Origin of the sequence: Serratia sp. CY33525, assembly GCF_052169115.1 — a bacterium.
Taxonomy (GTDB): domain Bacteria; phylum Pseudomonadota; class Gammaproteobacteria; order Enterobacterales; family Enterobacteriaceae; genus Serratia; species Serratia sarumanii.
In genome coordinates, this window is record NZ_JBJNLK010000011.1 from 1 (window position 1) to 56,380 (window position 56,380).

A 56,380-nucleotide genomic window follows, 5' to 3' on the forward strand; every position below is an offset into this window, starting at 1 on the left:
TACAAGTACGTGGGGCTGAACGGCGCCATCGTGGGCATGACCACCTTCGGTGAGTCGGCGCCGGCGGAGCAGCTGTTCGCCGAGTTCGGCTTCACCGTGGACAACGTGGTGGCCAAGGCACAGGCGCTGCTGAAGTAAGCGGCCTGGCGCCAGCCAATAAGAAAGCCGGTCATCGTGACCGGCTTTTTTTATGCCATCACCCGATGGATCTGCAAATACTGCAGCAGCATGATGGTCTTGCCGTCTTTAATGCGGCCGTCGGCGATCATCGCCACCGCTTCGCTGAACGGCAGTTCGATCACTTCAATATCTTCATCTTCAATGCCGCCGCCGGCCGCGCGCCGCTCATCGTCATGGTATTCGGCGATAAAGAAGTGCACGATCTCGGTCACGCCGCCCGGCGACATGTAGGCTTCGAAGATTTTCTTGACCTCGCCCACCTGAAAACCGGTCTCTTCCACCGCTTCGCGGCGCGCGCACTGCTCCGGAGAATCGGCGTCCAGCAGGCCGGCACAGGCCTCGAGCAGCATGCCGCTCTCGTTGCCGTTGACATAGGTCGGCATGCGGAACTGGTTGGTCAGCACCACCGTGCCCTTGGCGCGGTTGTACAGCAAAATGGTGGCGCCGTTGCCGCGATCGTAGACCTCGCGCATCTGTTGCACCGAACCGCCGTTTTTGCGTTTCAGATCGAACGTATACTTATGCAGCACATACCAGTTGTCCGACAGCAGCTCTTTCTTCACATTCTCAATTTTCGACGACATGACCCTTTTTCCTTGAGTTGCAACCTGAAGATCATACCGCGATTACGCCGCGCCGCGGCAGACGATTTGCAACAAAACATCATCGGTCCCGGCGGCGGCCCGACCTGAAATCATCTTAAAGTAAGCACATCTAAGTAGCGGAAACCCTGAAAAAAAACCATAAGGGATAGCGCCACATCATCCTAATAACACGCGCCTATTTTATTTTTCAACGCCTCTTTAGGGAAAACCAACGTGAAACTGACTCATCGCTGCTTGTTACCATTAAGCCTTTTATTGATGGCCAGCGCCGGCGCTCAGGCGGCGGACTGCGCCAACGTGCCGGAATGGGCGGCTAAAACCTACGCCATCAAAGGCACGCAGGTCATAAAGGACAATACGCTGTTCGCCAATAAATGGTGGGCAGAAAAACACCATATCCCCGGCGTAGCCGGTTGGGTCGGCGAACCCTGGCAAAACCTCGGCCAGTGTGCCGCCCAGGAGACTCCCTGGTGGCAAGCCTATGCCGAGCAGGAGGGATTCAACGATGCGTTGCGTTACATCGGCACCAGCCTGGATGCGCTGAATCAGGACGCCGAACAGGCGCTGGCGGACTCGCAAGATGCCCGCACGCCGCTGTATTGGCTCAAACGCACCATGCAGATGTACCCGTCAGACACGCCAAATGTCTACCGGCTGCCGATCGTTCACGCCGCCAGTTGGTACAACTCCTTGTATGGCAGCATGGCGCGCGGAATTTTCTTCTACACCCGCACGCTGGGGAATCAGGGCGACAGCGTCACGATAAAGGCCGGAACTATTCCGGCAGGCAGCTCATGTTTTGCGGCGACCAGCGCCCGTTTCGATAACGTTGACAACATCTACTCGAACAAACGAAAGCTTGATGCCAACAAGGAGACCACTTATACCTTCGCGCAAACCGGCGTACTGGCCTTAGGCTGCAGCCATCCGCAAAAACAGCAAAACGGCGAATTTGTCCGGTTAGAGGTGAGCGGCGGTGGCGACAGCAACCTGCACATTCTCGGTCAGAATACGCAAGGCGACTGGGAGCAACAGAAGGCCGGCGCCGGCATCCTGGGCGGCGCCGTGTTGTATGACGGTAAATCCAATCACTTCGTACCGAAGAAAATCACCGACAAAACGCAGGAGATCATCAATAAATCGCTGGGGGAAAGCCTCAGCATCGCCGCGCTGTATGAAGCGGTGAACGGCATGGACGGCACCCACGAGATGTTCACGGCATCACAGGGTTCCCTGTTCCTCAACTACAGCAAATGCTGCAGCGCCGAATACCGCGAGGGCGCGGTCAACGTCGGTTTCTTCGCCGACAAGACCACCCGCGCCAACGCCGCCCACTGGGGACTCTGGCACGAACTGGGGCATGAGAACGAACCGCAGTGGGAATACAACGTATTCCCCGAAGTGCAGGTCAACCGTTATTCGGTACTGGCTTGCCGCCTGTTGTCGGAACGCAACGATTTCGACTATGGCCCAACCTGCAAACTGGGCGCCGACAAGGAGTGGGATCGGGATGCGGTGCGTAAGTTCCTCGCATCAGAAGTGCGCTATGACGAATTCCCGAAGAAGCAGCATGATGTCGCGCTGGGGTTTTTTACCCATCTGTTGCACGCTTATGATGAATCCTTCTTCCCGCGGATTAATCAGGAACGGCTGAAGCAGACTTTCGCGGCGCCGGGTAACACCATGCAGGATAAATATAAATACGTTTTCGGCACGCCGCAGAAGGTCATCGACTTCAGCGTGGTCGTCTACAGCCGGGAGGCGGGGCAGGATCTGCGCGAGTACTTCACCCGCTGGGGGCTGCGCTTCAGCGACCACGCAGCGAAGCAGGTGGCCGCGATGAATCTGCCGACGCCCTGAAGCGCGGCAATAAAGCGCCCCCAGAAACAGGGGGCCTTCTGCCTGATTTCATCCGCGCTAAAGGCAAATCTTCAGAGAAAACCGGCCCGCCGCTGAACATCGGCGGGCATTTCGCTATTCATTTGATTACACAACGACAATTGTTCCCGTTTTGTTGACAACTTGATACAAATCGCGGTGCAATTTAGTTGCAAAAGTTATAGTTTTGCTTTCGAATGAAACTGGCGAAGCGCCTCACCTGAGAGAAAAGGATTCCGTGATTGCTTGTTAAACGTTCCGTGACCGGCAGCTTGGCCAGAGCGCTGTTCGGCATCGTGATACTGTCGGTGCTCGCCACCGGGTTGGCGTTGACGACCGTCGCCGGCAGCCAGAGCGATGCCGAGGCGATCAACATTGCCGGTTCGCTGCGCATGCAAAGCTACCGCTTGGCCTTCGATCTCGAGCGGCAGAGCCCGGAGCTGGAGCTGCACCTGCAGCAGTATCGGCAATCGTTGCAGGCGCCCGCGTTGCAAAAGCTGGCGCGCTTTTACGTCCCGGCCGAGGTGCGCAACCACTATCTGGCGCTGCAACGAACATGGCAAACGATGGAGCGGCAGATCCGCGACGGGCAGGAGGCCGCCTACCGGGCTGAGGTCGCCGGCTACGTCAACCGCGTCGATCATTTCGTTTCCGCTCTGCAGCGTTATTCCGAGTTGAAACTCACCCTGGTGGCCGCCGTCAGCGTACTGGGCTACGCCGCCATCATCGGTCTGGTGCTGTTCTGCATCCGCTTTATGCGCCGCCAGGTGGTCACGCCGCTGCAGCATCTGGTCGACGCCAGCCAGCGCGTGCAACAGCGCGACTTTCGCCATCCGCAGCTGGACGTGGCGCTGCCGAACGAGCTCGGCGTGCTGTCGCAAACCTTCAGCGCCATGTCTGACGAGCTGGCCCGCCTCTATCAGTCGCTGGAACTGAAAGTGCAGGAAAAGACCCAGCGCCTGCAGCAGGCCAACGACACGCTGGAGGTGCTCTATCGCTGCTCGCAGGCGCTGAGCGTGCGTCAGATCGATCAGCAGGCGTTCGAAAATGCGCTGCGCATCGTGCGCCAAAGCGAACGACTGCGCTGCATCCGGTTGAACGTGGCGGACGATCATGGCCAGTGGCAACTGAACGAAGGAGAGCCGGCGCCGGCGCAAACCTGGAGCACGCTGCCGATCACCCAAGGCGATAAACTGCTGGGCGAGTTGCGATGGCAGCCCGAAGCACAGCCGCCGCATCCTCACCTGATGCAGAGCCTGGCCAACATGCTGGGGCGCGGCGTCTACTTCAACCGGGCGCAAAAGCAGCACCAATATCTGCTGTTGATGGAAGAGCGTGGAACCATCGCACGCGAGCTGCACGATTCGCTGGCGCAGACGCTGTCGTTCCTGCGCATCCAGCTGACGCTGCTCCGGCGCGCCGCCGACGATCCGGCGGCGCAGGCGATTATCGACGATTTCGAGCGCACGCTGGCCGATGCCTATCGCCAGCTGAGAGAATTGCTGGCCACCTTCCGCCTCAACATTCAGGAGGCGGACCTGAATGCCGCGCTGGAGCAACTGTTGCAGCCATTAAAGGCGCTAACCCCCGCGCGGATTCAGTTACACTGTCGGCTGCCCTCGCAGGCGCTCAACGCCCAGCAGCAGGTGCACGCGCTGCAGATCGTGCGCGAGGCGGTGCTCAATGCCGTCAAGCACGCCGGAGCGAACGAGATCGCGGTATGTTGCGAGGTCAACGCCGCAGGCGACAACGTATTCAGCATTACCGACGACGGTTGCGGCATCGCCAGTCTGGAAGAACCGGAAGGGCATTACGGCTTGACCATCATGAGCGAACGCGCGGCGCGACTGGGAGGAACGCTGCGCATCCGGCGCAGAAGCGGCGGCGGCACGGCGGTCTGCCTGACATTCTCGCCCTGACCTTGCGGCTGTTCACTCTGCGTTACGGTTGCCGCCGGCCTGAAGGCCGCCCGGAGAGGTTTGCGGTGCAGAATGCCGCTATTTTTGAAGAGACAGTCCCACTGTGAAGCACGCCTCCGGGCGCGTTTGAGTGGCTTTACTTGCTACAGGGAGCATATTTCATGGTGATGAAGCAATACCGAGTCATGATCGTTGACGATCATCCGTTGATGCGGCGCGGCATCAAACAACTGCTGGGACTGGATGCGCGATTTGGCGTGGTGGCAGAGGCCGGCAACGGCAGCGAGGCGGTTGCGCTGGCGCTGCAGCACGCTCCGGACGTGATCTTGTTGGATCTGAACATGAAGGGCATGTCGGGGCTGGATACGCTGCGGGCCCTGCGCGACGAAGGCGTGGACGCGCGCATCATCGTGCTGACGGTCTCCGACGCGCGCAGCGATCTGTATGCGCTGATCGACGCTGGCGCCGACGGCTATCTGCTGAAAGACAGCGAACCCGAACAACTGCTGGAACACATCAGCGCCGCCGCCGAGGGCCAGAACGTGATCAGCGACGCCATGGCCGACTATTTGCTGGCGCGCAGCGAGCAGCGCGACCCCTTCGCCGCCTTGACCGAACGCGAACTGGACGTCCTGCAAGAGGTGGCGCGCGGCCTGTCCAACAAGCAGGTGGCGGCGCAGTTGCATATCTCTGAAGAAACCGTGAAGGTGCACATCCGCAACATACTGCGCAAGCTGGACGTGCGTTCTCGCGTGGCGGCGACGGTGATGTACCTGGAGTACAAAAGCCACTGATCGCCCCGCCCGCCGGGGCCGCTTACTCGATGGCGCTGAGCAGCGCCTGATGATGCTGGTGCACCCAGCTCTTGTTGAACGGCCCCCAGCTTTCCAACTGATAGAAACCGTCGTTGTTGCGCACGCCCTGCTGCACGAACTGCAGCTCGACGCCCATGCCGGGCAGCGCCTTCAGCACATCCTGCAACGTACGGCGCGGCCAGCCGGTCAGCGCCATCAACCGCGGCACATTGGGCCGCTCACTGTGGCTGATCAGCCAGCATAAATAAAGCCGACGGGCAAATACCGGGTTAATTCCCATGCCAAGCTCCTGCTGTAAGGTGAGGCCAGTTTTTACTTTTCGATTCCCTGCGGCGAAAAAATGCGCAAGGCCTTTGATAGTAATAAAAATGTCTTAATAGCGTACAATTACCGACGCCGATACGCCCGCGCCGTTTTCCGCTACCGTTATTTACACTATCTCCTTTTTTTCTCCACGCTTTCCTCGGCTATCCCGAGTAAAGTGCAATAGCGCCGGAATCCTTCCCTGCCGCTGAAATGCATATTTCCGATGCGTTTTAAAGATAGAACAAGTCATAACGAGGTTCGCGCTGCATGGCCAATTTTTTTATTGATCGCCCGATTTTCGCCTGGGTGCTGGCAATTATTCTTTGCCTGACCGGGGCGTTGGCGATTTTTTCTTTACCGGTAGAACAATACCCGAATTTGGCGCCGCCGAACGTGCGCATCAGCGCAACTTACCCAGGTGCTTCGGCGCAAACGCTGGAAAACACCGTTACCCAAATCATTGAACAGAATATGACCGGCCTCGACAACATGATGTACATGTCGTCGCAGAGCACCAATACCGGCCAGGCGACCGTGACGTTGACGTTCGAAGCCGGCACCGATCCCAACGAGGCGATGCAGCAGGTGCAAAACCAGCTGCAGGCCGCGATCAAACGCCTGCCGCAGGCGGTGCAAAATCAGGGGGTGACGGTCTCGAAATCCGGCGACACCACGCTGATGATGGTGGCGTTCGTCTCCACCGATGGCAGCATGGACAGGCAGGACATCGCCGATTACATCGTCTCCAACCTGCAGGATCCGCTCAGCCGCATCAACGGGGTCGGCAGCATGGACGTGTATGGCTCGCAATACGCCATGCGCATCTGGCTCGATCCCAACAAGCTCAACAGCTACCAGTTGACCACCCAGGATGTGGTCAGCGCCATTCAGTCGCAGAACGCCCAGGTCGCGGTCGGCCAGTTGGGCGGCACGCCATCGGTCGATAAGCAGGCGCTGAACGCCACCATTAACGCCCAGTCGCAGCTCCAGACGCCGGAACAGTTCCGCCAAATCACCCTGCGGGTCAATCAGGACGGTTCGCTGGTGACGCTGGGCAACGTCGCCACCGTCGAACTGGGCGGCGAGAACTACAACTACCTCAGCCGCTACAACGGCATGCAGGCCGCGGGCATGAACATCAAGCTGGCCTCCGGCGCCAACGAACTGCAGACCGACCAGTTGGTGAAAGACAAGATCGCCGAGCTGTCGCAATACTTCCCGCACGGGCTGGAGGCCAAAGTGGCCTATGAAACCACCCCCTTCGTCAAAGCCTCGATCAAGGACGTGGTGAAAACGCTGCTGGAAGCCATCCTGCTGGTGTTCCTGGTGATGTATCTGTTCCTGCAGAACTTCCGCGCCACGCTGATCCCCACCATCGCCGTGCCGGTGGTGCTGCTGGGCACCTTCGCCATCCTTTCCGCCTGCGGCTTCAGCATCAATACCCTTACCATGTTCGCCATGGTGCTGGCGATCGGCCTGCTGGTGGACGACGCCATCGTGGTGGTGGAAAACGTCGAACGCGTGATGAGCGAAGAAGGCCTGCCGCCGCGTGAAGCCACGCGCAAATCCATGGGGCAAATTCAGAGCGCGCTGGTCGGCATCGCCCTGGTGCTGTCAGCGGTGTTCGTGCCGATGGCGTTCTTCGGCGGCACCACCGGCGCCATCTATCGCCAGTTCTCCATCACCATCGTTTCCGCCATGGTGTTGTCGGTGCTGGTGGCGATGATCCTGACCCCGGCCCTGTGCGCCACGCTGCTCAAACCGATCGCCAAGGGGCACCATCACGGCAAGCGCGGCTTCTTCGGCTGGTTCAACCGCATGTTCAACCGCAACGCCGAACGCTATGAGCGCGGCGTGGGGCGCATTCTGCACGCCAGCGGCCGCTACATGGTGATTTATCTGCTGTTGCTCGGCGGCATGGCGCTGCTGTTCATCAAGCTGCCGACCTCGTTCCTGCCGCAGGAAGACCGCGGCATCTTCACCGTACAGGTACAGCTGCCGGCGGGCTCGACCCTGCAGCAAACCTCTAAAGTGGTGGAAAAGGTCGAGCAGTATTTCCTCACCGAAGAGAAACAGGACGTGTTGTCGGTGTTCGCCATCATCGGCTCCGGGCCGGGGGGCAACGGCCAAAACGTGGCGCGTCTGTTCGTTCGGCTGAAAGACTGGGATCTGCGCACCTCGGGCGCCAACAGCTCGTTCGACATCATCGATCGCGCCACGCTGGCATTCAACAAGATTAACGAAGCGCGGGTGATCGCCAGCAGCCCGCCGGCGATCACCGGCCTCGGCAACTCCTCCGGCTTCGACATGGAACTGGAAGATCACGCCGGGTTGGGGCACGCCAAACTGATGGCGGCTCGCGACCAACTGTTACAGCTGGCGGCGCAAAATCCGCTGCTGTCGCGCGTGCGCCACAACGGCCTGGACGACAGCCCGCAGCTGCAGATCGATATCGATCAGCGCAAGGCGCAGGCGCTGGGCGTATCTATCGACGACATCAACAATACCCTCTCCACCGCCTGGGGTTCGACCTACGTCAACGACTTCGTCGATCGCGGCCGGGTGAAGAGAGTTTACGTGCAGGCCGCCGCGCCGTTCCGCATGCTGCCGGAAGACATCAACAAATGGTATGTGCGCAACAGCGCGGGCGGCATGGTGCCGTTCTCGGCCTTCGCCAGTTCACACTGGGAATACGGCTCGCCGCGGCTGGAACGCTATAACGGCAACTCGGCGCTGGAAATCGTCGGCGAGGCGGCCAACGGCGTCAGCACCGGCACCGCCATGGCGGAAATGGAAAAACTGGTCAGCCAGTTACCGACCGGCTTCGGGCTGGAATGGACGGCGCTCTCCTACCAGGAACGCTTGTCCGGCTCGCAGGCGCCGGCGCTGTACGCCATCTCGCTGCTGGTGGTGTTCCTGTGCCTGGCGGCGCTGTATGAAAGCTGGTCGATACCGTTCTCGGTGATGCTGGTGGTGCCGCTGGGGGTGATCGGCGCGGTCGCCGCCACCTGGCTGCGCGGCCTGGAGAACGACGTTTATTTCCAGGTCGGCCTGTTGACCATCATTGGGCTGTCGGCGAAAAACGCCATTCTGATCGTCGAATTCGCCAACGAGCTGAACCACAAAGGGCAGGATCTGATGTCCGCGACGCTCGACGCATCACGCATGCGTCTGCGGCCGATCCTGATGACTTCGCTGGCGTTCATCTTCGGCGTGCTGCCGATGGCCACCAGCAGCGGCGCCGGTTCCGGCAGCCAGCATGCGGTCGGCACCGGGGTGATGGGCGGCATGATCTCCGCCACCCTGCTGGCGATTTTCTTCGTGCCGCTGTTCTTCGTGCTGGTGCGCCGCCGCTTCCCGGGCAAAGCGCATCCGGCAGGCAATACGACGGCCGCCGGGGAGTGATAGCCTGGGCATAAAAAAAGCAGCGTCGGGTTACCGATGCTGCTTTATTTCGAACGATAATCTCGTTCCCAAGGTGTTTCAGTGACTTTCCAATGACTCAACCTTGCCATCTGCTTCAACGCTGTGTCAGTTGCCCAACATCTCATCAATGAAGTCTTTCCAGTTTCCTAATTCACGATCAACCATAATACTTTACAACCTCAATTATTTGACGAAGCGGATTCTACGCCTGTTTTTTGACCATGTGAAGGGAAACGGGAACGATGCCAGGCCCGGAAACCGGGCTTAGCGCACATTTTCGTATTTATCTGATCAATACTCAGTGCTGCTATTCCCTTGTGATATCAATTTCTCCGCGGTAGCGTGTAAAAGGTATAAAAATACGACAATGGAGCGCCGACATCCGCGGGTATCAGCACGCCATTCGGCACTATGCCGCCGACCTCAGTCTTATTGGTTAGAGGAAAACGATGGAAATTATCACCGACCGGAACCGCCGCGCCATCGACTGGCAGCGGCTGTGCGAGTTGCTGGAGGCCGCCGGGCTGGGCAAGCGCGATCCGCACACCCTGCGGCGCGTTTACCAACACAGCCAGTTTTGCTATTGGGGGTTTATCGGCGACGAGCTGATCGCCACCGCGCACGCCATCAGCGACCTGACCTCGGTCGCCTACCTGGCCGACGTGGCGATCGATCCGCGCTTTCAGGGGCAAGGGCTGGGGCGCCGGTTGATGGATCGGGTGATGCAAGATTTGGCGCCGCTCGGCAAGATTTTCATCTATTCCGTGCCGGAAAAACTGACCTTCTATAAAAAGTACGGCTTTCACGATTTGACCACCGGCATGGTGTATGCGGACGGCGCCTCACTGCAACGGTTGCAAAACGGCGGTTATATCCGCTGATCATCTTGATCAAAATACTTTTCTCAGCAGAATACAGCTGACGATCTGCTTGAGACAGATAAAATGCTTAGCCAAAACGCCCCAGAAAAAACACACACTCTCTTTTAACTTTTTATTTTCACTATTATTCACCTCTGCAACCATGAATGAGAAAACGTTTGAACTTCCTGTCAGAGATATTTCTTAGTCATTAGACCTCTTACAAAGATATCACGAACCAAAAGATCGGTAAAAACGATCGAATATTAATTTACGATAGGAATGATCTATGATATTTCCTTTTAATTATCCTTGATTGATAGCTGACATCTATTTAAAAATCTCTACCCCTCTTGCGGCAATTTTAACTTAAATTATTTATCATTTAATTATCAATAAGTTATTAAGAAATCCAACTAAACCAGCGGTATAGTTAAATGATGAGATTCATCATCGGAAATAATTCAACATTTAATTATTTCGATTATTTCTATTTTTATACTTTAAGATAACCGTCGCCACCGGGAATAAAAAATAAAGGATTATAATAATATGAAGATCGATATTTTCAGCGAATGTACCTATACCATTATCGGTATCAGACAACTGATAAATCAAACATGGTCAGAAAAAAACACGCCAGCCGACTTTAACCGCAGAAGGGTCTGCTTTATCGATGTCACCCTCGCCAATTTTGAAGCGCGTTACCGCGATGAATATGCCAACCCCAAAACCTACAAAATAGTCATTATTACCGACTGCCCGCATGAGATGGTGATTGTCGACAATAAGACCATTATATTATCAAACCTTATATCTTTAAGCCGTTTCAGCCACCTGATCGGCGATTTATATACGCGCTACAGTCACTATACCGAGCCGCCGCAGCTCTCCCGGCGCGAGTCCCTTTTCCTGTCGGAGTGGTCGACGGGAAAATCGCTGACCGATATCAGCAACGCTATGAATATAAGAAACAAAACCGCCAATCATTACAAATCGAGAATCATGAAAAAGCTTGGCGCCAGCAGAATAAAACCGCTGTTGCATATTACCCGCGTACGGTGTTTAACCGATCGTTTAAATATAAAAATTAATAAAGAATAGTTCCTCTGAGCCCAGATCCGCATTGGCGGCTGAACGCGTTCGCCGACGTCTTTTACAAGCACCGTCGGCGAAGTCTGCCGTTCAACCACATTGCCAACTTCTCTCCCTGGTGCTCAATCGCATCTCGCGCGCATCGTTGTCTGGATCTCGCCGCCGCTTTACTGGCATTATCTCTGCTATCGCCGGGCGGCGAGAAGGCCTAAGACCGCGCCCGCCGCCCAGTATCGACTCGACGAGACAGGTAGCTTTACGCCATGGCAAACAAACCGCAACAGACAACGCTGACGATGTACGGCATCAAAAACTGCGACACCATCAAGAAAGCCCGCCGCTGGCTGGAAGATCAGGGCGTGGCCTATCATTTTCACGACTACCGCGCCGACGGCCTGACCGAACAGCAGCTGCGCGGTTTCGTCGCGCAACTGGGTTGGGAGCCGCTGCTCAATACCCGCGGCACCACCTGGCGCAAGCTGGATGAAGCGCAGCGCAACGCCTGCGATAACGCCGACGCCGCCATCGCGCTGATGCTGGCGCAGCCGGCAATCATTAAACGCCCGCTGCTGGACGACGGCAACGGCCGCGCCCTGCTCGGTTTTAACGCCGACACTTACCAGCAATTTATCGCCGAGGTCGCCGTATGACTTGCCCGGTTATCGAACTGGCCCAGCAGCTGATCAAGCGCCCTTCCCTCAGCCCGAATGACGAAGGCTGTCAGCAACTGATGATCGATCGTCTGCAGGCGATCGGCTTCACCGTCGAAGCGATGGACTTCGAAGACACCCAGAATTTCTGGGCCTGGCGCGGCGAAGGGCAAACCCTGGCGTTTGCCGGGCACACCGACGTGGTGCCGACCGGCGATGAAAAGCGTTGGGACAACCCGCCGTTTGAACCGGCGATCCGCGACGGCATGCTGTATGGCCGCGGCGCGGCGGACATGAAAGGTTCATTGGCCGCAATGGTGGTGGCCGCCGAGCGATTTGTCGCCGCTAACCCGGATCACCGGGGCCGCCTGGCATTTCTGATCACCTCGGATGAAGAGGCCAGCGCCACCCACGGCACGGTTAAGGTGGTCGAAGCGCTGATGGCGCGCAACGAGAGGCTGGATTACTGCCTGGTCGGCGAGCCGTCCAGCACCGAGCGCGTCGGCGACGTGGTGAAAAACGGCCGACGCGGCTCCATCACCGCCAACCTGCATATCCACGGCGTACAGGGGCACGTCGCCTATCCGCACCTGGCGGACAACCCGGTGCACCGCGCCATGCCGGCGCTGAATGAACTGGTGGCGATCGAATGGGATCGCGGCAACGAGTTCTTCCCGCCGACCAGCATGCAGATCGCCAACGTGCAGGCCGGCACCGGCAGCAACAACGTGATCCCGGGCGATCTTTACGTGCAGTTCAACTTCCGTTTCAGCACCGAGCTGACCGACGCGATGATCAAGCAGCGCGTGGAAGAGCTGCTGGAACGCCACCAGCTGAACTACAGCATCGAGTGGCGGCTGTCCGGCCAACCGTTCCTCACCTCGCGCGGCGCGCTGGTGGATGCGGTGGTCAACGCCGTCGAGCACTATTCTGAACTGACGCCGCAGTTGCTGACCACCGGCGGCACCTCCGACGGCCGCTTTATCGCGCAGATGGGCGCGCAGGTGGTGGAGCTGGGGCCGGTCAACGCCACCATCCACAAGGTCAACGAATGCGTCAACGCCGCGGATCTGCAGCTGCTGAGCCGCATGTATCAACGCATCATGGAGCAATTGGTCGCATGATCAACGCAGAGATGCTCACCGGCCGCTCAACCGAACACCTGGCGCCGCTGAGCGGGAACCATCGGCTGCAGCCGCAGGCGGTCAACGCCTTCCTGGCGATGCAGCAAGCGGCGCATGAGGCGGGATTCGATCTCCAGCCCGCCAGCACCTTCCGCGATTTCGACCGGCAGTTGGCGATTTGGAATGGCAAATTCTGCGGCCAGCGGCCAGTATTAGATAAGGACAGCCGCCCGATCGACGTCGCGCCTCTGCCCGCCGCCGAGCGCTGTGAGGCAATCCTGCGCTGGTCGGCCCTGCCGGGCGCCAGCCGCCATCACTGGGGCAGCGATCTGGATGTGTACGATCCGTCGCTGCTGCCGGAAGGGAAAAAGCTGCAGCTGGAGCCGTGGGAATATGAAGAAGGCGGTTACTTTGCGCCGCTCAACCAGTGGCTGACGGCGCATATGGCCGAGTTCGGTTTCTACCGCCCCTTTACCGAAGACAGCGGTGGCGTGGCGGTAGAGCCGTGGCATCTGAGCTACCGGCCGCTGGCGCAAGAAGCCGAGCATTTGCTGACCCCGGCGCTGTTGCTGGCGGCCTGGCAAGACAAGGAGGTCGCCGGTGCCGAATGGCTCGAACGCCATCTGCCCTCGATTTTTTCGCGTTTTATACGCAGTGAAGTAAAGGAGTAGCTATGCAATGGTTAGCTGATTACTGGTGGATTATCCTGCTGGTTCTGGTGGGAATGGTCGTCAGCGGCATCAAGGAACTGCGCCGCGTCGACGTGAAAAGCTATCTGGCCAACAAGCCGGAGATACCGCCGCACCGCGACAATAATGCCCAGTGGGATGACGAAGACGACTGGCCGAAAAAGAAATGACACCAGGGCGCTTATCGGCGCCCTGAGTTTTTAGCGAAAGGCGATCAGCTCGCCGCGCTTGCCGGACAATGCCTCGTCCCAGTAGCGCTGCGGCACATAATAATGCAGCCTTTCCAGCGCGGCGTTCATCATGCCCTGGTTGATCGCGTGCCCGACGTTTTCCTCAACGTCCAGCGTGAAATCGGCGCCGCCGGCCCGAAGCGCTTCCGCCGCCGCGTGAGCGTGTTGCACCGCGATCACCGCGTCCTCTGCACCGTGGATCAAATGCACCACGCTGTCGCCGAAAGCCTGCTCAGGCAGCTGGGCGAAACGCCCGCTGAACGCCACCACGCGCCCGGCCAGCCGGGTTTCCGCTTTCAACGCTTCCAGCGCCATAATGGCCCCTTGCGAGAACCCCACCAGCGCCGTGCCGGCATAGCCCACGCCGCTCAGTTGCTGCCAATGGCGCACCACCGCCACAAACTGCGGCATCACGTCTGCAATACGGACCGCGCGGTTCTCTTCGGTCACGTCCTGCACCGAAAACCACTGGCGCCCGGCGCTGTTGCCAAACGCTTCGGGGCCACCGATGCTCACCACCTGCGCCTGAGGAAACTCTTTGGCGAAGTAGCTGCCGATCTCCCCCATCGCCACCGGGTTATCGCCGACACCGTGAAACAGCAAGATCAGCTGCGCCGCCGGGGTCGCCGGGCTTTGGACAACGAAATGCTCATGTTTCATCGATGACTCCTTAATAGTAACCAAACCTGGTGCGAGGACAGTCGCCGCCGCACCGCTGACAGTGACTATACGCCGTTGAGAAAGCGGGAAAATCGGGTTTTATTGAGCGAGTTGTTCAATTTATTGCAACGACTGCGCCCAGTCGCGCCAGTAGCGGCAGTGCTGCGCATTCAGCTGTTCCAGCGCCTGCGCCGTTTCATGCCGCCAGTGGCGCAGCAAGGCTTTCTGGCCGCTGACGCCCGCCTGCTCCGCGCAGGCTGCCGGGGATTGCCGCCGCTGCAGATGGCCGCGCAGCGCGGGCAGCGGCAGATTGCTGGCCAACAGCAAACGCTGCAATGCCCCCAGGCTGGCCTCCAGCGGCCGGTGGGCGAAAGCGAACCCGGCCAGCTCACGCCAGTCCTCTTCGCCGAGCGACGTATCGCCGTCGTCGCCCGGGATCGCCAGCGCGAGCTCGATGCGCTGCCGCAGCCAGGGCCAGTCGCGCGCCAGATGCTTGTGCGCCGCGTGTCGCAGCGCCTCCCCTTGCTCGCTCAAGGGCAAAATAGCCATCGCGGTATAGCAGCCGCTGCTGGCCTCCGGTTTGCTGCCGATGCGCACCAGCTCGAAACCGCAGGATTGCCAAAAACGCCACAGCGGCTCGGTATAGCCGAAGCTGACCGACAGGAAATCCAGCCCCTGCGCCTGGCGGCGTTGCCGTTCGATCAGCTGACGCGCGATACCCTGCCGCCGCAGCGCCGGCAGCGTCGCGATGCGGGTAATGCGCCTTGAACGCAGCGTCGGCGCCCACCATTGGCCGCCGTGCGCCGCCAGCGACTGCGCCACCAGGTTGCCGCGCGGCCGACGGCGGCCGGCCCACACATCGTGCGCCAACTCGGCGCTCAAGCCGCCTTCGTCCACCAGCCACACGGCGCCGACCACCTCTGGCCCGGCCTGCGCCAGCCCGTAATGCATGCCGGGCGCATCCATCAGCCTGCGCAAGTCCAGCGGCGAGGTGCGGTAATGCGCGCTGCTCAGCAGGGCGTAGAAACGCGCCAGCCGCTGCGGATCGGCGCACAGCTCACGCTGCTCTGCCTGGCTGTAATCGATCGCCTGGCCATCCGCCGGCCAGGCGGGCAGCTCATTGAACAACAGCGCATTGTCCGTGACCCGTTCCAGCGCATCGCCCTGTGCCCAGCGCATCGGCTGTTGCAGGCTCAACGCCTGATAAGACGGCAGCCCGGCGCAAAACTTCAGCAGAAAACCGCGGCCGGTGCCCTCATACCCCTGCACCGTAGTGGTCAGCAGCACGCGCGGGAAATAACCGATCAGCTGCTGCAACAGCGGCGCGGGGATCGCCGCCGCTTCATCCACCAGCAGCCAGCCCACGGCGCTGACGTCCCCCTCCCGACACTGCGCCAGCAAGGCATCGGGCGCCCAAAACTGCGCGCGCCCCTGCGCCCATTCCCCGGCCACCTCCGTGGCGGCGCGGCTCGGCCCGGTGATCCAACAGGTCAGCGGCGACTGCGCCACCAGCATGCCGGCCAGCGTCGATTTGCCGCGGCCGCGGGCGGCGGTCAGCACCCACACGCCGGATTCGGCCTGCAGCAGCGCCGTCAAGATCGCCTGTTGCTCCCCGGTCGGCCGGCCATCCGGCGGCAGCCAACCCTCGCGCGCCGGCAGCGCGGCCAGCGTCAGAGGCTCATCCTGCCGCCAGATCGTCACTTCTCGGTCGTCTGCCAGGTGCTGCTGCAGATGGTGAATGAAATGCGGGGTGGTGATCGGCTGTGGGCAATCGCTCCAGCGCAGGCTGTCGCCGTCCGGCAGCTGAGACCATTGCCGCCAGGGCGGCGTCAGCAGCAGCAGCCAGCTGCCGGCGCGCAGTGCGCCGCACAGCGCCGCCAACGCCTCCACGTCCAGCGATTGGCCGGCGTCGAACACCGCGTGCAGCCGTTCCTGCCCCAGCAGTTGGCGCACCGCGCCGCTCGCCAACGCCGTCAGGCCGGGCGGCGGGTTTTCCCCCACCCACGGCCAGTCGCCCGGCAGCGTCGCCGCCAGCCGCTGCGCCTGTTCGCGGCACCAGCCGGGCTCACCGCTGAGCACCAGCAGGCGCCGGATGCCCTGCCGCCGCATGAGTTGTTGCGCTGCCTGTAGCATAAGGCTGTATCTCAATCCGAAAAAAATGCCGGAGTCAGGCTCCGGCACTTGAGGCGTTAACGGGATGCAAAGGTGTTGCAGGTATTGGGATCGCCGCTGTCGAAGCCCTGTTTAAACCAGGTGTAGCGCTGCTGCGAGGTGCCGTGAGTGAAGCTGTCCGGCACAACGCGGCCCTGACTCTGCTGCTGCAACCGATCGTCGCCAATCGCCTGCGCGGCGTTCAGCGCCGCCTGCAGATCGCCCTCTTCCAGCATCTGCTGCTTCTCGGCGTATTTGCCCCACACGCCGGCGAAACAGTCCGCCTGCAGCTCCATTTTCACCGACAGACGGTTCACTTCCGCCTGGCTGGCGCCCTGCTGCATCTGGCGCACCTTGGGCTCGATACCCAACAGGTTCTGCACGTGGTGGCCGACTTCGTGCGCCACCACATAGGCCTGAGCGAAATCACCGCCGGCGCCCAGCTTGGTTTTCATGTCCTGATAGAAAGACAGATCGATATACACCGTTCTGTCACCCGGGCAGTAGAACGGCCCCATTGCCGCCTGACCGGTGCCGCAGCTGGTGCGCGTCACGCCGCGATACATCACCAGCTTCGGCGGTTGATAGGTTTTGCCCATGCGCTGGAAAATCTCTTTCCAGTTGTCCTCGGTCGAGGCCAGCACCACCGAGGTGAATTTGGCCAGCTCATCATCTTTCGGACTGATGTTGGCGCTCTGTTGTTGCCCCTGCGGCGCAACGTTACCGCCGTTCAATAGCGGCGACAGATCGATGCCGTAATAGCCGGCCACCAGCACCACCACCAGAATGACGATGCCGCCCTTGCCGCGCACCGGCACGCGGAAGCCGCCGCCGCCCAAACCTGAAGATTGCCCGCGACGATCCTCAACATTGTCACTTTCCCGACGCCCTTGCCAACGCATAAATATACTCCAGATATTTCCCCTGTTCGTTGAAGTTGCGCCGCGATGGTAAGCGCAAAGGCAGCTTCAAGCCTGAGTGGGATAGGTTTTAGTCATCTCGCATCCATTATTATAAATGGTCTGCCGCAGAGGAAATGTAGAAATTTTCTGGAAAAACGCAGAATAGCGGGACGATCCGGCCGGATCGCCCCGAATGGCGGTGCCGACGCTTAGTCGAGCTTCACGCCGATGCGGCGCGCCACTTCTTCATAGGCTTCGATCAGGCCGCCCAGGCTTTGACGGAAACGGTCTTTGTCCATCTTGTCCAGGGTGTTTTTGTCCCACAGGCGGCTGCCGTCCGGCGAGAACTCATCGCCCAGCACCACTTCGCCGTTGAACAGGCCGAACTCCAGCTTGAAGTCGACCAGGATCAGGCCGGCGTCGTCGAACAGCTGGGTCAACACGTCGTTGGCGCGGTAGCTCAGCTCACGCATGCGCGCCAGATGCGCTTTGTTCACCCAGCCGAAGGTTTCGCAGTAGGATTCGTTGACCATCGGATCGTGCATGGCATCGTTTTTCAGGAACAGATCAAACAGCGGCGGGTTCAGCACCAGGCCTTCTTCGATGCCCAGACGCTTCACCAGCGAACCGGCGGCGCGGTTGCGGATCACGCATTCCACCGGCACCATGTCCAGCTTTTTCACCAGCACTTCGTTGTCGGACAGCAGACGCTCCATCTGGGTCGGGATGCCGGCTTCTTCCAGTTTGCTCATGATGAAATGGTTGAACTTGTTGTTCACCATGCCTTTGCGATCGAACTGCTCAATGCGCTGACCATCCAGTGCTGACGTATCGTTGCGGAACTCCAACACCAACAGATCGGGATTCTCGGTGGTGTAAACGGTTTTTGCCTTTCCGCGATACAGCTCAGCTAGCTTTTGCATCTTACTTACTCCAGTGATGTATCCCCGATGTCTCCCGAGCGCGGCCCGAAATTAGGGGGTATAGAATTGACCTAATGAATTCTTTGGCGTGCCGGGCACTATTGTGCCAAACCTGCGACGCAAACGATACCGTATAGACAAAACAAAAAGGGGCCGCAGCCCCTTTTCGATTAGTTAACGCTGGTTTTACTGAAGGCAGACTGGAATGCCGCCACCAGTGCGTCGTTTTTCGACTGGGTCAGCGGTTTGCCTTTCGGATCGATGAATTGCAGGCTGGTGCGGTTGTTGAGATCGCCGACCTGCAGCTTGTAATCCCCTTCCGCCAGTTCAGGATCCTTGACGCCCAACGCATCCCAATCGCTGCTGCTCAGGGACTTGTAGGTCACGGCGACGGTGCCCTGCGGACGGCTGCGGTCACCCACTTTCATCCCCAGTTTTTCGAGCGCCGGCGGCAGGCGATCCCACACCACGGTGTACGGGCCGCGCACCACCAGCATCGGCAGGCCGGTGTCATCGGCGCCGCTCTGCACGTCCAGCGCGCCGAAGCGGCTGGCGGTCTGGCTGCTCGCCAGGTTGTCCTGCTTGTCCAGGCCTTCGATCAGGGTGTTGATCATCATGCCGTTGTAGCGCTGGATTTCAGACTGATCGGTCACCTGTTCGGTCTTGCCCTGCTGCTGCAGGCCAACGCTTTTCACTACCAGCGCCTGCTGGTAGCCCTGTTGCTGCACGCTGATCTGATAACGGCCTTCGTACTGGTTGTCTTCGTCCAGACGGTTCCACTTCACCCAGTCGGTGGTCAGGGTCTGACCGGCGTCCTGGCGCGAAGCGATCGCGATGTTCTTCGCCTGCAGCAGGCTGACCACGCGCGACCACAGGTTCTGGTTCTGCGGGCTGTTTTCCAGCAGCAGCGTGCCGCTGTCGCCGGCGTATTGCGCGCGAGAACCGCTCAGCAGCGCCAACGGCTGCACCGGCGGACGAATGTCCAACTGCTTGCCGACGTTGCCTTGCAGCGTCGTGGCGGGAACGTCATAGTTGCCGCTCTGCACCGGCAGGATCATGCCGGACGGCGCGTTCAGCGCCTTGAGCGGAGCCGCGTCGAGGTAGGCCTCGTCGCCGCTGACCTGGCGCTTGTAGCGCTGATCGCTGCTGCAGGCCGCCAGCATCATCACCAAAGAGATGCCCACTACTTTTGCTACCGTCGACTTTTGCAATGAATAAGCCATCAAATTTCCCTTAGAGTTACAGCAAACCGACGCTTTTCAGCGCGCGCTCCACCACCGGGCGGGCGGCTTCGCTCAACGGCGTCATCGGCAGACGCAGCGTATCGGTTGCCATCAATCCCAACGCCTTACAGGCCCACTTCACCGGAATTGGGTTTGCTTCTACAAATAGATCCTGATGCAACGGCATCAAGCGCTGATTTAAGCGGCGCGCCTGCGCAAACTTGCCCTGCGCCGCCAGCGCGCAAAGTTCCGCCATCTCGCGCGCGGCCACGTTGGCCGTCACGGAAATCACCCCTTTGCCGCCCAGTTGCATGAAGTCCAGCCCGCTGGCGTCGTCGCCGCTCAGCAAAATGAAGTCTTCATCGTCAACCAGCACTTGGATCTGACTAACGCGACTTAAGTTCCCCGTCGCTTCTTTTACAGCAACAATATTCTTGATTTTCGCCAGCCGAGCGATGGTCGGCGGCAGCATGTCGCAGCCGGTGCGCGAAGGCACGTTGTACAGGATCTGCGGCAGCTCGGTGCTCTCGGCAATCGCCTTGAAGTGCTGATACAGCCCTTCCTGCGTCGGCTTATTGTAGTACGGCGTCACCGTCAGGCAGCCCACCACGCCGGTGTTGGCGAAGCGGGTGGTGAGCGCGATGGCTTCGGCGGTGGCGTTGGCGCCGGTGCCGGCGATCACCGGAATGCGGCCGTCAGCCAGCTCCAGCGTCTGCAGCACCACGTCAACGTGCTCGTCATGGGCAAGCGTTGCGGACTCGCCGGTGGTCCCTACGGAAACGATCGCCGCGGTGCCACTGGCTACATGATAATCGATCAATTTTTTCAGGCTCGCGCGATCGACAGCACCTTTGTCGTCCATCGGCGTCACCAGTGCAACAATACTTCCCGTAAACATTGGCCGTCCCCTCCACAAACAAGTCACTCATGGTACTTTTGCTGCCTATCCAAAAGCAAGCGCACAACCGCGTTGTAAGCGCTTGGCAGGCGGTTTTTTTTATGTTTACCATGGTAACCCCATTAAGCACGACAGGAAGCGCTATTTTGCCTCAGTCAGACGAACACTATCTCGTGATTACCGCGCTCGGCGCCGACCGCCCCGGAATCGTCAATACCATCACCCGCCACGTCAGCAGTTGCGGATGCAATATCGAAGATAGCCGTCTGGCCATGCTGGGAGAGGAGTTCACGTTCATCATGCTGCTGTCCGGCAGCTGGAACGCCATCACCCTGATCGAATCCACCCTGCCGCAAAAAGGCGCGGAGCTGGATCTGCTGATCGTGATGAAACGCACAAACTCGCACGAAAGGCCGCCGATGCCGGCCACGGTGTGGGTGCAGGTGGAAGTGAAGGACTCGCCGCACATCATCGAACGCTTTACCGATCTGTTCGACTCCAGCCAGATGAATATCGCCGAACTGGTCTCGCGCACGCAGCCGGCGGACGGCGACCTGCCGCCGCAGCTGTATATCCAAATCACCGCCCACAGCTCCGGCGATCGGGACGCCTCAAATATTGAGCAAGCCTTCCATCGCCTATGTACAGAATTGAACGCGCAAGGCAGTATTAGCGTGGTGAACTATCCACAGCATGACGAGAAAGATGGAGAGTAGTGATGAGCCCATTGAAAGCCGGTGACACAGCGCCGAAATTTAGTTTGCCTGACCAGGACGGTGAGGAAATTAATTTGGCCGACTTCCAGGGACAGCGAGTTTTGGTTTACTTCTATCCGAAGGCGATGACGCCGGGCTGCACCGTGCAAGCCTGCGGCCTGCGGGACAACATGGACGAATTGAAAAAGGCCGGCGTCGAAGTGCTGGGCATCAGCACCGACAAACCGGAAAAACTGTCGCGCTTCGCCGAAAAGGAGCTGCTCAACTTCACGCTGTTGTCTGATGAAGATCATCAGGTGTCGCAACAGTTTGGCGTGTGGGGCGAGAAAACCTTCATGGGCAAGACCTACGACGGTATTCACCGCATCAGTTTCCTGATCGATGGCAAAGGCAAGATTGAAAAAGTGTTTGATGATTTCAAAACCACCAATCACCACGACATCGTTTTGAACTACCTGCAGCAGTAAATCTCACGAAGCGCAGCGGCCTGCTGCGCTTCGTTATTCCCTCTCAGCCGGCCTCGTCTTCCACCTCGACCCGCAGTTCATCCGGCCAGGCGTGAATCACCGCCTTCACCAGCGTCGCCAGCGGAATGGCGAAAAACACCCCCCAAAAGCCCCACATCCCGCCGAACACGATCACAGAAAGGATAATCACCAGCGGATGCAGGTTGACCGCTTCGGAGAACAGGATCGGCACCAGCAGGTTGCCGTCCAGCCCCTGCACCACCAGATAGGCGACGATCAGCGTCCAGAAATCGGCGCCGACGCCCCACTGGAACAGCGCCACCACCACCACCGGTATGGTGACCAGCACCGCGCCGATGTAGGGGATCAGCACCGAGAAGCCCACCAGCACCGCCAGCAGCAGCGAGTAGCGCATGTCCAGCACGGCGAACACCAGGTAGGTCGCCACGCCGACAATCACCATCTCCAGCACCTTGCCACGAATGTAGTTGGTGATCTGCTGATTCATCTCGTTCCAGACCTGCCCCGCCAGGCCGCGATTGCGCGGCAGCACGCGGCGCACCGCGTTCAGCAGCTGCTCTTTGTCTTTCAGCAGGAAGAACATCATCATCGGCACCAGGATCAGGTAGATAGCCAACGTCAGCAGGCCGACCAGCGACGCCAGCGAGAATTTCACCACCGACTCGCCCATGCCGGACAGCCGGCTGCGCAGGTTTTCCGCCATCATGTCGATGATGCCGGCATCCACCAGCGCCGGGTAACGCTTCGGCAGCGTCGCGGCGAAGTTATAGAACTGGTTGAGCATGCCCGGCAGATCGCTCATCAGATTGATGCCCTGTTGCCAGGCGGTTGGCGCGACGACGAACACCAGCAGCATGGCGACGCCCGCGAACACCAGCAGCATGATGCTCGCCGCCCAGGTGCGCGAACAGCCGATGCGCTGCAGGCGCGCGGTCGGCCACTCCAGCAGATAGGCCAGCACGATGGCGACCAGCAACGGGGTCAGAATGCCGTGCAAAAAATAGAGAATGAGGAAGCCGGCAACCAGGATCACCAGCAGCGCGATAGCCTGCGGATCGGTGAAGCGGCGGCGGTACCACTGTAATAACATCTCCAGCATCAGAGCGGGCTCCTCGAGGTTTGACGGGCGGGCATGGCGATTCCTGTGATGGGCGTGATTAAAGCATAGATAGAACGGGCGCACGCGAGGTATGCAAAGCACTCAGAGTACTCAAAGTTCGCCATACATCAACCGCAATTTGGCTGATTTTATCGCGTTGGCAGGCGATCGGCGCAAAAATCCGCAGACGCGGCGACAGGCGCGGTGAGCGGCCCCGAACGGGGCCGCGGAAGATTACAGCGAGGTACCGATAGAAAGGGGCGAACCGACCGCCAATGCGAACAACAGCACACAGCCAATCGCGATCGCCGCCGCCAAATCATTTTTCATTTTCCCATCCCCTGATGCTTAAACTGATTATCGTCACGAACTCTGTCGGTTCTTGCGTTGCGGCCTTTTCTGATGCACGTCATTAAAAACCCCCGCCGCAGCGGGGGAGAAAACGTTCTGGTGCATCAAGTGTTACAAGGAGGTCATGAGGGATTGCTAACCCTAAATGACTATTTCAAGCTAGGATTATTCCCAGAGCATGGCAAGCGATCGCGTCGAGGTTATCCGCACTTTGAGATAAACCTCATAAAAAAATCCCGCACGGCAGCGGGATGAAGGGATGATAACGTCATGAATTTTTTATGCGGACAATGAGGCGGTATTGTCGTCATTTGGCGACAATACCGCGCCGGCACGGCGGTCACAAGGGAAATTTGGCCACGGTGAGGAAATCAGAATTTCGCCACTGCACGCGATCGTGCGCCCGCCAGCATCAACGAAAAAATGAGATTTTCGTCAGACAGCCGCCGGGCAAAAACCGGTAGCATGGCCGATATCATCCCAAACGCAGTAGGGGAAAAAAGATGAACAGCAAACCGTGTGAATTTGATGAAGCCATCTGTCTGGCGATCGGGCGTGGCGTTTGCGAAGTCGTGAAGATAGGGGATGAAATCAGCGTTTTCTCCCTGCTGGAAGCCATCGAGAGCTTCATCGAACGGCAGGCGCTCAGCGAAAGCGAAATCGCGGCGGCGGACGACGCGCTGGATCTGATCAGCGTGCTCACCCATCGGTCATAGTGAAAAACGATCCCCCGGTGACGAAGAAACCGACGGCCCATCACATGTGGGCCGCCGTCGTTTCTGTATCGCTTAGAAGTCGTAAGTTACCGACGCTTTCAGCGTTCTCGCCTGTCCCTGGAAGACGTAAGTGCCATTGCTTTCTACGCCGGACCAATACTTCTCGTTCGTGACGTTGTCCAACCCCACACGCCATACCAGCGTATTTTGATCCTCATTCAAACGCATGCGATAGCGAAGACCGAGATCCAGGGTCGTGAAACTATCGAGCTTTTTGGTATTGGCGGAGTCGGCATATTGCGAACCGGTATGCCGCACTTTCGCCGTCGCCGTCAGGCCATCGACCGGCCTGATATCGTATTCCGCCCCCAGCACCGCGTAGAAGTGCGCTACGCCGATAGCGTCTTTGCCATCGTTACGGCCGCCCTGGGTTTTGGTCAGCTCGGGCGAAAGCCAGGTAGCGCTGCCGTTAAGGCGCAGGCCGAAGGCCGGTTCGCCAAATACATTCAACTCCACGCCGCGGTTACGTTGCTCGCCGTTCAACGTGTAGTAGTTGTTGCTGTCGATCATGGTGGCCGGCTTTTTGATTTCAAACAGCGCCAACGAGCCGCCCACGCGTTCGAAATCAACTTTCACGCCCACTTCATTTTGCTTGGAACGGGCGATACCGGTACTCTGCCCGAAGTTAGCCGCCTCTTTCGGCGCAATGCCGCCAGGCTGCAACGCCTCGGTATGGTTGGCATAAAGCGACACCGTTTCCCACGGCTTGTAGACCAGCCCGAACGTCGGCATCCAGCGGCTTTGCGTATAACGGGAGGCGGTATCCTCCAGGCCGGTGGCGTTGCTGTAATTACGCACCACCACTTTCTGATGGCGCGCCGCCGCCGTTAACAACACCCGGTCGCCGAAAAAGCCCAACGTATCGCTGAACAACCAGCCCTGCGTCCGGTTACGCGCCGTGGTCAGCGGATCGCTGTAGTTGCCGCCGAAATAGGCGTTGTCCGGTATTGCGACATCATGGTTATCGTAGATATTGGTCGTCGGATTGTTGGCGGACATGCGCCACGCGGTTTTGTCGCGTTTAATCTGCGCGGAATAGCCGACGTTGACCCGATGCGAAACCGCCCAGGTCGTGAACTTGCCCTCAAGCCCCGCCATGCCGCTGAAAGCGTCGATAATGCGGTTGGTGTCCAGGCGCCCAACCGTGGCGTCGCCGTTGGCGTTGATGAGCTTCGGTGCGCTGTAAACACCGGTTTCATGGCCATGCTGCGCGCCCAAGCCGGCATAGGCCTTCCAGTCGCGGGTTAAATCATATTCCGCTTTCGCCATGCCGAATTCGTTCTCGATATCGCTGTAGCCCCACTGCTGACTGTAATTTTTACGGGTGTCAGGCACCGCGGGTATCACATCGATGCCGCTGATGTTGACCCCCATCGTTCCCCCATGGAAGGTCTTTTTCTGATAACCGAAGTCCAACGATGAACGGAAACGATCGCCGCGATAGTCCAGCCCAACCGATGCCAGCGTAGTGCGCCGCTTATCATCCTCAACCGCCGTTTCACCCTCGCGGTGCACCAGGTTGACGCGAGCACCAAACTGGTTGTCGTCACCAAAACGGCGGCCCAGATCCAGCGTGCCGCCCACCTGAGAATCGGAGGTGTAGTCGAGGCCGATCTGGGTGGTCGGCGTTTCTTCCGCCCGCTTCGGTTCAAGATTGATCATGCCGCCAACGCCGCTGGAAGCCAGGCCGTTCAATAGGGCGTTCGCCCCTTTGAAGATCTCCACCCGCTCCAGCATCTGGGTATCCATCACCTGGCGCGGCACCACGCCCGGCAGCCCGCCCATCGTCATGTCGTCGCCGTCCAGTTGGAAACCGCGGATACGATAGGTTTCGGCGAAGTTACCGTACCCCTGCACCGCCTGTACACCCGCGTCGTTGCTGACCACGTCGGCGATGGTCTTCGCCTGCTGATCCTGTACCAGCTTCGCGGTATAACCTATGACGTTGAACGGAACGTCCATCGCTTTCTGTTCGCCCAACATTCCCAGGCGGCCGCCGTGGGCGACCTGTCCATCCAGATAGGCGGGAACCAAATCATTGCCGCCGGAGTTGAAATCGCCGTGTTTTTCGGCCCGGACAACCAGGGTGTCCTCCTGGTTTTTCTTGGCGCCGCCGTCTGCGGCCAGCGCCCCCTGGCTCAGCGCGCCAATAGTCAGCGCCAGCAGCGTTTTACGTAAAGGGAAATTCGTTGTACTGGTGTTGTGCATAATTCACTCATGAATGAGGATAAAAGTTAAATGGCCCGTCGCCGGGCCGATGGGGCTTATTTATTCAACGCGATGCGAACCACGCTGTCCGGCCCCTGAGTGGAATGATCTTTGTTAAACGGCTGTTTGACCGTAACGAACAATGTCTGGCCGTCTGCCGACAGCAGCAAGCTGTTTGGATTCGGCGGCAGCGGCCAGCGCTGTTTCACCGCATAGGTCGTCGCATCCAGGCTCAGCACATTGCCGGATTCACGCTGCGAGATGTAAATTTCGTTGCGCCGTGGATTGAAAACGACAGCCAAAGAGTCGCCCACATCAAGCCGCTTCAATAACTTCCCGGTGTGAATATCCAAGACCAGCGTGGTCTTCGCCTTGGAGTTGTCGGTGACGAACAAACGACCGGTAGCCTCGTCCTCCGCCATATTGAGCAGCAGTGCGGGTTGGTCTCCCAACGGTTTCCAGCGTTTTTCGATGCGGTTGGAACGCGGGTTGATCACCAGGATCTCGCCGCTGCCATTGGCGGCATACACGCGTTGGGTCTGTTCGGAGTAATGCAGGCCGGTCATCCATTTGCCGGTATTTTTAATGCGCGTTTTCAGCTTGAGCGATTCAGCGTCAACCACCCAAATTTGCGCCGGGTCGGCCACCGCCCCCACATACAGCGTGTTGTCGTGAGCCAGAATTTGGCGCGCACCATACGGCAACCCTTTCTCATTGCGCTCGCTGAACAGCAAACGCCCTTTCACCTTACCGTCGGCGACGCCGATTGCGCTGATACCGCCGTCCAGCGAATTGCTGACATAAAGGGTTTTCCCATCCGCAGCGGCCTGCATGGCGAAATTTTTCAGATCGGTATGCGTCGTGCCAAGGGTTTTCAGGGTCTTGGCGTCCAGCTTATAGACCACGCCACCCTGTACATCTTTAAAACTTTCGGCACTGGCGACGTACAGCGCATCTCCCCCTGGCGTCAGCGCCATTTCATACAAGCCATAAGCCAGTTGGCGTTTGACGATGCTGTCGGATTGCGCCGCTTGCGCCAGAGGTTGCACGGCAGGGGAAGAGGAAGAGGTTTGGTGCGGCGTGCAGCCGCTGAGCGCCATCCCCGTCAGCAGGGCGAGCACAGAGGTTTTCATTTTCATCGGGGAAATCCTTGACCATTCAAAACGGTGTTTACGGCGGGCTCTGCAGTTTAGTTTTGAGCTTTCTCATCACGAGAAATGAGCGCCACCGCGCGTCTCAGTGTTTCCCTGTGAATCAACTATCACGCTAATGCAGGCTAATAACTCCTTCGTGCGCCCGCGAACAACAAAGAGAATGAGAAACATACTCATTATTATTTACGCAATCAAGCGTAATTATTTTCCTTCCTTCTCTAAAAGTCATGGCGACATCTCGTATTATCAAAACCAATCCGCCAGCTATCGATCCCGGTGCCGTGCATGGTTATCTCGCCTTACACCGTCGATAAACGGCCTCACCCTGCGTACAGGCACTTAACAACGAACGAACAGACAACAGGAGAAGCCCCCTCATGACAACCCCTGCCCCACGGGAGTGGCAGCGGGCGGACTATCTCGTCAGCACCGATCCCGTTCTGCTGGATCTCGATGCCATCCATGCATTTCTGACCCGTTCGTCATGGGCGGAGGGCATTGACAAAGAGACCGTCCGCCAGTCCCTCGCCCACAGCCTGTGCTTCGGTTTGTATCACGAGGCCAGGCAGATCGGTTTCGCCCGGCTGGTTACCGATTACGCCACTTTCGGCTATCTGTGCGACGTGTACGTGCTGGAAACGTACCAAAAAAGCGGGCTGGGTCTGTGGCTGGCGGAATGCTGCCAGGCCCATCCGCTGATGGCGACGCTGCGGCGAGTCATGCTGGTCACCAGCACCGCCCCCTGGCTCTATGAAAAAGTGGGCTATAGCGCCATCAACCGCCCCGACTTTGTCTGGCAGATCGCCCGGCCGGACATCTACCGACGATAGGTGTTTTCGCTGACCAGGCGCTATTTCAGCGCCTGCTCGGCCAGCAGCCCGAGGGCGATGACGATCATCGCCGCGCCGGAGATGCGCCCCACCACCTTCGCGGCCTGTGGGCGCGTGCGCAGTACCGACTGCGATCCGAATCCCACCAGCAGATACACCAGGCCGCAGCTGATCAAATGCACGACGCCCAACGCCAGCATCTGCATCGGCACCGACCATTCGGCCCGGGCGTCGGTAAACTGCGGCAGCAGCGCCAGAAACAGCAGAAACACCTTGGGGTTCAGCCCGCTGACGCACACGCCCTTGCCGGCCCAGCGCAGCCAGGAATCGGAACGCTGATCTTCACCGGCGCCGGGCACCGGCGGGTGCAGCAGCATGTTGCAACCGATCCACAAGAGGTAAGCCGCTCCCAGCAAGGTAAGCGCCGTCAGCGCCAACGGGTTGCCGACCAGCAGCGCGCCGACGCCCGCCACTACGATCGCAATCATCAACAAATGGCCAAACAGCAAGCCGGCGACGGCGGGCACCACCACCCGGCCGCGAATGCCCGCCGAGATCACATAGGCCCAATCCATACCCGGCGTGATCACCAATAAAATCGATACCGCCCAAAAAGCGGCGAACAGAGCGAGCGTCATACCGCCGCCCTCTCAAACGCACCGCACCACACTGAACAGAGAACCATTGCGCTTTCCTCGTGGAAGAAGAACGGCCCCGCCTGCCGCGGCGGCCGTCAAAACCGTTCAACAGATGGCAAGAATATCCTCAAGGGATTAAAATGTGCTTTCAATTACTTGCCTGAAATCGGCATAAGCGGGGAAATTCTTCTAAATGGATAAGATTGATCGCAAGATTCTTGCTGAACTGCAGACCGACGGCCGTTTGTCGGTGACCGAGCTGGCCGAGCGGATCGGGTTGAGCGTATCCCCCTGCCACCGCCGGGTGCGGGCGTTAGAGGAATCCGGGGTGATCAGAGGTTACCGCGCCCAGCTCGATCCCGGCAGCCTGGGCTATAACTTTTCCGCCCTGGTGTTCGTCACCATGCGCGAAGGCGATCGCCGCGCCGTTGAAACTTTCGAAAACGCCATGATGGACATTCCCCAGGTGGTGCAGGCGCAGCGGCTGTTCGGCGATCCCGACTACCTGCTGCACGTGATCGCCCGCGATCTGCCCGCCTTTCAACAGCTTTACGACGAGAAACTCTCCGCTCTGCCGGGCGTGCAGCGTCTGAGCTCCACCCTGGTGATGAAGACCGTGGTGCCGGAGCGCTCGTTCCTGCCGCTGGGAAAATGACGACGGGAGCGTTGCCGCTCCCGTTTTGACTTATTTAAGGCACAATCACGAAATCCGGATTGGCTACGGCGAACAGCGCCTCGCGATCCGCCGCCGGTGGATAAATCCACTGCGTATTGATCTCCTGCTTAATCTTTTTGCCTTCCTGACGGGTAAAACGCACCTGGCGATCCCAGCCTTCGGTATACAGCGCGCCCCAGGGCCCCAGATCCAGACAGGTCACATACTTCGGCTGGCTGTACGGGTGCGTCGGCAATCCCACCAGCTCCGCCGCCGCATTGTGGCCGGCCACGCGGCCAAGGCTCATCGCATGCTGGCAGGTCATCAGGTTGTGGTTGCCGAGATCGTCGGTCGCCGCCTTCACCGTATCCCCGGTCACGAAAATGCCCGCCGCCGCCGGCGCGCGCAGGAAGGCGTCGCCGATCACCCGGCCGCTGCCGTCGCGCTCGCCGGGGATCTGCTCGGTCAGCGGATGCGCCCGCACGCCCGCCGCCAGGATCACCGTGTTGGCAGCGATGCGCTCACCGTTCGACAGCATCACCCCCTCGGCGTCGATGGCCGAGACGCGCAGACCGGCCCGCGCTTCCACGCAGCACTCCGCCAGCGCCTGGCGTATCACTGCCCCCGGCTCCGCCCCCATCCCGGCGCCCACTTCCGGCGCGCTATCGACGATCACCACGCGCACGTTCTCGTCTTTGCCCAGCGCATCCCGCAGCCGCTGCGGCATCTCCGCCGCGCTCTCCAGCCCGGTCAGCCCCGCGCCCACCACCACGGCGGTGTTGCGCGCGGGCGTCGAGGGTTTGGCCGCCAGCGCTTTGATATGGGCATCCAAACGCTGCGCGCTTTCCAGCGTATCGACGTTGAAACCGTATTCGGCAAAGCCCGGCACCGCAGGCACGGAGAGCCGACTGCCGGTGGCCCACACCAAGCGGTCGTAGACCAGCTCAAGGGATCCCCCCGTCGCCTGCGCCACCGTGAGCGTTTTGGCGGCGGCATCGATGCGTTCTACCGTCCCGGCCAGGTGGCGCACGCCGACGGCGGCGAGCTGCGCGGAAATGTCCGGGTTCATGTTTTCCAGCACCGCTTCATACAGGCGCGGCCGGATGGTGACCGTGGGCGTCGGCGAAACCATGAGCACCTCGATCTCGTCATGCTTACCGGCGATGTTAATGGCGCGCATGGCGGACACGGCGGCCCAAAAACCGGCAAAACCGGAACCGGCAATCACTATTTTCTGCGTCATGGGATGACTCCTTCATACAGGGTTAACCGGGCGATAAGGCTGCCCGCAAGTTTTCGGATGAACGATGCCGTTCCGCTCCCGTAACAGGGTGCAGAAGGCCCGCCCGCCCCTTCCGAAGAGGCGGGAAAAGTGTGTTTCGCTTTAAGGAAAGGCGGTGGTTAGGTCTTGGCGCGCGCCGTTTTGCCGCTGCGCGCGGTGCGCTCCGTCATGCGCTCGTCGAGCCAGAGGTTGACCTCACCGAAGAAGCCCTGCGGCGCCTTGCGGCCAAAGCGGGCCGCGACGGCGCCGAGGGTCTGCGCCGCCAGCGCGTCGCGCATCGCTTTCTCCGCCTGCAGCATCACCGCGTGGATGGCACATTTGCCGGAAACCGCCCAATCCGGCGGGGAATCGTCGAACACCGCACAGCGCCCGCGCACCTCCTGGCAATCGAACAGCGGCTTGTGCCCTTCAATGGCGTCGATGATCTCCAGGAAGCTGATCTCGTCCGCCGGGCGCGCCAGACGATAACCGCCGCGCACCCCTTCACTGGCGGCGACGATCCCTGCCTTTTCCAGCTTGGGGAAAATCTTGGCCAGAAAGCTGGGGGAGATGCCCTGCAGTTCGGCGAGTTCGCGGCTGCTGAGCGCGCGCTGGTTATCGCCGACCAGCCACAGCAGGCAATGGATGCCATATTCAACGCTGGTTGTGATGTACGCCATGTGTCCGTTTTCGACCGTCAATGAATCTTCAATAACGCAGACTATATGAGTCTGCGTTTCTCTTGCCAATAAAACACGGACAAAGTTGATCCGTGTTTTATTCGAAATGCATGTCGCCAGCGACGAGAAAACGCCCTTCAAAATGAAAAATAAAACTTTTTTGCCCGATCCGCGCCCGGCTAACGTTTCCTTGTCGCCTGCGGCTGACTATGATGTGATGGGTGCCGCCGCCGCGGTTTGTGAGCCGCCGCACTTTCGCGCGGGTTGCGCCGCGGGAATAAAGAACTCTTGTCTGCTGCTGACGTCTTAGAAATGATTATTTAAGGGAAACGCCTGACTATGACCAACCGGTTGACCAAAACCGCGTTAGCGGTGCTGCTGCTCGGCACGCTGAACGCCACCGCCCTGGCGCCAGCACAGGCGGAAAGCCAGGATCAGTTGCCGGATATGGGCACCTCCGCCGGCGGCACCCTGAGCATCGGACAAGAGCTGGCGATGGGCGATTTCTACGTGCGCCAACTGCGCGCCAGCGCCCCGCTGATCAACGATCCGCTGCTGAGCCAGTACATCAACCAGTTGGGCAACCGGCTGGTGGCCAGCGCCTATTCGGTGCGCACGCCGTTCCATTTCTATCTGGTGCGCAACGACGAGATCAACGCCTTCGCCTTCTTCGGCGGCAACGTGGTGCTGCACTCCGCGCTGCTGCGCGTCAGCGACAACGAAAGCCAGCTGGCTTCGGTGCTGGCACACGAAATCTCGCACGTCACCCAGCGCCACCTGGCGCGCGCAATGGAAGATCAGCAGCGCAACGCCCCGCTGACCTGGGTGGGCGCGCTCGGCTCCATCCTGCTGGCGATGGCCAACCCGACCATGGGCATGGCGGCGCTGAGCGGCACCCTGGCCGGCACCCAGCAGGGCATGATCAGCTTTACCCAGTCGAACGAACAGGAAGCCGACCGCATCGGCATTCAGGTGCTGCAGCGCGCCGGATTCGATCCGGAAGCGATGCCCGACTTCCTGCAGAAGCTCTCGGATCAGTCACGCTACGCCTCTAAACCGCCGGAAATGCTGCTGACGCACCCGTTGCCGGACAGCCGCCTTTCCGACGCGCGCAACCGCGCCAACCAGATGCCGAAACACATCGTGCAGTCTTCGCAGGATTACCTGATGGCCAAGGTGCGCGCACTGGGCATGTACAGTTCGGAGGGCTATGGCCTGAACGAAGAGCTGCTCGGCTCGCTCAGCAAGGGCAATGTGCGCGAACAGGCGGCCGCCAAATACGGCCGCGCCATCCTGTTCTATGAAGCGAAAAAATACGACGACGCACGCAACATCATTCAACCGATGCTGGCGCAGGATGCGAAAAACGTCTGGCTGATCGACCTGATGACCGACATCGATCTCGGCCAGAAACGCGCGCCGCAGGCCATCGCCCGGCTGCAGGCGGCCAACGCCGCCCAGAGCAACAACCCGGTGCTGCAGCTCAACCTGGCCAACGCCTATGTCGAAGGCAACCAGCCGGCGCAGGCCTCGAAGATCCTGAACCGCTACACCTTTGCCCATCCGGACGATCCGAACGGCTGGGATCTGCTGGCGCAGGCCAGCGCCGCCCAAGGGCTGCGCGATGAAGAACTGTCGGCCCGCGCCGAAAGCCTGGCGCTGACCGGCCGGCTCGATCAGGCCATCGGCCTGCTCAGCAATGCCAGCTCGCTGCAGAAACTCGGCAGCCTGAAACAGGCGCGCTACGATGCGCGCATCGACCAGCTGCGCCAACTGCAACAGCGCTTCCGCCAATACCAGCGCAGCTGATGCAACAAGGAATGAACGCCATGAAAAACGTCACGATTTACCACAACCCGCGCTGCTCCAAGAGCCGTGAAACCCTGGCGCTGCTGGAACAGCACGGCGTCGATCCCAAGGTGGTGCTGTACCTTGAAACGCCCCCGTCGGCCGATGAGCTGAAAAAGCTGTTGAAGGAACTGGGCTTCACATCGGCGCGCGATCTGATGCGCAAGAAAGAAGACCTGTACAAGGAATTGAAGCTGGCGGACGACAGCCTGAGCGAAGAACAGCTGCTGGCGGCGATGACGGCGAACCCGAAACTGATCGAACGCCCGATCGTGGTGAAAGGCAGCAAGGCGCGCATCGGCCGGCCGCCGGAGCAGGTGCTGGAGATTTTGTAAACGGTCAACCCGCCTCTTATTGAGCCGTAACATACCAATAGCCCTGAACAGGGCTATTTTTAATTGTTTGTTATATAAATACTTTTCATCATCCTCAACTTCTCCTGTTGCTATGCTGCACAAATGCCGAGCCTCACGGCAAGACAGGCGTTGACAACCGTCAACACCCCACCTACCCTAATCGCATCACTGGACGAGCGATGAAAAAACACCCAGACAAGCATATCCAGGCGGCATTAGCTTACGCCCTTTCTCAGGGTTGGCATTTTCGCCCCAGCAAAGGGCACGCATTTGGACGACTGCATTGCGCCTTTGCCGGACATCAAGAACATATGATGAGCATCTGGAGCACGCCGAAAAATCCAGAGGTACATGCCAAACAGATTCGGCGCAAAGTCGATCACTGCCTGGCGCTGTCGCAGAAAAAATAACCGGAGAATCACCATGACGCTCTTTCATTTCTCATTGACGCTAGATGGAGTGGCCGCCGATACCACCGGGTTGGAGGATGCGCTGCATGCAGCGGGATGCGATGACGCGCTGATCTGTTTCTACGGTAAAACCGTCTACCTGGAGTTCGATCGAGAAAGCGATAACTTTGCGCACGCGATTTGCAGCGCCATCAGTGATATTGAGTCTGCAAATATTGGCGCCAAGGTGATATCGGTAGACTCCAGCCTGGTGGGATTAAGCGATATTGCCGAGCTCACTGAACTGTCGCGTCAGGCGATCGCGATGCTAAAAGACGGGACTCGCGGCCCCGGCGGCTTCCCTTCCCCCATTCAACGGCTCGGCGGCACCTCACCGTTATGGCGCTGGGCTGACGTGGCGGCCTGGTTGGCGCAACAAGGGAAAATCGACCCACGGCTTGCAGACAATGCGCAGTGTCTGGAACATATCAATCTCGCTTTACAACTGCGAAGCGATCGGCAACGCCAGCAGGTTGAGCACTACAGCTCCCTGCTGGAACATGTAGAAAAACAGGTTTGATGGCTCGCTACAGCCCCAGGATCTCTTTAACGAACGGGATGGTCAGCTTGCGCTGGGCGGTGATCGAGGCACGATCGAGTTGATCGAGGGTCATAAACAGCGTGCGCATCTCGCGATCCAGCCGTTTCAACAGGAAGCGGCCCACGTCTTCCGGCAGCTCGAAGCCGCGCAGTTTGCCACGCAGCTGCAGCGCCAGCAGTTTCTCTTCGTCCGACAGCGGCTGCAGCTTGTAGATCTGCCCCCAGTCCAGGCGCGAAGCCAGATCCGGCAAACGCAGGTTCAGCTGGCGCGGCGGGCGATCTCCGGTGATGAACAAACGGGTGCGGCCGGTTTCCAGAATGCGGTTGTAGAGGTTGAAGATCGCCATCTCCCACTCTTCGTCGCCGGCGATGCATTCAATATTGTCGATGCAAACCAGCGCCAACTGCTCCATGCCGTCCAACACTTCAGGCACGAAGTAGGCGCGCTTGTCGAGCGGCACATAGCCCACCGCCTCGCCCTTCTGCGAAAGCTCGGCACAGGCCGCATGCAGCAGATGGCTGCGCCCGCCGCCTTCACGCGACCAAAAATAGATATAGCTGCCATGTTCCTGACGGACGGCGGATTGGATCGCGGCTAATAGGGATGGGTTCTCGCCCGGATAAAAACTGGCGAAAGTTTCATCATCGGGAAGATAAAGTGGCAGTGAAAGCTGTGCCGGCGTATTCAGAGAAGCACCTCAACCAAAACTGGCAGAAAAACGTGGGCAGTTTAACACAGAAAACGGGCGCTGTTGAACCGGCAGGATCTTATGCCGCAATAGTGAACAATGCCTAAGCGCCGCTTGATTGGCTGCGGCTCCCGCCAAGGCAAGAATTATCCGATATCATTCCCTAAGCCCATGCCTGCGCAGGTTAAATTTGTCATTTAAGCCAAATCTGGCCTAGTATAGGTAGGCTAAACGCAATCACCATCAACAAGGTTTCTGCAAGGATATAGACGATGAAAGTATGGAATAAAGTGCTGTTGGCCTCCTTTATCGGGTTGTTGGTTGCCGGCTGTGATGACTCGTCCAAGGTTGACGCCAACCTGGATAAAGCCAAAGACAGCGCCGAGCAGATGAAAGACGCCGCCCAGAAAAAAGCGGACGATCTGACGGACAAGGCGAAAGCGACGGCGGATGAAATCAAAAAAGAGGCCGCCACGCAGGCTGACCAGCTGAAGGACAAAGCTTCGGCGATTAAAGATGAAGCCGCCAAGCAGGCGGACGCCATCACCAACGACGCCAAGGCCAAGGCCGCCGCGATCAAAGATGACGCCGGCAAGCAGAGCCAGCAGTTGGTGGATCAGGCCAAGGCCATCAAAAACGACGCCATCAACGGCGCCAACGATCTGACCGAGCAGGCCAAGGCCAAGACCGAAGCCATCAAGAACAGCGCCGAAAACAAAGCGCAAGAGTTGAAACAAGAAACCGATGCGGCGGTGAACGGCAATACGCAACCTGCCGCCCAGCAATAAGCCATACTCAGCAATAAAGTAAGGAGCAGTAAATGGGGATTATTTCCTGGATTATCTTCGGCCTGATCGCCGGTATTTTAGCTAAGTGGATCATGCCCGGCAAAGACGGCGGCGGCTTTATCCTGACCGTTGTGCTGGGGATCGTCGGCGCCGTGGTCGGCGGCTATATCAGCACCTTCTTCGGCTACGGCAAGGTTGACGGCTTCAACTTCGGCAGCTTCGTGGTGGCGGTTATCGGCGCCATCGTGGTGCTGTTCGTGTACCGCAAAATTCGCAGCTGAGGCGAATGCCATCAGTCAAAAGGGCAGCCCCTGGGCTGCCCTTTTCGTTACTTCTGCTCTGCCGGTTCGTCCGGCGCGTCGAGCACCTCTTCTTCCTTGCGGAACAGGCTGATGACCTTGAACAGCAGGCTCAAGCCAATGCCGACGATGGTCGCCAGCGCCATGCCTTTCAGCTCCGCCGCGCCGATATGCACCTTGGCGCCGCTCACGCCGATAATCAGGATCACCGAGGTTAAAATCAGGTTTTGCGCTTTGTTGTAGTCCACTTTGGACTCGATCAGCACGCGAATGCCCGAAGCGCCGATCACACCGTACAGCAGCAGCGAAACGCCGCCCATCACCGGCACCGGCACCGCCTGGATCGCCGCCGCCAGCTTACCGATGCAGGACAACAGGATCGCCAGCACCGCCGCGCCGCCGATCACCCAGGTGCTGTAGACCTTGGTGATGGCCATCACGCCGATGTTCTCACCGTAGGTGGTGTTCGGCGTGGAGCCGAAGAAGCCGGAGAATACCGTCGAGATGCCGTTGGCGAACATCGAACGGTGCAGGCCCGGATCGCGGATCAGGTCTTTTTTCACGATGTTGGCGGTCACCACCAGGTGGCCGACGTGCTCGGCGATCACCACCAGCGCCGCCGGCAGAATGGTGAAGATGGCGAACCACTCAAAGCGCGGGGTGTAAAAAGTCGGCAGCGCGAACCAGTGCGCCTCGCGGATCGGGGTCAAATCCACCACGCCCATGAAGAACGACAGCGCATAGCCCACCAGCACGCCGATCAGGATCGGGATAATCGCCAGGAAGCCGCGGAACAGCACTGAACCGAGCACCGTGACCGCCAGCGTCACCAGCGAAATGGTGATGGTGGTCGAGTCGGCGCTGGCGCCTTCCGCCGGCAGCAGCCCCGCCATATTGGCCGCCACGCCCGCCAACTCCAGGCCAATGACGGCGACGATCGCCCCCATCGCCGCCGGCGGGAACATCACGTCCAGCCAGCCGGTGCCGGCCTTTTTCACGATCAGCGCCACCAGGCAGAACAGCACGCCGCACATGATGAAACCGCCCAACGCCACTTCGTAACCAAGCGGCAACAGCAGCAGCACCGGCGAGATAAACGCGAAGCTGGAACCGAGGTAGGCCGGGATCTTGCCTTTACAGATGAACAGATACAGCAGCGTGCCGATGCCGTTGAACAGCAGCACGGTCGCCGGGTTGATCTTGAACAGGATAGGCACCAGCACGGTGGCGCCGAACATGGCGAACAGGTGCTGGAAGCTGAGCGGAATGGTCTGGAGCAGCGGCGGGCGCTCGCTGACGCCGATGGCGCGACGGGTCATGTGTGCTTTTCCTCGGTTTATTGGTTTTATAGGTTTTAGTCAAAAAAAAGCCGACTCGTTAAGTCGGCTCAAATGTTTACTTGGTACCAAATATCTTGTCGCCCGCATCGCCCAGGCCAGGCACGATGTAGCCCTTGTCGTTCAGGCACTGATCGATGGAGGCGGTGTACAGCTCAACGTCCGGGTGCGCTTTCTCCAGCGCGGCGATGCCTTCCGGCGCCGCCACCAGAACCAGCACCTTGATGCTGTGGCAGCCGGCTTTCTTCAGCAGATCGATAGTGGCGATCATCGAACCGCCGGTGGCCAGCATCGGGTCGACGACCAGCGCCATGCGCTCTTCGATGTTGGAAACCAGCTTCTGGAAGTACGGCACCGGCTCCAGGGTTTCTTCGTCGCGGTATACGCCCACCACGCTGATGCGCGCGCTCGGCACATGCTCCAGTACCCCTTCCATCATGCCCAGGCCTGCGCGCAGGATCGGCACTACGGTAATCTTTTTCCCTTTGATCTGATCCACTTCAACTGGCCCGCACCAGCCTTCGATGGTGACTTTTTCCGTCTCCAGATCGGCGGTCGCTTCATAGGTCAGTAAACTACCCACTTCTGAGGCCAGCTCACGGAAGCGTTTGGTGCTGATGTCATTTTCGCGCATCAGGCCAAGCTTGTGTTTTACCAGCGGGTGTTTCACCTCAACGATCTTCATCATTTTTCTCCTATTAAGGTGGTTGCGGCCAAAAAAATCGCGGGATTATACCTCCTTTTTTTCGCCGCGCCACCCACAATAGCCCGATCGGGATCAACAAAAGTTTGAATATCAGTATAGATGACGAAAAAGCGGAGCCGGTTCACAAGCCGCTCGCAAACGTTTGCCTGCGCTGTTAGAATTGCCGCGCCTTATTCCGGAATCAACATCGGAAGCACAGTTTTCAAACCGCAAACCGTCGTGGGGAATCGCGCAGTGACCGACAAAACCTCTCTCAGCTATAAAGACGCAGGTGTCGATATCGATGCTGGCAACGCATTGGTAGACCGCATCAAAGGTGTAGTTAAACAGACCCGTCGCCCGGAAGTGATGGGCGGTCTGGGCGGGTTTGGCGCCCTGTGTGCGTTGCCGCAGAAATACCGCGAGCCGGTGCTGGTTTCCGGTACCGACGGCGTGGGCACCAAGCTGCGTCTGGCGATGGATCTGAAACGCCACGACACCATCGGCATCGATCTGGTGGCGATGTGCGTCAACGATCTGGTGGTTCAGGGCGCCGAGCCGCTGTTCTTCCTCGACTACTACGCGACCGGCAAGCTGGATGTGGACACCGCGGCCAGCGTGATCACCGGCATCGCCGAAGGCTGCAAACAGTCCGGCTGTGCGCTGGTGGGCGGCGAAACCGCTGAAATGCCGGGCATGTACCACGGCGAAGATTACGACGTGGCCGGTTTCTGCGTCGGCGTGGTCGAAAAATCCGAGATCATCGACGGCAGCAAAGTGCAGTCCGGCGACGCGCTGATCGCCCTGGGCGCTTCCGGCCCGCACTCCAACGGCTACTCGCTGGTGCGCAAGATCCTGGAAGTGAGCAACACCGATCCGACCGCCACCCAACTGGAAGGCAAACCGCTGGCCGACCACCTGCTGGCGCCGACCAAGATTTACGTGAAGTCCGTGCTGGAGCTGATCGAGAAGGCGGACGTACACGCCATCGCTCACCTCACCGGCGGCGGCTTCTGGGAAAACATTCCACGCGTGCTGCCGGAAGGCATGCAGGCGGTGATCGACGAAGCCAGCTGGCAGTGGCCGGCGGTGTTCACCTGGCTGCAGCAGGCCGGCAACGTCAGCCGCCATGAAATGTACCGCACCTTCAACTGCGGCGTAGGCATGGTCATCGCCCTGCCGGAAGCCGAAGTGGAAGCGGCCATCGCGCTGCTGACCGCGGCAGGTGAAAAAGCGTGGAAAATCGGTAAACTGACCGCCTCTTCCGACGAACAACAAGTGGTCATCAACTGATGAAAAAGATCGTGGTGTTGGTCTCCGGCCAGGGGAGCAATCTCCAGGCGCTGATTGACGCCTGCCAGCAGGACCGCATCGCCGCCGAGATCGTGGCGGTGTTCAGCAACAAGGCGCAGGCTTATGGCCTGCAACGCGCCGAGGCGGCGGGCATCGCCACCCAGGCGCTGGATGCCAAGGCCTATGCCGATCGCACGGCGTTCGACGCCGCGTTGGCGGACGCCATCGACCAGCACCAGCCCGATCTGGTGGTGCTGGCCGGCTACATGCGCATCCTCAGCCCGCAGTTCGTACAGCGTTATGCCGGCCGCATGCTGAACATCCACCCTTCCCTGCTGCCGAAATACCCGGGGCTGCATACCCACCGTCAGGCCATCGACAACGGCGACAGCGAACACGGCACCTCGGTGCACTTCGTGACCGAACAGCTCGACGGCGGCCCGGTGATTTTGCAGGCCAAGGTGCCGATTTTCGCTGACGACGAAGAGGATGACGTGGTTGAACGGGTGCAAACCCAGGAACACACGATCTATCCGCTGGTGGTGAGCTGGTTCGTCGACGGCCGCCTGGCGATGCGCGATGGCGCCGCCTGGCTGGACGGCGAACGCCTGCCTGAGCAGGGCCACGCCGCCGACTGATGCGCGCAGCCTGAACCTTGCCTAAACGGCGCCCACGCGGCGCCGTTTTTTTTTCGCCTTCATCCATTCTGTGAAGTTATACTTTGCACAATTTCACGGCACAGAGGAGCCCACATGTCCAGCACTGCCAGCGTCAGGTTACGCCCATTGGAACGGGACGATCTGTCGTTCGTCCACCAGATGGACAACAATGCCAGCGTTATGCGCTATTGGTTTGAAGAACCCTACGAAGCCTTTGTCGAGCTTTCCGATCTCTACGACAAACACATCCACGATCAGAGCGAGCGCCGCTTTATCATCGAGCACGAAGGCGCCAAGGTCGGCCTGGTGGAGCTGGTGGAGATCGATCACATCCACCGCCGCGCAGAGTTCCAGATCATCATCGATCCCGCCCACCAGGGCAAAGGCTATGCCAGCACCGCCGCCCGCCTGGCGATGGACTACGGCTTCTCGGTGCTGAACCTGTACAAGCTGTACCTGATCGTCGACAAAGAGAACCCGAAGGCGATCCACATCTACAGCAAGCTGGGCTTCAACGTGGAAGGCGAGCTGATCGACGAGTTCTTCGTCAACGGCGAATACCGCACCGTGCTGCGCATGTGCATCTTCCAGCCGCAATACCTGGCGAAGTTCAAAACGCCCAATGATAAGCCGCTGGTGAAGTGACGGTCAGCAAGAAAAAGAGAAAACCCGCGCAGGCGGGTTTTTTATTGGGAAATAAGTGGCTAGTATTAAGGCATGCTATTTTATCGTCAGGAAATAGTCTGATGAATGCGGAAATAAATAATATTTCCCGAGATAATTAATCGAACAATAATTCATATTGATAGTAAGAGTTACCCTCTACCTCTACAAAGGAAAATATAATGACGACCATCTCAAACCTGCTGCTTTTTATCGGTCTGGTCATGTTCGCCATAACCGCCGGCCTAAATACCTATAGCGGCTACGCCTCCGCAGATCCCAATAGCGCCCCGCTGTTTTCCCCGCTCTGGTGGACGCGCTGGTTCCCACTCTACGCCTCGGGCGGTGTGTTGTTGCTGGTGGGGTTGGTGCTGCGGGTTTCGGGGCGGGGACGATAAAAAAACAAAAACGGCTCCGAAGAGCCGTTTCTGTGTGTGGGTCAGGTCCAATCTTCATAGCCGCTATCATGGATCCAGACGATGCCGCCGGGGCATTCCTCTGTCAGAAACCAGAATCCGTCGAAAGCATCGGCATCCATTTCCTCTTGATTTTTTGGGAACTTTTCGCGATACAGTGCAATCTGCTCATCGACACTTCCCTCCAGGAATTTGCCTCTGCTAGCTAACTTTATTTTCCCATCTTGCATAAGTCGATGTAGGAGCTCTAAAAAATAAGCCTCTCTCTCTTCATACGACATCACAGCTTTTTCAAAGTTATCAGCTCTCATGGCTGACCACACCGTACCAATAGATGTTCCTTCTAGCTCATAACTAAACAACTTGTATTCTTCATCGCTATACAGCATGTGAAATCCTCATCGAAACTTTATTTCAATTCTCTTTTTAACCTTTCCTTGCAGAGCCTCTAGGCTATCGTTGCCAATAATATCAATAGTCCAACGAGCTTTTGTCTTCTCATCGCTACTTGAATACTTCCTCAGATTGATAGTTACACCATCTTTTTTTGCATAATAAACCATGCCTAAGGGAGTCTTTTTCTCTTCCAATGGCACCGCACCAGCCAGCGATTGGGCATAGTCGATGATCTCTCGATCAGAGAGCTTACCCGTCGCAAATACTTTTGTTGTTCCGGACTTGTTGCCGCCACCCTCACCTAACACCGGCTCAAACTGCTGACCAAACACGTTCAGCTTACTTTCGTTCTGTTTCGGGTCAAACACCTTGACCAACTGGTTAGTGTTAGCTTTCTGCATGGCCCGCAGATAATCTGCCGTTTTAGTCGACAAATTCGCCCCGGCTACCGTTTCTCCTTTGATAAAATCGGCAACCGGCTGAGTGTTGAGCGTTTTTGTTTTGTATAATTCATCGGAAGCGTTCACCAGCTGTCGGCTCAACTTCCTCACGCTGTCTTCGGTTTTCCCCAGAATCAATGTGCTGCCGGTGGTTATGGCGCCAGTACCAATAATCGCCTCTGGTGCCACAATATCCGCCGCATAAATACCGGCTTGGTTCAGGCAAAGCGCGGGGTTAGTTTTGCAACCGGCAATCGCCAATCGTGCCGCCAGAACCAATTCTGGCGCAGCTCCCACCAGCGTCATTCCCCCCGCAGCAAGTACCAGACCGCCGCCACCTACGGTCGCCACTATTGCGGCAGCTTCTCGGCGAGCCACAACACGTTTTGCCGCAGCAACATCACCTTTATCAGCGGCCAAAATGTCTTTCTGATTATCCAGCGCATACTGCATCAACATATGTTCGGTCATGTTGTAGCGATAAATCGACTGCGCGCTGTCCGCAGCACTGTAGGCGCCTTCCGGCGTATGCGTTGTCAACGCCCCGGTCAAAGCCCCGATCACTCGTGCCGTTTGCTCTTTTACTTCATTGCCGTTTAGCGCTTCCTGCAAACGGTAGAGCTGGCGTTCCTTTTCGTTGAGATTGGCCGGTTCGAACAGCGTGCTCTGCATCACGACCCCGGCCAGCTCCGCCGCCAGCGCTCCTGCAGCAGCCCCTTTACCGTCACCGCGCCCGATTTCCGCGGCGATGCCCGCCACAACCGCATGGCTGACTGACTTCCCGGCGGTACCCAGAACGTCGCCGTTATCCCCGATCAGATTGGCGCCCTCGGCCTGAACCTGGCTGCCGATGTTCGCCAGCAGCGCATTGGTCAGGTTGTCCTTGAAGCTGCCGCCGTTGATGGCGGTATTCAGGCTGGAGCTGATGACCGATTGCCCGGCCACCCGCTGCGCCACCTTGCTCCAGTCGCCGTTGCTCAGCTGCGGCAGTTTGACGTTGTTTGGATTGAGCGGTTTGCCCGCCGCGTCCTTGCTCCAGCCCATCGCGCTGTCGAAACCGTTGAGCGCGCCGCCGATCGCCATCGCCGTGGCGGTCGCCTTGACGTTCTCATTGCTGCCCAGCGCCTGCAGGGTTTTCGACAGGTTGCCCCGATTCTCCACCAACGCCACCGCCGCCTGGGAGGCCAGCGAAGACATCCCGGCGGTGACCGCCCCGCTGGTTACCGCCCCGCCGCCCACGGCGCCGGAAACGCTGGAGGCCGCCGTGGCCGCCAGTGAACTGCCTGCGGTCACCGCCGCGGCCGCGATGGCGATCACCGCCGCCACCGCCGGGTTCAGGTGCTGGCTCTTGTAATCCCAGCTGTCGTAAGCGTCTTTGACCTTGCTCCACTGCACGTCGTTGCGCTTGTTCAGATCTTTGACCCAGGTGGTGCCCGGCGTATTGCCCAGGGCGTCGATGGCGCTTTGCAGCGCCTGGCCGTTTTTCACCTTCACATCGGCGCTGACGCCCTTGGCGGCCTCTACGGTCAAGGCGCCACCGGTATGAATGCTCGGCAGCACCCACTTATTGTCTTCGTACCCTTTATTGGCCTGCTTGATAAAGAAGCCTTTCGAATTGCTGACGGTCTGTTCGAAAGAGGTGTTTTTCACCGCGCGGAAGTTAACCTGGCCACGGGAGCTGGTCAGGCGTGCGTTTTGCCCAGCGGCGATTTTGCTGGCTTCATAGGTGCTGTCGTCGCGGCTCATCAGCGTGATATTGCCGGCGGCGGTAAACTCGGTAACCTTGTTGGTCACGTCATGGCGGGTCTGCTTAACCTCGGTTTTCTTGCCCCACCATTTGCGCTTGGTTTCCTTTTTCTCGAAGTGGCTGGACTCTTCCATCGCCTGGGCGTAGAGATAGCCGCCCTTGGCGGCGATATCCAAGGAACCGGTGCGGATCGCCAGTTCACGATTTCGAGCATCTTCCTGCTCTTTACGTTGTCTTTCCGCATCATGTTGGCGCTGTTTTGCTGCCAGAGCCACGTTAAGTTGATTTTCGGCATCATTTTTTTCTTTCGTCTGTTGTAGAGTCTGCTGCTGGGCCTGGTCAAATGCATGTTGGGATGCATTTAGCGCACTTTGCGCGTTATTTATCGCATTCTGGCGGTCTATTAAACGCTGACGAATCTTGTCATATTCTTCTATGGTCGCTTCTTTTATCGCGTTACCGACTTTGACGCCGTCTTGAGTCGGTGCAGTGACATCTCCCCATTGAAGGACATTATTAACAAACGCCCGGCCCCCTTCTCGTAATAACCGCTCGAGGTGTGCCTGATTATCAATCAATGCCGAAGCGTCAAAGTGAACACCCCCTCCGCTATAAACCGGCACTGAAACGAACCGGGATGATGATGACGTAATTGGATGTGCGGCAGCATCAAATAACGACAAGGTATCAGGGTGCTGACGTGCGCTACCCAATGCGTGTTTACTTGCATTTAGTTGGTTTTCGGTCTTAGACCTATTATTTATCGTCTGTTCAAGTCGCTGCCTAGCCTCCTGAACCCGGCGTTCAGCCATTGAAAATGCAGAGTCAACCCCAGAAAGGTCGATAGAAATACCTATCTGTCCAAGTTGTCCCTTAGACAGGAGTTTGGTGGCCTGAAAGAGAATGCTGCCGCCGGCAATCACCGTCATAAGGCCGCCGGCATTCAGCTCGGTGCCCTGCTGAGTACGGGTTTCGGTGAACTCGTTGCCGCCCTCGCGGTAAGTGTGATTTTGCACCGCCTCGAAACGCATATCGCCGCCGGAGGTCAGCGTCATGTTGGCGCCGGAGGTCAGCCTGGCGCCGTAAGTCAGCAGTTGGTTATTCGCCGACGCGGTCAGGTTTTTACCCGCGCTGAGGGCTGTGACCACATGGCGGTCGTCTTTGTTGTTGTCGTTGGCGGCATCAATGGCGGAATAGGCCAGGTTCGACAACCATAGATTCTGCCCGGCCAGCAGCGTGATATTGCCGTTAGCGGAGAGCGCGCCGCCCTGGGTGCCGATGTCGCGGGCCGAGTTAATCAGCAAATTGCCGCCGGCGTGTACCCGGCTACCCAGTTCAGGCGTGCGGGACACAGGGAAAAGCGCATTGAATCGGCCGTCAAGTTCACGGTAGTTAAGATCGGCGTTATGGGCGGCTAACAGCGTAACGTCCTTGTCCGCATTAATCTTGGCGCCGCGGAGCGCCAGATAGCCACCGCTATTGAGCAGAACCGAACCCGTTGCCCTCATTTGGCCACTGGCCAACAGCTGGTTGAAGTATTCCTGCCGTTTAGCCGGAGAAACCGGCCCCCCCAATAGCGCCCCCTCCAACAACGCGCTGTTTTTTACGATTGCAATGCTGCCGTTAGCCGTCATGGCGATATTGCGACTTTGCGGCGCCAGCAGCGTATTCAGCAACGTAATGGTACTGCCAGCCGTGAGAGACAGATCGCGTGAAGCCTCAAGGCTGCCCAACCAACGCGAACCGTCAGGGCGGAAGTAGTGAGGTTTCTCGCTGGAATGTATCTTTATCTCACCGTTTTTGGCGTTTAGCGTGACGTCCTGCCCTTTCAGCTCACTTTGCCAGGCGTCGATGGCGTTGACCGCCGTCAGAGACAGCTCTTTTCCGGCGGCCAAAATGCCTTGCCCAAGAACAATCCGATCTTCGGCAATCGCGGTGATATTGCCGTCGGCACGAATCGCATCAGTACCGACGATGTTTTTGGCATGCAGCAGAACATTCCGTGCCTTTAGCGACTCTGGCCTGCCGGAGGTGACCACTTCATTCAGCTGATTTTCATGAGGCGTCGGCGTACTGATCTCTATCTTATTTTTAAAATCCGCAGTGAGATTATTGCCGGCGGTAATCGATGATTTTTGCTGCCCCTTTGCTCGCCAGACGACAAGTTCCTGCTGCTTGGTATAAGGCGCTTTTTCCGTGACATACAGCAGATCCCAATCTCCGGGAGGCGCATCTTCGTCACGGGCAAACGCCCCAACGCCAAACGTGTTCGTTCCCAGACGCCAGTACCGATCTTTCTGGCCGAGTTGAATGCTCTTTACGGTAAAATCGTTCCCCGTCAGGATCAGATCTTTGGCCGCGCTGATATTCGACTGATCGTTCCATAACGTTGTCGCGTTGATATAAGCGTTGTTGCCTGAATTTATCACCCCCGGCGCCTGCGATTTCACCAGAAGATACTCGTCTTTCCCCACATTAACCTTGTCGCCTTTCGACAGGTTGATTTCGCCAAACCAACTGCCGATGCCAAAGTCCTTCAGTTCAGGCTCCAGCAGCACAATAGCGTCAACACCTTGCCGTGAGTCGTAATAACTTCCTACCAAGGATTTATTGAACGCTTTAGAGTTAGCGGGAGTATTTTTCCAAACGGCTTGAACCTCTTGCCTGACATTGGTCAAATTCTCCGTGCGTATAACCAAGTCACCGCTGTTGGTCTGAATGCGTGCAGAGCGGTTTTCTATCTGTTTGGCTTTATTCCCCTGAGCGTCTTTCTGAATCCAGAGATTATTGTTGCTATGCAATGCCGTGTTGTCGCCATCACGTAGTGCCACATTGCGTACCGTATCGGCAAACACCCGCATATCGCGATGCGCCGTAACATTGCCGTTGTTATTGAGCGTATCGGCAGCCATTGTCACGTCACGTTCACCGCGCACCTTAACACCCGATGAGATATGAATTTCCCTGGCGCTGGCGTTCAAGTCTGTCGCTGCCTGTGTATTGCCCAACTCAATCCGCCCGCTAACGCTCAGCGTAATATCCCGCTGTTTGCTGGTGAGGTCTTTCAGGTTAACCCCTACCCCATCCTCATTGGCCACCAGGCGGATTTTGTTGGCGTACATGCCGCCCAGTGCCTTGGTGTCCACCGCCAACACTGGTTTGGCGCCTTCGCCGGCGATCGGCTTGATGGTGCCGTCTTTAAAACTGATGCGGTTAGCGCCCTGGGTCAGCGACAGGTTTTGCGCGTTGATTTTGCCGTTCAGCTCGGTGGCGCGGCTGATGATGTCAACATAGTCGGCGCCGCTGCCGTCCAGCCCTTTACCGCCGATGGTGACGCCGCCTTTTTTTACCTCCAGCGCCTCCAGCGCGCCCTGCTTGTCGAACTGCGGTTTGCCGGTGGTTAACGTCACGCCCGGCGCGTTGATAAAGCCGCAGCCGTTGCAGGTGATGCCATTCGGGTTGGCGATCATCACGTTGGCTTTGTTGCCGAACACCTCGAGCTTGCCCTGCAGCTCGGAACGACTGCCGCCGATCACCTCATTAATGATCAATTCCGCCGGCTTTCCCTTCAGGTAGGTGTTGCCCTGCGCGCTGTAGATTTCCACGCCCAGCTGCGTTTTGCCCCCGTGCGTGGCGTTATTCAATACGGCGCCCTGTGGCCCAACGTTGAAATCTTTATAGGTGTTGTGGGAGATACCCGCGCCGTTCGGCGTGGCGATATTCACCACCGGTACGTTGCCCGGCTTGATAACCACCTGCGTATTGCCGTTAGCGGCGGTAATGCCGGCGGCGAACGCCGGGTGCAACGGCTGGAAAGCCGTCAGGTAGATCAGCAAATAGCTGGCGCCCCGCGCCAAAGGGGAAGTGGACTTATCCATATTCATTCCTTCGAAAGGATGTTGTTTTGAACGCCGAGGCGCTCCTGCTGTGTGCTGGCGTTATAACGTGACGGTGGCTTGCCAGTAGGCCACCCAACGATCCGGTTGCAGGCTGTCTGGGTGCGTCAGCGGTTTACCGATGGTGACCGCCTGATTGAACCAACGGCCGTTTAACGTCGCGCTCAGCGCCGCGCCGGTGACGCTGCCGCCGTCTATCAGACCGGCGCGCCCCTGCAACCAACCGGCGTCTAACGCGCCGGTGAAAGAAAGCTCTCCCAGCCCCGGCAACGTCCGCCATTGCCAGTTGAGTTCATTGCGCCAGTAGGCGCCGCGATTGCCGGTCAGGTACTGCTCTTTAAAGCCACGCACCGAGTATTGCCCGCCAATGGAAATGCGCTCGCCGGCATACAGGTTGTCTGCGCTGGTTTGCCCATAGGCCGAGGTCAGGTAATAGAGAGAGGGGGCGAGCGGATAAAAGTAGCTGGCGCTGAGGCCAAGCTTGCGGAACTCGCTGCGCGGCGCCCCGTCGCGCTCAGGATCGTCGGCGGTGGCGCCCAGCATGCGCAGCCCGCGGCTTACCGTCGGGTTCAGCGTCATATAGCCGCCGCCCGCAGCCGCACTGTAATTGAGGCCCAGGCTGGCGACGCTGAGCGTCGGGCTGCTGACGCCCAACCGTTCCCCCGCCAGCTTATTTTCCGTGGTACGCCGCGCCAGCCCGATATCGACGGCCAGCTTGCGTTTGCCATCCCGCAGCAACGTGCGGTTGGCGCCCAGACGCTGGGTCTGGTTGTTGCCCTGATAGCGGTAAGCCGCGCCGTTGAACGGCACCCGCTGGAAAAAATCGTTCCAGGCGTACTGGTAACTGAACAGCCAATAGCCGTAGGGTAAGGTGACGCCGCCGTTCAGGCTGCGGCTGCGGTAATGCGGGCTGAAATCGTTATTGCGCGCTGCGGAAAGCGACCATTGATCGGCGAGGCGCAGCGGGTTATCCAGCGTGAAGGCGGCGTTCATCTGCCCGGTGCCGGTGCTTTTCTGGCCGCTGTTGTCGGCGCCGAAAGAGAAAGAGACCGGCGCGCGCCGGGCGCCACGCAGCAAAACCACGTTGGAAAAACCGGGTTGTTCGCCGGGTTGAATATCGATAGCCACCTGTTGCGATGGCAGGCGGTTGAGCTGCTCCATGCCCTGCTCAATATCGCGCAGATTCAATACGTCGCCAACCAGGCCGGGAAACGCCATTTTCAGCGCCAGCGTCTGCTCGCCGTTCTGCGTGATGGATTCGATTCGCCCTTCGCTGGCGCTCACGGTCAATACGCCGCGGGAGATATCCTGCTCCTGCAGCCAGGCCTGCGAGGTGACATAGCCGCGTTGCAGATAAGCATTGGTGGTTTCGCGCACCAGACGGTTGATGTGCTCTAGCGTCAGGCAGCGCCCTTGATACGGGCGAGCCAGGCTTTCCTTCACCGACCAGGAAAGATGTTCGGCGCCCTGAAAAACGATTTGCCTCACCGGCTGGCAAACCGCCCCTGCGGCGGCCGACACAGGCAGCGGCAAGGCCGGCAACTCAACGTTATTTTGCAGCGCCTCGCGTTGCTGCTGCGCCTGTTCCAGCAACGTTTTCTGCTGCTGGGTAATGCTGTCGCGGTCAGCAGGGCTGGTGATTTCCGCACACCACGCCGGAGCGCAGAGCGCCAAGAGTGCAGGCCAAATCCCGGGCTTCCATGCACACATTTAAACACATCCATTTACGTTAGTTTACATAGTTTATCGAAGTATATACATTTTACGCCGACGATCAATGATAATGAGAATTGTTTTTGTTTGATCGGGTTCACAACGTGGTTAAACATCAGGAATATATTTTGTCGAGCTTGCCGCCACATTTCCTGATGGCGGATATTATTAACACATGAATTAAAAACCCAAATAATTACCAATAATAAATTCAAGAGTTAAATAATACGCACAATATCGCTAAACATAAAAAATAAAGTTTACAAAATTAACCCGCCGTCTTACCGTGATATTTTGTTTAATGCAATTATTCATGAAAGCCATAATTTACAACTAACCAATCAAGAACCTCGGACAATATCAGGATTTCCTAATGCCAGAACGTGATATAGAACTGTTTATTCGTGATTACGTTAATGATATCAAAGCCGGCAGCGCCGCGCTGTTTGCCGGCGCCGGGCTGTCCATACCCGCCGGCTTTGTCAGCTGGAAAGAGCTTATCGGTGATATCGCTTATGAATTGGGGCTGGATATAGAAAAAGAAAGCGACCTTATTTCTCTGGCTCAATATCATCTCAATGAAAAAGGCAACCGGCATAAGATAAATCAAAAAATAATTACAGAATTCGCTGAGCAAGCGGAAGAAACTGAAAATCATCGGATCATTGCCAGATTGCCGATAGCGTCACTCTGGACAACCAACTACGACGATCTGATTGAAAAAACCTATGCCCGTTATAATCGCGTCTGCGACGTTAAAACCACGCCGGAAAGTCTGACCAACAATATTCACAAGCGCGATGTTGTCTTATATAAAATGCATGGTGATTATAGAACACCCAACCAGGCGATTATCACCCGCGAACAATACGAAACTTACTCCCGTACACACCTTCCTTTTATCAACATGCTGATGGCGGAGTTGACCGCCAAAACCTTCCTGTTTATCGGTTTCAGCTTTGAAGACCCCAACCTGCAATACGTATTGAGTCGCCTTTACGCGCAGTACGGCGAAGGGAAAAGAAACCACTACTGCATCATGCGGCGCGTTCAGCCTGGCGACAGCGGCAGCGAGGATCAGGCGTCTTATGATTACAACAGCCGAAAACAAAGCCTGATGATCAACGATCTGCGCCGTTACGGCATTCAAACGCTGCTGGTGGAGGACTATCGGCAAATCACCGACCTGCTGTATGCCATCGAAACGCAATTCAAGAAAAGCACGGTGTTTATCTCCGGCAGCGCCGACAACTACCACCCCTATGCCCGTGAAGAGTCCATCCAGTTCATACACCGCCTGGCGCGCCTGCTTATCCGCAAACAGTACCGCATCGTCAACGGCTTCGGTTGGGGCGTGGGCACGGCGGTGATCAACGGCGCATTGGAAGCCATTTACGCCAGCGGGGGGAAAATCAGCGAAAGCCAGCTGGTATTGCGCCCTTTCCCCCAATTCGCCAGCGGGAGCATTACGCTGCCGGCACTTTGGCACGAATACCGCCAGAACATGATTTCGCTCAGCGGCATCGCAGTCTTTTTGTTCGGCAACAAGCGTGACGCCGAAGGCGAATGCGTACTGGCCGACGGTTTATTGAAAGAGTTCCACATCGCTGCGGAACAAGGCTGCGTCTGCATTCCTATCGGTTGTACCGGCGGCGCATCCGCCGAGATCTACCGAAAAATCAAGGAGGAGATGAAAGACACCCTCTATCACCGCCATCCCGTCGCCATGAACCTGCTGGATCAACTTAACGAGCCGGGCAGCCTGGCGGAGAAGAAAACATGCCTGTTGGCACTTATCGATATCATTACTAAGGATAATCCTCGATGACCAGAAAATGTTTTTACAGTTTCCATTATGAGCCGGACAACTGGCGCGCTTCTCAGATACGCGAAATGGGCTCGCTGGAAGGTAACCGGCCGGCCACGGATAACGATTGGGAGGAAGTGAAAAAAGGCGGTGACGACGCCATCGCCGCTTGGATCAAAGGCCAGTTGGACAATCGGAGCTGCGCCGTGATTCTCGCGGGTAAAGATACCGCCAATCGCAAGTGGATCAATTTCGAAATCTGCGAAGCCTGGAAGAAAGGCATGGGCGTGCTGGTGGTGTATATCCATAACCTGAAAGACAGCGCCGGCGAACAAGCCCGAAAAGGCAACAACCCGTTGGATCATATCAAGCTGGGGGATAGAAAGCTTTCCGGAATCGCCAAAGCCTATGATCCGCCTTATTTGACCAGCACCAATGTCTATAATCACATCAAGGAAAATCTGGCGGAGTGGGTAGAAGAAGCGATCCGCATTCGCGAAAATTACTGACGGCCGCCCTAAAGACGAAAGGCTGCATTATCCCGCAGCCTTTCGTTCGCTAGGGGGGCGGCACGTCGCTCACCCATACCGCCCGGTAATATAATCTTCGGTGCGGCGCTGGCGCGGCGAGGTGAAGATGGCGTCGGTGTCGTTGTACTCCACCAGCCGCCCCTGATGAATAAAGGCGGTGTAGTCGGAGACGCGCGCCGCCTGCTGCATGTTGTGCGTCACCAGCACCACGCTGTAACGCTGTTTCAGCGCGGAAATCAGCTCCTCGATGGTCAGCGTGGAGATCGGATCCAGCGCCGAGGTCGGCTCGTCGAGCAGCAACACTTCCGGCTCGATGGCGATGGCGCGCGCGATCACCAGGCGCTGCTGCTGGCCGCTGGACAAGCGGAACGCATTTTCGCGCAGCCGATCCTTCACCTCATGCCACAGCGCGGCGGCGCGCAGCGAACGCTCCACCGCTTCATCCAGCAAGCGCCGGTCGCGCACGCCCTGCAGCCGCAGGCCGTACACCACGTTTTCATAGATCGATTTCGGGAACGGGTTCGGCCGCTGGAACACCATGCCCACCCGCCGCCGCAGCGCCGCCACGTCAATCTGCGCGCCGGAGATCGCCGCGCCGTTCAGCTGCAGATCGCCCTCGATGCGGCAGTTGTCCACCAGATCGTTCATGCGGTTGAAACAGCGCAGCAGCGTCGATTTGCCGCAGCCCGAAGGGCCGATCAGGGCCGTCACCCGGTGCTTCGGAATGCGCAGCGAAATGTCGTGCAGCACCTGTTTGTCGCCATAAAACAGGTTCAGTCCGTTGACCGCCAGCGCGGTCTGTTCATCGTCGAGATGCTGGACATCCAGCCGGGGCAAACTGCCTGGCGTCATCAAACCCATTACGCACTCCCCAAAAATAGCGTCATTGTTACTGCGACCATGCTCGGTACCGCTCCCTCAGCGAATGGCGGATACCCATCGCCGCCAGATTCAAACTCACCACGATCGTCACCAGCAGGAAGGCGGTGGCGAACACCAGCGGCCGCGCCGCCTCTACGCTCGGGCTCTGGAATGCCATATCGTAGATCTGGAAGCTCAAATGCATAAACTTCCGTTCCAGGTGCAGATACGGGAAAATCTCGTCCACCGGCAGCACCGGCACCGATTTCACTACCCCCACCAGCATCAGCGGCGCCGTCTCCCCGGCGGCGCGCGCCACCGCCAGAATCAGGCCGGTCATCATCGCCGGCGCCGCCATCGGCAGCACGATGCGCCACAGCGTCTCGGCCCGGCTGGCGCCCAGCGCCATCGAGCCCTGCCGCAGCGAGGTGGGAATGCGCGACAGCCCTTCCTCGGTGGCGACAATCACCACCGGCAGCGTCAGCAGCGCCAGCGTCAGCGCCGCCCACAGCACGCCGGGCGTGCCGAAGGTCGGGTTGGGCAAGGATTCAGGATAGAACAGCTGGTCGAGCGTGCCGCCTATCATATAAACGAAAAAGCCGAGGCCGAAGACGCCGTAGACGATCGAGGGCACGCCGGCCAGGTTGACCACCGCGATGCGGATCACCCGCGTCAGCAGATTGTTGCCGGCATACTCGTGCAGATATACCGCCGCGATCACGCCAAACGGCATCACCACGATCGACATCAGGATCACCATCAACACCGTGCCGAAAATGGCCGGGAACACCCCGCCTTCGGTGTTCGCCTCGCGCGGGCTGTCGGTGAGGAACTTCTTCACCTGCTCGCCCCAGTGCGCCAGCTTCTCGCTGGTGTTCATGGCGTTCGGGTACCAGGCATCGCGCACCTGGCTGAGCGGAATGGTCAACGTCTGGCCATGCATATCGCGCAGCAGCAGCGCATCGCGCTGGCGATCGCGGTTCAGCCCCGCCAGGCGTTCGGACAGCAGCTGGTATTGCCGCTGCAACTCCAGCCGCTCGGCCTTGATGGCGTCCTGCGCGCGGGCATCCAGCTTATCGTCGCGCTGCAGGCGCTTTTCCCGCAGCCGCAGCGCGTCAAACTGCTGATTGATGCGCGCCATATCGCGAAATTGAATGTCGTGCGCCTGGCGCGAGAGCGCGGCGATTTGCGGCAGCCGCTGCTGCAACGCCTGCCCCAGATTGCGGCCGGTCAGAGGTTGCCCGTCCTCCAGCAGCCCCGCCAGATAGCCGTAAGCGGTGCCGTGGCTGTCGCGCTCCAGCACCAGCAGGCTGCGCGGCGTGCTTTGGCTGCGGATGTCGCTGGCCAGCAGCGTGCGGAAATCCTGCCCCTCGCGCTCGCGGTTACCGACCTTGATCAGATAGCGTTCGACGCTTTGCGCCTCGCCCGGCGGCGTCACACCCGCCTCCGTCAGCTGGCGGCGCGAAATGCTTTGCTGTTGATACAGCTCGCCGATCACCGTCACCGGCCCGGCGCCGTTCTGATTCAGCTCGAACTGATAAACCGGGCTCGGCCAGAAATAGCGCATCCCCTGCCCGGCCAACAGCAACAGAATGCCGATCAGCGCCAACAGGCTGACGGCCACCGAACCGGCGGTGAGCCAAATCCACGGCGACCCGCTCTTCACCCAGTTCTTCATGGCGCCTCCTGATTCGGCGTGTAGCGCTTGCGCAGCCGCAGGCGCACCGCCTCCGCCAGCGTGTTGAACACGAAGGTGAAGATAAACAGCACCAGCGCGGTCAGGAACAGCACGCGGTAATGGCTGCTGCCGGAGACCGCCTCCGGCATTTCGATGGCGATATTGGCCGCCAGCGCTCGCAGCCCCTGGAACAGGCTGCCGTCGATAATTGGCGTATTGCCGGTGGCCATCAGCACGATCATGGTTTCCCCCACCGCGCGGCCAAAGCCGATCATCAGCGCGGAGAAAATCCCGGCGCTGGCGGAAGGCAGCACCACCTTGATCACCGTCTGCCATTGGGTGGCACCCAGCGCCAAAGAGCCCTGGCTCAGGGTAGCCGGCACGCTGAACAGCGCGTCCTCCGCCAGCGAGAAGATGATCGGCACCAGCGCGAAGCCCATCGCCACGCCCACCACCAGCGCATTGCGCTGGTCGTAATTATCCCCCAGCCAGAAATGCAGCGGCTCACCGAACAGCGCCACCTCCAGCCGCGGCCCCAGGCTGAGCGCCAGCCACACCGTCAACGCCAGCAGCGGCAACAGCAACAGCAGATCGACACCCGGCCGGCAGCGCGGCATAAAGCGGTGGGTCAATGCGCCGCACAGCAGCACCGCCGCCGCCAGCAGCAGCGGCAACGCCAGCACCGCCAACAGGTATTGCTCGATGATCGGCGCCAGCCAAATGCCGGCCACCAGCCCGATCACCACCGTCGGCAGCGCGCCCATCACTTCGATAGCCGGTTTGATCACCCGCCGCAGCCCCGGCGTCATAAAATAAGCGGTATAGATAGCGCCGGCCAGCGCCAGGGGAATGGCGAACAGCATCGCGTAAGCCGCCGCCTTGAAGGTGCCGAAGATCACCGGCATCAGGCTGAATTTCGGTTGATAACTGTCTTCGCCGGAGGTGGACTGCCAGACGTAGGCCGGCTGCGGGTAGTTCTCATACCACACCTTGCCCCACAGCGAACGCCAGGTGACGTCCGGATACGGATTGTCGAGCGCATAGCGCTGCCAGCCCTGCGCGCTCTCCAGCAGCAGGCCATCGCCGCGCGGCGCGAACGCCATCTGCCGCACCTCGGCGCCCAAGCGGGCATTCAGCAGCGGCTGCGGCTGAATGGCGGAGAACAGCGAAAAACCGCCGTCGGGCCGCAGGGTGGCGAACACCCGGCGGTAAGGCTCGGCCACCGTCAGCTCCCGCCCGTCGGCGCCGTGGTCGAAATGCTGCACTGCCGTCAGGCGCCAGCGCCGATCTTTTTCCACCTCAAACCACTCGCGCAGATTGCCGTCGGCGCCCTTGATCAGCAGCGCGCTGCCGCCGGGCAGCGCCGTCATCTGATACGGGGCATGTTCGCCAAGGGTACGCGTTTCACGCAGCTGCAGCTGCGCGCCGTCGATCTGATAACGCGCCAGCCGGTTGCCGGTCAGCAGGTAAAGCTGGCGGCCATCCGGCGTCAGCACCAGTTGCTCAGCATCATGTTCCAGCGGGCGCTCGCTGAACTGCGGCGGCCGGTCGGGGCTGAAACGGCCGAACACCAGGCGCCGATCGTCGGTCACCCCGGCCAGCAGATACTGCCCGCGATGCGCATCCGCCAGCGTCATCAGTTTCAGCGGCTTGCGCTGTGGATCCAGCGCCAACGGCTGCTGCCCGAGCGGGAACAGCCACTGCGGCCGGCCGGTCTCCGCCGTTGCGAAATCCGCGCGCGCCACCACCAAGCGGCCGTCGGCCTGCGCCAGCGCAAACAGATCGCGCTCTCCGGCGGCCTGCGCGAGCAGCGCCGGCTTGGCCAACAGCGTCTGCTGCGCCAGCGGCGCCTGGGGCTGGCCGTTCGGGGTCGGCGTCAGGCGATAAAATTGCCCCGCGC

At 58.9% G+C, this 56,380-nt stretch carries 53 protein-coding genes (1 of these 53 cut by a window edge); 29 read left to right on the top strand and 24 right to left on the bottom strand.

Going from position 1 to position 56,380, the window contains the following annotated elements; genetic code table 11:
- Window positions 1–138 (top strand): transketolase-like TK C-terminal-containing protein (locus ACJ8IM_RS21435; protein ID WP_412034317.1); only part of this gene is annotated, 138 nt, incomplete at its 5' end.
- Window positions 139–188: 50 nt separating this feature from the next.
- Here ACJ8IM_RS21435 and nudK read toward each other — a convergent pair.
- Window positions 189–764, bottom strand: coding sequence for a GDP-mannose pyrophosphatase NudK (gene nudK, locus ACJ8IM_RS21440; RefSeq protein WP_033635486.1), 576 nt, complete (start codon window positions 762–764; stop codon window positions 189–191).
- 234 nt (window positions 765–998) lie between these two features.
- Between nudK and ACJ8IM_RS21445 the strand changes: the two genes are divergently transcribed.
- The 3 genes from ACJ8IM_RS21445 (at window position 999) to ACJ8IM_RS21455 (ending at window position 5,376) form a co-directional block, all read left to right on the top strand.
- Window positions 999–2,645 (top strand): M60 family metallopeptidase, encoded by a 1,647-nt coding sequence (locus ACJ8IM_RS21445; RefSeq protein WP_125460803.1) that lies wholly within the window; start codon window positions 999–1,001, stop codon window positions 2,643–2,645.
- Between the two features lie 260 nt (window positions 2,646–2,905).
- On the top strand, window positions 2,906–4,582 hold the full coding sequence (narQ, locus tag ACJ8IM_RS21450; RefSeq protein WP_033654594.1) for a nitrate/nitrite two-component system sensor histidine kinase NarQ: 1,677 nt from the start codon (window positions 2,906–2,908) through the stop codon (window positions 4,580–4,582).
- Between the two features lie 161 nt (window positions 4,583–4,743).
- Window positions 4,744–5,376 (top strand): response regulator, encoded by a 633-nt coding sequence (locus tag ACJ8IM_RS21455; protein WP_033635488.1) that lies wholly within the window; start codon window positions 4,744–4,746, stop codon window positions 5,374–5,376.
- 22 nt (window positions 5,377–5,398) lie between these two features.
- Here the strand turns inward: ACJ8IM_RS21455 and ACJ8IM_RS21460 are convergent, their stop codons facing one another.
- Entirely contained in the window at window positions 5,399–5,677 is a 279-nt protein-coding gene (locus tag ACJ8IM_RS21460; protein WP_004941750.1) for a winged helix-turn-helix domain-containing protein, read from the bottom strand.
- Window positions 5,678–5,970: 293 nt separating this feature from the next.
- On the opposite strand from ACJ8IM_RS21460, the gene acrD reads away from it, so the two are divergent.
- Entirely contained in the window at window positions 5,971–9,108 is a 3,138-nt protein-coding gene (acrD, locus tag ACJ8IM_RS21465; protein ID WP_033635489.1) for a multidrug efflux RND transporter permease AcrD, read from the top strand.
- Window positions 9,109–9,234: 126 nt separating this feature from the next.
- Here acrD and ypfM read toward each other — a convergent pair whose 3' ends face one another.
- A complete protein-coding gene (gene ypfM, locus ACJ8IM_RS21470; RefSeq protein WP_100396732.1) occupies window positions 9,235–9,294 on the bottom strand; it encodes a protein YpfM in 60 nt (19 codons plus the stop codon).
- 284 nt (window positions 9,295–9,578) lie between these two features.
- On the opposite strand from ypfM, the gene ACJ8IM_RS21475 reads away from it, so the two are divergent.
- The 6 genes from ACJ8IM_RS21475 to ACJ8IM_RS21500 all read left to right on the top strand — a co-directional run bounded on the left by ACJ8IM_RS21475 (window position 9,579) and on the right by ACJ8IM_RS21500 (window position 13,717).
- On the top strand, window positions 9,579–10,010 hold the full coding sequence (locus ACJ8IM_RS21475) for a GNAT family N-acetyltransferase (RefSeq protein WP_033654593.1): 432 nt from the start codon (window positions 9,579–9,581) through the stop codon (window positions 10,008–10,010).
- 531 nt (window positions 10,011–10,541) lie between these two features.
- Window positions 10,542–11,093, top strand: a complete 552-nt coding sequence (locus ACJ8IM_RS21480) for a LuxR C-terminal-related transcriptional regulator (RefSeq protein WP_033648805.1) — start codon at window positions 10,542–10,544, stop codon at window positions 11,091–11,093.
- Between the two features lie 254 nt (window positions 11,094–11,347).
- A complete protein-coding gene (locus tag ACJ8IM_RS21485; protein WP_033654592.1) occupies window positions 11,348–11,734 on the top strand; it encodes an ArsC family reductase in 387 nt (128 codons plus the stop codon).
- A complete protein-coding gene (gene dapE / locus ACJ8IM_RS21490; RefSeq protein ID WP_033648807.1) occupies window positions 11,731–12,858 on the top strand; it encodes a succinyl-diaminopimelate desuccinylase in 1,128 nt (375 codons plus the stop codon). Before ACJ8IM_RS21485 ends, dapE begins: the two co-directional genes overlap by 4 nt.
- On the top strand, window positions 12,855–13,529 hold the full coding sequence (locus ACJ8IM_RS21495) for a M15 family metallopeptidase (RefSeq protein WP_033654591.1): 675 nt from the start codon (window positions 12,855–12,857) through the stop codon (window positions 13,527–13,529). The genes dapE and ACJ8IM_RS21495 overlap by 4 nt, the downstream gene beginning before the upstream one ends.
- Window positions 13,530–13,531: 2 nt before the next feature.
- Entirely contained in the window at window positions 13,532–13,717 is a 186-nt protein-coding gene (locus tag ACJ8IM_RS21500) for a YpfN family protein (protein ID WP_004941720.1), read from the top strand.
- A gap of 30 nt (window positions 13,718–13,747) precedes the next feature.
- On the opposite strand, the gene ypfH is transcribed toward ACJ8IM_RS21500, so the two are convergent.
- The 6 genes from ypfH to dapA form a co-directional block, all read right to left on the bottom strand.
- The gene (gene ypfH, locus ACJ8IM_RS21505; protein ID WP_033654590.1) at window positions 13,748–14,437 is read right to left on the bottom strand and encodes an esterase; all 690 of its coding nucleotides are present in this window, start codon (window positions 14,435–14,437) and stop codon (window positions 13,748–13,750) included.
- A 120-nt stretch (window positions 14,438–14,557) separates the two neighbouring features.
- A complete protein-coding gene (locus ACJ8IM_RS21510) occupies window positions 14,558–16,570 on the bottom strand; it encodes a tRNA(Met) cytidine acetyltransferase TmcA (RefSeq protein ID WP_033654589.1) in 2,013 nt (670 codons plus the stop codon).
- 56 nt (window positions 16,571–16,626) lie between these two features.
- Window positions 16,627–17,490 (bottom strand): KPN_02809 family neutral zinc metallopeptidase, encoded by an 864-nt coding sequence (gene ypfJ, locus ACJ8IM_RS21515; protein ID WP_033635497.1) that lies wholly within the window; start codon window positions 17,488–17,490, stop codon window positions 16,627–16,629.
- Window positions 17,491–17,699: 209 nt separating this feature from the next.
- A complete protein-coding gene (gene purC / locus ACJ8IM_RS21520) occupies window positions 17,700–18,413 on the bottom strand; it encodes a phosphoribosylaminoimidazolesuccinocarboxamide synthase (protein ID WP_033654588.1) in 714 nt (237 codons plus the stop codon).
- 170 nt (window positions 18,414–18,583) lie between these two features.
- On the bottom strand, window positions 18,584–19,636 hold the full coding sequence (gene bamC / locus ACJ8IM_RS21525) for an outer membrane protein assembly factor BamC (RefSeq protein ID WP_033648812.1): 1,053 nt from the start codon (window positions 19,634–19,636) through the stop codon (window positions 18,584–18,586).
- A 16-nt stretch (window positions 19,637–19,652) separates the two neighbouring features.
- A complete protein-coding gene (dapA, locus tag ACJ8IM_RS21530) occupies window positions 19,653–20,534 on the bottom strand; it encodes a 4-hydroxy-tetrahydrodipicolinate synthase (RefSeq protein WP_033635499.1) in 882 nt (293 codons plus the stop codon).
- A gap of 110 nt (window positions 20,535–20,644) precedes the next feature.
- Here dapA and ACJ8IM_RS21535 point away from each other — a divergent pair, with 110 nt between their 5' ends.
- Together ACJ8IM_RS21535 and bcp are read left to right on the top strand one after the other, a co-directional pair.
- Entirely contained in the window at window positions 20,645–21,250 is a 606-nt protein-coding gene (locus ACJ8IM_RS21535) for a glycine cleavage system transcriptional repressor (RefSeq protein ID WP_369783268.1), read from the top strand.
- Window positions 21,251–21,252: 2 nt separating this feature from the next.
- Entirely contained in the window at window positions 21,253–21,717 is a 465-nt protein-coding gene (bcp, locus tag ACJ8IM_RS21540) for a thioredoxin-dependent thiol peroxidase (protein WP_033654587.1), read from the top strand.
- A gap of 43 nt (window positions 21,718–21,760) precedes the next feature.
- Here the strand turns inward: bcp and ACJ8IM_RS21545 are convergent, their stop codons facing one another.
- Complete coding sequence (locus ACJ8IM_RS21545; RefSeq protein ID WP_033635501.1) at window positions 21,761–22,837, bottom strand: AI-2E family transporter; 1,077 nt, start codon at window positions 22,835–22,837, stop codon at window positions 21,761–21,763.
- A gap of 854 nt (window positions 22,838–23,691) precedes the next feature.
- Between ACJ8IM_RS21545 and ACJ8IM_RS21550 the strand changes: the two genes are divergently transcribed.
- Window positions 23,692–23,904, top strand: coding sequence for a hypothetical protein (locus ACJ8IM_RS21550; RefSeq protein ID WP_033648813.1), 213 nt, complete (start codon window positions 23,692–23,694; stop codon window positions 23,902–23,904).
- A 72-nt stretch (window positions 23,905–23,976) separates the two neighbouring features.
- On the opposite strand, the gene ACJ8IM_RS21555 is transcribed toward ACJ8IM_RS21550, so the two are convergent.
- Together ACJ8IM_RS21555 and ACJ8IM_RS21560 are read right to left on the bottom strand one after the other, a co-directional pair.
- On the bottom strand, window positions 23,977–26,172 hold the full coding sequence (locus ACJ8IM_RS21555) for a TonB-dependent receptor (RefSeq protein WP_033654586.1): 2,196 nt from the start codon (window positions 26,170–26,172) through the stop codon (window positions 23,977–23,979).
- A 56-nt stretch (window positions 26,173–26,228) separates the two neighbouring features.
- Window positions 26,229–27,311, bottom strand: coding sequence for a YncE family protein (locus ACJ8IM_RS21560; RefSeq protein ID WP_033654585.1), 1,083 nt, complete (start codon window positions 27,309–27,311; stop codon window positions 26,229–26,231).
- A gap of 392 nt (window positions 27,312–27,703) precedes the next feature.
- On the opposite strand from ACJ8IM_RS21560, the gene ACJ8IM_RS21565 reads away from it, so the two are divergent.
- Window positions 27,704–28,156, top strand: a complete 453-nt coding sequence (locus ACJ8IM_RS21565; protein WP_033654584.1) for a GNAT family N-acetyltransferase — start codon at window positions 27,704–27,706, stop codon at window positions 28,154–28,156.
- 20 nt (window positions 28,157–28,176) lie between these two features.
- On the opposite strand, the gene ACJ8IM_RS21570 is transcribed toward ACJ8IM_RS21565, so the two are convergent.
- The gene (locus tag ACJ8IM_RS21570; protein WP_033635505.1) at window positions 28,177–28,794 is read right to left on the bottom strand and encodes a LysE family translocator; all 618 of its coding nucleotides are present in this window, start codon (window positions 28,792–28,794) and stop codon (window positions 28,177–28,179) included.
- Window positions 28,795–28,987: 193 nt separating this feature from the next.
- On the opposite strand from ACJ8IM_RS21570, the gene ACJ8IM_RS21575 reads away from it, so the two are divergent.
- On the top strand, window positions 28,988–29,449 hold the full coding sequence (locus ACJ8IM_RS21575) for an Lrp/AsnC family transcriptional regulator (RefSeq protein ID WP_033654583.1): 462 nt from the start codon (window positions 28,988–28,990) through the stop codon (window positions 29,447–29,449).
- 34 nt (window positions 29,450–29,483) lie between these two features.
- Here the strand turns inward: ACJ8IM_RS21575 and ACJ8IM_RS21580 are convergent, their stop codons facing one another.
- Both ACJ8IM_RS21580 and ACJ8IM_RS21585 read right to left on the bottom strand, forming a co-directional pair.
- Window positions 29,484–30,692 carry an NAD(P)/FAD-dependent oxidoreductase gene (locus ACJ8IM_RS21580; RefSeq protein WP_033654582.1) on the bottom strand — a complete coding sequence of 403 codons (1,209 nt, stop codon included), beginning with the start codon at window positions 30,690–30,692 and terminating at the stop codon, window positions 29,484–29,486.
- Window positions 30,693–30,850: 158 nt separating this feature from the next.
- On the bottom strand, window positions 30,851–31,390 hold the full coding sequence (locus tag ACJ8IM_RS21585; RefSeq protein WP_004941666.1) for an RrF2 family transcriptional regulator: 540 nt from the start codon (window positions 31,388–31,390) through the stop codon (window positions 30,851–30,853).
- A 339-nt stretch (window positions 31,391–31,729) separates the two neighbouring features.
- Here ACJ8IM_RS21585 and ACJ8IM_RS21590 point away from each other — a divergent pair, with 339 nt between their 5' ends.
- From ACJ8IM_RS21590 to ACJ8IM_RS21605, 4 genes are all read left to right on the top strand, one after another.
- The gene (locus ACJ8IM_RS21590) at window positions 31,730–33,199 is read left to right on the top strand and encodes a beta-barrel assembly-enhancing protease (RefSeq protein WP_033635508.1); all 1,470 of its coding nucleotides are present in this window, start codon (window positions 31,730–31,732) and stop codon (window positions 33,197–33,199) included.
- A gap of 20 nt (window positions 33,200–33,219) precedes the next feature.
- Window positions 33,220–33,573: an arsenate reductase (glutaredoxin) gene (gene arsC / locus ACJ8IM_RS21595; RefSeq protein ID WP_033648817.1), complete on the top strand. Its 354-nt coding sequence runs from the start codon at window positions 33,220–33,222 to the stop codon at window positions 33,571–33,573.
- A gap of 200 nt (window positions 33,574–33,773) precedes the next feature.
- On the top strand, window positions 33,774–34,004 hold the full coding sequence (locus tag ACJ8IM_RS21600; RefSeq protein ID WP_033644019.1) for a hypothetical protein: 231 nt from the start codon (window positions 33,774–33,776) through the stop codon (window positions 34,002–34,004).
- A gap of 13 nt (window positions 34,005–34,017) precedes the next feature.
- Complete coding sequence (locus ACJ8IM_RS21605; protein WP_033654579.1) at window positions 34,018–34,563, top strand: helix-turn-helix transcriptional regulator; 546 nt, start codon at window positions 34,018–34,020, stop codon at window positions 34,561–34,563.
- 7 nt (window positions 34,564–34,570) lie between these two features.
- Here the strand turns inward: ACJ8IM_RS21605 and hda are convergent, their stop codons facing one another.
- The gene (gene hda / locus ACJ8IM_RS21610; RefSeq protein ID WP_025159568.1) at window positions 34,571–35,272 is read right to left on the bottom strand and encodes a DnaA inactivator Hda; all 702 of its coding nucleotides are present in this window, start codon (window positions 35,270–35,272) and stop codon (window positions 34,571–34,573) included.
- On the opposite strand from hda, the gene ACJ8IM_RS21615 reads away from it, so the two are divergent.
- From ACJ8IM_RS21615 to ACJ8IM_RS21625, 3 genes are all read left to right on the top strand, one after another.
- A complete protein-coding gene (locus ACJ8IM_RS21615; RefSeq protein WP_126181472.1) occupies window positions 35,188–35,379 on the top strand; it encodes a hypothetical protein in 192 nt (63 codons plus the stop codon). The genes hda and ACJ8IM_RS21615 overlap by 85 nt on opposite strands.
- A 165-nt stretch (window positions 35,380–35,544) precedes the next feature.
- Window positions 35,545–36,060, top strand: coding sequence for a hypothetical protein (locus ACJ8IM_RS21620; RefSeq protein ID WP_021504397.1), 516 nt, complete (start codon window positions 35,545–35,547; stop codon window positions 36,058–36,060).
- Window positions 36,061–36,092: 32 nt separating this feature from the next.
- Window positions 36,093–36,341, top strand: a complete 249-nt coding sequence (locus ACJ8IM_RS21625) for a GlsB/YeaQ/YmgE family stress response membrane protein (RefSeq protein WP_004941647.1) — start codon at window positions 36,093–36,095, stop codon at window positions 36,339–36,341.
- 47 nt (window positions 36,342–36,388) lie between these two features.
- On the opposite strand, the gene uraA is transcribed toward ACJ8IM_RS21625, so the two are convergent.
- Window positions 36,389–37,678, bottom strand: a complete 1,290-nt coding sequence (gene uraA, locus ACJ8IM_RS21630) for a uracil permease (protein WP_004941645.1) — start codon at window positions 37,676–37,678, stop codon at window positions 36,389–36,391.
- A 76-nt stretch (window positions 37,679–37,754) separates the two neighbouring features.
- Window positions 37,755–38,381 (bottom strand): uracil phosphoribosyltransferase, encoded by a 627-nt coding sequence (upp, locus tag ACJ8IM_RS21635; RefSeq protein ID WP_004941642.1) that lies wholly within the window; start codon window positions 38,379–38,381, stop codon window positions 37,755–37,757.
- 255 nt (window positions 38,382–38,636) lie between these two features.
- Between upp and purM the strand changes: the two genes are divergently transcribed.
- The 4 genes from purM (at window position 38,637) to ACJ8IM_RS21655 (ending at window position 41,394) form a co-directional block, all read left to right on the top strand.
- Window positions 38,637–39,674, top strand: coding sequence for a phosphoribosylformylglycinamidine cyclo-ligase (purM, locus tag ACJ8IM_RS21640; protein ID WP_025303843.1), 1,038 nt, complete (start codon window positions 38,637–38,639; stop codon window positions 39,672–39,674).
- On the top strand, window positions 39,674–40,312 hold the full coding sequence (gene purN, locus ACJ8IM_RS21645) for a phosphoribosylglycinamide formyltransferase (RefSeq protein ID WP_033654578.1): 639 nt from the start codon (window positions 39,674–39,676) through the stop codon (window positions 40,310–40,312). Before purM ends, purN begins: the two co-directional genes overlap by 1 nt.
- A gap of 114 nt (window positions 40,313–40,426) precedes the next feature.
- Window positions 40,427–40,978 carry a spermidine N1-acetyltransferase gene (gene speG / locus ACJ8IM_RS21650; protein ID WP_004941631.1) on the top strand — a complete coding sequence of 184 codons (552 nt, stop codon included), beginning with the start codon at window positions 40,427–40,429 and terminating at the stop codon, window positions 40,976–40,978.
- Window positions 40,979–41,178: 200 nt separating this feature from the next.
- Complete coding sequence (locus ACJ8IM_RS21655; protein ID WP_033654576.1) at window positions 41,179–41,394, top strand: hypothetical protein; 216 nt, start codon at window positions 41,179–41,181, stop codon at window positions 41,392–41,394.
- Between the two features lie 41 nt (window positions 41,395–41,435).
- Here the strand turns inward: ACJ8IM_RS21655 and ACJ8IM_RS21660 are convergent, their stop codons facing one another.
- Genes ACJ8IM_RS21660 through ACJ8IM_RS21670 form a run of 3 tightly spaced genes read right to left on the bottom strand, consistent with a single transcriptional unit; the run spans window position 41,436 to window position 49,601 of the window.
- The gene (locus ACJ8IM_RS21660) at window positions 41,436–41,801 is read right to left on the bottom strand and encodes a DUF596 domain-containing protein (protein WP_033654575.1); all 366 of its coding nucleotides are present in this window, start codon (window positions 41,799–41,801) and stop codon (window positions 41,436–41,438) included.
- Between the two features lie 9 nt (window positions 41,802–41,810).
- A complete protein-coding gene (locus ACJ8IM_RS21665) occupies window positions 41,811–47,873 on the bottom strand; it encodes a DUF637 domain-containing protein (protein WP_033654574.1) in 6,063 nt (2,020 codons plus the stop codon).
- A gap of 60 nt (window positions 47,874–47,933) precedes the next feature.
- Window positions 47,934–49,601, bottom strand: a complete 1,668-nt coding sequence (locus tag ACJ8IM_RS21670) for a ShlB/FhaC/HecB family hemolysin secretion/activation protein (protein WP_033654573.1) — start codon at window positions 49,599–49,601, stop codon at window positions 47,934–47,936.
- A gap of 376 nt (window positions 49,602–49,977) precedes the next feature.
- On the opposite strand from ACJ8IM_RS21670, the gene ACJ8IM_RS21675 reads away from it, so the two are divergent.
- Entirely contained in the window at window positions 49,978–51,432 is a 1,455-nt protein-coding gene (locus ACJ8IM_RS21675; protein WP_033654572.1) for an SIR2 family protein, read from the top strand.
- Window positions 51,429–51,920 (top strand): TIR domain-containing protein, encoded by a 492-nt coding sequence (locus ACJ8IM_RS21680; RefSeq protein WP_033654571.1) that lies wholly within the window; start codon window positions 51,429–51,431, stop codon window positions 51,918–51,920. Before ACJ8IM_RS21675 ends, ACJ8IM_RS21680 begins: the two co-directional genes overlap by 4 nt.
- Window positions 51,921–51,989: 69 nt before the next feature.
- Here ACJ8IM_RS21680 and pstB read toward each other — a convergent pair whose 3' ends face one another.
- The 3 genes in view from pstB to ACJ8IM_RS21695 are tightly spaced (at most 28 nt apart) and all read right to left on the bottom strand, a layout consistent with a single transcriptional unit that may run on beyond the window.
- Window positions 51,990–52,802, bottom strand: coding sequence for a phosphate ABC transporter ATP-binding protein PstB (gene pstB, locus ACJ8IM_RS21685; protein ID WP_019452422.1), 813 nt, complete (start codon window positions 52,800–52,802; stop codon window positions 51,990–51,992).
- 28 nt (window positions 52,803–52,830) lie between these two features.
- Complete coding sequence (gene pstA / locus ACJ8IM_RS21690) at window positions 52,831–54,480, bottom strand: phosphate ABC transporter permease PstA (RefSeq protein WP_033635525.1); 1,650 nt, start codon at window positions 54,478–54,480, stop codon at window positions 52,831–52,833.
- Window positions 54,477–56,380: the 3' portion of an ABC transporter permease subunit gene (locus ACJ8IM_RS21695; RefSeq protein WP_033654570.1), read on the bottom strand. Its footprint extends 268 nt past the window's final position; 1,904 of the gene's 2,172 nt are visible here — the last part of the coding sequence; its start codon lies off the right edge, out of view; it ends in the stop codon at window positions 54,477–54,479. Before ACJ8IM_RS21695 ends, pstA begins: the two co-directional genes overlap by 4 nt.

Coding starts and splice junctions, on each gene's coding strand:
- ACJ8IM_RS21475 (WP_033654593.1), top strand. CDS start 9,579: ATGGAAATTATCACCGACCGGAACCGCCGCGCCATCGACTGGCAGCGG.
- ACJ8IM_RS21665 (WP_033654574.1), bottom strand. CDS start 47,873: ATGGATAAGTCCACTTCCCCTTTGGCGCGGGGCGCCAGCTATTTGCTG.
- dapE (WP_033648807.1), top strand. CDS start 11,731: ATGACTTGCCCGGTTATCGAACTGGCCCAGCAGCTGATCAAGCGCCCT.
- ACJ8IM_RS21495 (WP_033654591.1), top strand. CDS start 12,855: ATGATCAACGCAGAGATGCTCACCGGCCGCTCAACCGAACACCTGGCG.
- ACJ8IM_RS21570 (WP_033635505.1), bottom strand. CDS start 28,794: ATGACGCTCGCTCTGTTCGCCGCTTTTTGGGCGGTATCGATTTTATTG.
- ACJ8IM_RS21605 (WP_033654579.1), top strand. CDS start 34,018: ATGACGCTCTTTCATTTCTCATTGACGCTAGATGGAGTGGCCGCCGAT.
- ACJ8IM_RS21670 (WP_033654573.1), bottom strand. CDS start 49,601: ATGTGTGCATGGAAGCCCGGGATTTGGCCTGCACTCTTGGCGCTCTGC.
- ACJ8IM_RS21555 (WP_033654586.1), bottom strand. CDS start 26,172: ATGCACAACACCAGTACAACGAATTTCCCTTTACGTAAAACGCTGCTG.
- ACJ8IM_RS21615 (WP_126181472.1), top strand. CDS start 35,188: ATGGGTTCTCGCCCGGATAAAAACTGGCGAAAGTTTCATCATCGGGAA.
- acrD (WP_033635489.1), top strand. CDS start 5,971: ATGGCCAATTTTTTTATTGATCGCCCGATTTTCGCCTGGGTGCTGGCA.
- ACJ8IM_RS21585 (WP_004941666.1), bottom strand. CDS start 31,390: ATGGCGTACATCACAACCAGCGTTGAATATGGCATCCATTGCCTGCTG.
- ACJ8IM_RS21660 (WP_033654575.1), bottom strand. CDS start 41,801: ATGCTGTATAGCGATGAAGAATACAAGTTGTTTAGTTATGAGCTAGAA.
- ACJ8IM_RS21500 (WP_004941720.1), top strand. CDS start 13,532: ATGCAATGGTTAGCTGATTACTGGTGGATTATCCTGCTGGTTCTGGTG.
- ACJ8IM_RS21680 (WP_033654571.1), top strand. CDS start 51,429: ATGACCAGAAAATGTTTTTACAGTTTCCATTATGAGCCGGACAACTGG.
- ACJ8IM_RS21535 (WP_369783268.1), top strand. CDS start 20,645: ATGGTAACCCCATTAAGCACGACAGGAAGCGCTATTTTGCCTCAGTCA.
- pstA (WP_033635525.1), bottom strand. CDS start 54,480: ATGAAGAACTGGGTGAAGAGCGGGTCGCCGTGGATTTGGCTCACCGCC.
- ACJ8IM_RS21590 (WP_033635508.1), top strand. CDS start 31,730: ATGACCAACCGGTTGACCAAAACCGCGTTAGCGGTGCTGCTGCTCGGC.
- ypfH (WP_033654590.1), bottom strand. CDS start 14,437: ATGAAACATGAGCATTTCGTTGTCCAAAGCCCGGCGACCCCGGCGGCG.
- pstB (WP_019452422.1), bottom strand. CDS start 52,802: ATGGGTTTGATGACGCCAGGCAGTTTGCCCCGGCTGGATGTCCAGCAT.
- ACJ8IM_RS21625 (WP_004941647.1), top strand. CDS start 36,093: ATGGGGATTATTTCCTGGATTATCTTCGGCCTGATCGCCGGTATTTTA.
- bamC (WP_033648812.1), bottom strand. CDS start 19,636: ATGGCTTATTCATTGCAAAAGTCGACGGTAGCAAAAGTAGTGGGCATC.
- purC (WP_033654588.1), bottom strand. CDS start 18,413: ATGCAAAAGCTAGCTGAGCTGTATCGCGGAAAGGCAAAAACCGTTTAC.
- ACJ8IM_RS21460 (WP_004941750.1), bottom strand. CDS start 5,677: ATGGGAATTAACCCGGTATTTGCCCGTCGGCTTTATTTATGCTGGCTG.
- arsC (WP_033648817.1), top strand. CDS start 33,220: ATGAAAAACGTCACGATTTACCACAACCCGCGCTGCTCCAAGAGCCGT.
- uraA (WP_004941645.1), bottom strand. CDS start 37,678: ATGACCCGTCGCGCCATCGGCGTCAGCGAGCGCCCGCCGCTGCTCCAG.
- purN (WP_033654578.1), top strand. CDS start 39,674: ATGAAAAAGATCGTGGTGTTGGTCTCCGGCCAGGGGAGCAATCTCCAG.
- ACJ8IM_RS21560 (WP_033654585.1), bottom strand. CDS start 27,311: ATGAAAATGAAAACCTCTGTGCTCGCCCTGCTGACGGGGATGGCGCTC.
- ypfJ (WP_033635497.1), bottom strand. CDS start 17,490: ATGCGTTGGCAAGGGCGTCGGGAAAGTGACAATGTTGAGGATCGTCGC.
- bcp (WP_033654587.1), top strand. CDS start 21,253: ATGAGCCCATTGAAAGCCGGTGACACAGCGCCGAAATTTAGTTTGCCT.
- ACJ8IM_RS21545 (WP_033635501.1), bottom strand. CDS start 22,837: ATGCTGGAGATGTTATTACAGTGGTACCGCCGCCGCTTCACCGATCCG.
- ACJ8IM_RS21575 (WP_033654583.1), top strand. CDS start 28,988: ATGGATAAGATTGATCGCAAGATTCTTGCTGAACTGCAGACCGACGGC.
- ACJ8IM_RS21565 (WP_033654584.1), top strand. CDS start 27,704: ATGACAACCCCTGCCCCACGGGAGTGGCAGCGGGCGGACTATCTCGTC.
- speG (WP_004941631.1), top strand. CDS start 40,427: ATGTCCAGCACTGCCAGCGTCAGGTTACGCCCATTGGAACGGGACGAT.
- ACJ8IM_RS21455 (WP_033635488.1), top strand. CDS start 4,744: ATGGTGATGAAGCAATACCGAGTCATGATCGTTGACGATCATCCGTTG.
- ACJ8IM_RS21620 (WP_021504397.1), top strand. CDS start 35,545: ATGAAAGTATGGAATAAAGTGCTGTTGGCCTCCTTTATCGGGTTGTTG.
- upp (WP_004941642.1), bottom strand. CDS start 38,381: ATGAAGATCGTTGAGGTGAAACACCCGCTGGTAAAACACAAGCTTGGC.
- nudK (WP_033635486.1), bottom strand. CDS start 764: ATGTCGTCGAAAATTGAGAATGTGAAGAAAGAGCTGCTGTCGGACAAC.
- ACJ8IM_RS21600 (WP_033644019.1), top strand. CDS start 33,774: ATGAAAAAACACCCAGACAAGCATATCCAGGCGGCATTAGCTTACGCC.
- dapA (WP_033635499.1), bottom strand. CDS start 20,534: ATGTTTACGGGAAGTATTGTTGCACTGGTGACGCCGATGGACGACAAA.
- ACJ8IM_RS21480 (WP_033648805.1), top strand. CDS start 10,542: ATGAAGATCGATATTTTCAGCGAATGTACCTATACCATTATCGGTATC.
- ACJ8IM_RS21655 (WP_033654576.1), top strand. CDS start 41,179: ATGACGACCATCTCAAACCTGCTGCTTTTTATCGGTCTGGTCATGTTC.
- ACJ8IM_RS21550 (WP_033648813.1), top strand. CDS start 23,692: ATGAACAGCAAACCGTGTGAATTTGATGAAGCCATCTGTCTGGCGATC.
- ACJ8IM_RS21485 (WP_033654592.1), top strand. CDS start 11,348: ATGGCAAACAAACCGCAACAGACAACGCTGACGATGTACGGCATCAAA.
- ACJ8IM_RS21675 (WP_033654572.1), top strand. CDS start 49,978: ATGCCAGAACGTGATATAGAACTGTTTATTCGTGATTACGTTAATGAT.
- ACJ8IM_RS21580 (WP_033654582.1), bottom strand. CDS start 30,692: ATGACGCAGAAAATAGTGATTGCCGGTTCCGGTTTTGCCGGTTTTTGG.
- ACJ8IM_RS21510 (WP_033654589.1), bottom strand. CDS start 16,570: ATGCTACAGGCAGCGCAACAACTCATGCGGCGGCAGGGCATCCGGCGC.